This is a genomic window from Pseudoalteromonas sp. S3785, from assembly GCF_005887365.1.
In the GTDB taxonomy this organism is placed as follows: domain Bacteria; phylum Pseudomonadota; class Gammaproteobacteria; order Enterobacterales; family Alteromonadaceae; genus Pseudoalteromonas.
This window is the reverse complement of record NZ_PNCT01000020.1, coordinates 1-45943: the sequence shown is the minus strand read 5'-3', so window position 1 is coordinate 45943 and position 45943 is coordinate 1. Positions and strand designations below refer to the sequence as shown.

The 45943-nt window shown below is 40.5% G+C and carries 40 protein-coding genes and 2 pseudogenes; 16 read left to right on the top strand and 26 right to left on the bottom strand.

The genetic code is table 11. From position 1 onward, the window contains the following. Nucleotides 1-272: 272 nt before the first annotated feature. The 3 genes from CWC17_RS05575 to CWC17_RS05570 all read right to left on the bottom strand — a co-directional run bounded on the left by CWC17_RS05575 (nucleotide 273) and on the right by CWC17_RS05570 (nucleotide 3356). Complete coding sequence (locus CWC17_RS05575) at nucleotides 273-2066, bottom strand: choice-of-anchor I family protein (protein ID WP_138612316.1); 1794 nt, start codon at nucleotides 2064-2066, stop codon at nucleotides 273-275. An 86-nt stretch (nucleotides 2067-2152) separates the two neighbouring features. Continuing rightward, the gene (locus CWC17_RS19550) at nucleotides 2153-2563 is read right to left on the bottom strand and encodes a hypothetical protein (RefSeq protein ID WP_249935896.1); all 411 of its coding nucleotides are present in this window, start codon (nucleotides 2561-2563) and stop codon (nucleotides 2153-2155) included. Continuing rightward, nucleotides 2556-3356, bottom strand: coding sequence for an acyltransferase family protein (locus tag CWC17_RS05570; RefSeq protein WP_249935895.1), 801 nt, complete (start codon nucleotides 3354-3356; stop codon nucleotides 2556-2558). Before CWC17_RS05570 ends, CWC17_RS19550 begins: the two co-directional genes overlap by 8 nt. Nucleotides 3357-3497: 141 nt before the next feature. On the opposite strand from CWC17_RS05570, the gene CWC17_RS05565 reads away from it, so the two are divergent. Continuing rightward, a complete protein-coding gene (locus CWC17_RS05565; RefSeq protein ID WP_138612315.1) occupies nucleotides 3498-4340 on the top strand; it encodes a LytR/AlgR family response regulator transcription factor in 843 nt (280 codons plus the stop codon). A 28-nt stretch (nucleotides 4341-4368) separates the two neighbouring features. Here the strand turns inward: CWC17_RS05565 and glmU are convergent, their stop codons facing one another. The 20 genes from glmU to rpmH form a co-directional block, all read right to left on the bottom strand. Continuing rightward, on the bottom strand, nucleotides 4369-5727 hold the full coding sequence (gene glmU, locus CWC17_RS05560) for a bifunctional UDP-N-acetylglucosamine diphosphorylase/glucosamine-1-phosphate N-acetyltransferase GlmU (protein WP_138612314.1): 1359 nt from the start codon (nucleotides 5725-5727) through the stop codon (nucleotides 4369-4371). A gap of 248 nt (nucleotides 5728-5975) precedes the next feature. After that, nucleotides 5976-6398 (bottom strand): F0F1 ATP synthase subunit epsilon, encoded by a 423-nt coding sequence (locus CWC17_RS05555; RefSeq protein ID WP_055016221.1) that lies wholly within the window; start codon nucleotides 6396-6398, stop codon nucleotides 5976-5978. A 13-nt stretch (nucleotides 6399-6411) separates the two neighbouring features. Continuing rightward, a complete protein-coding gene (gene atpD, locus CWC17_RS05550; protein WP_004588076.1) occupies nucleotides 6412-7797 on the bottom strand; it encodes a F0F1 ATP synthase subunit beta in 1386 nt (461 codons plus the stop codon). Nucleotides 7798-7830: 33 nt separating this feature from the next. After that, on the bottom strand, nucleotides 7831-8691 hold the full coding sequence (atpG, locus tag CWC17_RS05545) for a F0F1 ATP synthase subunit gamma (protein WP_055016219.1): 861 nt from the start codon (nucleotides 8689-8691) through the stop codon (nucleotides 7831-7833). A 60-nt stretch (nucleotides 8692-8751) separates the two neighbouring features. Further along, nucleotides 8752-10293 (bottom strand): F0F1 ATP synthase subunit alpha, encoded by a 1542-nt coding sequence (gene atpA / locus CWC17_RS05540; RefSeq protein WP_055016218.1) that lies wholly within the window; start codon nucleotides 10291-10293, stop codon nucleotides 8752-8754. Nucleotides 10294-10307: 14 nt separating this feature from the next. After that, nucleotides 10308-10841 (bottom strand): F0F1 ATP synthase subunit delta, encoded by a 534-nt coding sequence (gene atpH, locus CWC17_RS05535; protein WP_055016217.1) that lies wholly within the window; start codon nucleotides 10839-10841, stop codon nucleotides 10308-10310. A gap of 16 nt (nucleotides 10842-10857) precedes the next feature. Further along, nucleotides 10858-11328, bottom strand: a complete 471-nt coding sequence (atpF, locus tag CWC17_RS05530; RefSeq protein WP_004588072.1) for a F0F1 ATP synthase subunit B — start codon at nucleotides 11326-11328, stop codon at nucleotides 10858-10860. A 42-nt stretch (nucleotides 11329-11370) separates the two neighbouring features. Then, nucleotides 11371-11604 carry a F0F1 ATP synthase subunit C gene (atpE, locus tag CWC17_RS05525; RefSeq protein WP_004588071.1) on the bottom strand — a complete coding sequence of 78 codons (234 nt, stop codon included), beginning with the start codon at nucleotides 11602-11604 and terminating at the stop codon, nucleotides 11371-11373. Nucleotides 11605-11655: 51 nt separating this feature from the next. Then, complete coding sequence (gene atpB / locus CWC17_RS05520; protein WP_055016216.1) at nucleotides 11656-12513, bottom strand: F0F1 ATP synthase subunit A; 858 nt, start codon at nucleotides 12511-12513, stop codon at nucleotides 11656-11658. A gap of 14 nt (nucleotides 12514-12527) precedes the next feature. Next, nucleotides 12528-12908, bottom strand: a complete 381-nt coding sequence (locus CWC17_RS05515; RefSeq protein ID WP_055016215.1) for an ATP synthase subunit I — start codon at nucleotides 12906-12908, stop codon at nucleotides 12528-12530. A 142-nt stretch (nucleotides 12909-13050) separates the two neighbouring features. Then, complete coding sequence (locus CWC17_RS05510; protein WP_055016214.1) at nucleotides 13051-13977, bottom strand: ParB/RepB/Spo0J family partition protein; 927 nt, start codon at nucleotides 13975-13977, stop codon at nucleotides 13051-13053. A gap of 20 nt (nucleotides 13978-13997) precedes the next feature. Further along, on the bottom strand, nucleotides 13998-14783 hold the full coding sequence (locus CWC17_RS05505) for a ParA family protein (RefSeq protein WP_004588067.1): 786 nt from the start codon (nucleotides 14781-14783) through the stop codon (nucleotides 13998-14000). A 14-nt stretch (nucleotides 14784-14797) separates the two neighbouring features. Continuing rightward, complete coding sequence (gene rsmG, locus CWC17_RS05500; protein ID WP_138612313.1) at nucleotides 14798-15418, bottom strand: 16S rRNA (guanine(527)-N(7))-methyltransferase RsmG; 621 nt, start codon at nucleotides 15416-15418, stop codon at nucleotides 14798-14800. 15 nt (nucleotides 15419-15433) lie between these two features. Further along, nucleotides 15434-17323, bottom strand: coding sequence for a tRNA uridine-5-carboxymethylaminomethyl(34) synthesis enzyme MnmG (mnmG, locus tag CWC17_RS05495; RefSeq protein ID WP_138612312.1), 1890 nt, complete (start codon nucleotides 17321-17323; stop codon nucleotides 15434-15436). A 426-nt stretch (nucleotides 17324-17749) separates the two neighbouring features. Then, nucleotides 17750-18199 (bottom strand): FMN-binding protein MioC, encoded by a 450-nt coding sequence (mioC, locus tag CWC17_RS05490; RefSeq protein WP_055016211.1) that lies wholly within the window; start codon nucleotides 18197-18199, stop codon nucleotides 17750-17752. A gap of 905 nt (nucleotides 18200-19104) precedes the next feature. Further along, nucleotides 19105-20469, bottom strand: a complete 1365-nt coding sequence (mnmE, locus tag CWC17_RS05485; protein ID WP_138612311.1) for a tRNA uridine-5-carboxymethylaminomethyl(34) synthesis GTPase MnmE — start codon at nucleotides 20467-20469, stop codon at nucleotides 19105-19107. A 166-nt stretch (nucleotides 20470-20635) separates the two neighbouring features. After that, nucleotides 20636-22270, bottom strand: coding sequence for a membrane protein insertase YidC (yidC, locus tag CWC17_RS05480; RefSeq protein WP_138612310.1), 1635 nt, complete (start codon nucleotides 22268-22270; stop codon nucleotides 20636-20638). 8 nt (nucleotides 22271-22278) lie between these two features. Further along, nucleotides 22279-22554: a membrane protein insertion efficiency factor YidD gene (yidD, locus tag CWC17_RS05475; RefSeq protein WP_138612309.1), complete on the bottom strand. Its 276-nt coding sequence runs from the start codon at nucleotides 22552-22554 to the stop codon at nucleotides 22279-22281. Nucleotides 22555-22679: 125 nt separating this feature from the next. Next, complete coding sequence (gene rnpA / locus CWC17_RS05470) at nucleotides 22680-23105, bottom strand: ribonuclease P protein component (RefSeq protein WP_138612308.1); 426 nt, start codon at nucleotides 23103-23105, stop codon at nucleotides 22680-22682. A gap of 7 nt (nucleotides 23106-23112) precedes the next feature. Continuing rightward, nucleotides 23113-23247 (bottom strand): 50S ribosomal protein L34, encoded by a 135-nt coding sequence (gene rpmH, locus CWC17_RS05465; RefSeq protein WP_004335215.1) that lies wholly within the window; start codon nucleotides 23245-23247, stop codon nucleotides 23113-23115. 616 nt (nucleotides 23248-23863) lie between these two features. Here rpmH and dnaA point away from each other — a divergent pair. The 8 genes and pseudogenes from dnaA to CWC17_RS05425 all read left to right on the top strand — a co-directional run bounded on the left by dnaA (nucleotide 23864) and on the right by CWC17_RS05425 (nucleotide 34516). Beyond that, nucleotides 23864-25255 (top strand): chromosomal replication initiator protein DnaA, encoded by a 1392-nt coding sequence (gene dnaA / locus CWC17_RS05460; RefSeq protein ID WP_055016225.1) that lies wholly within the window; start codon nucleotides 23864-23866, stop codon nucleotides 25253-25255. Nucleotides 25256-25268: 13 nt separating this feature from the next. Then, nucleotides 25269-26372 carry a DNA polymerase III subunit beta gene (gene dnaN / locus CWC17_RS05455; RefSeq protein WP_004588058.1) on the top strand — a complete coding sequence of 368 codons (1104 nt, stop codon included), beginning with the start codon at nucleotides 25269-25271 and terminating at the stop codon, nucleotides 26370-26372. 14 nt (nucleotides 26373-26386) lie between these two features. Next, nucleotides 26387-27481 carry a DNA replication/repair protein RecF gene (recF, locus tag CWC17_RS05450; protein WP_024032132.1) on the top strand — a complete coding sequence of 365 codons (1095 nt, stop codon included), beginning with the start codon at nucleotides 26387-26389 and terminating at the stop codon, nucleotides 27479-27481. A 12-nt stretch (nucleotides 27482-27493) separates the two neighbouring features. Then, nucleotides 27494-29920, top strand: a complete 2427-nt coding sequence (gene gyrB / locus CWC17_RS05445; RefSeq protein ID WP_055016206.1) for a DNA topoisomerase (ATP-hydrolyzing) subunit B — start codon at nucleotides 27494-27496, stop codon at nucleotides 29918-29920. A gap of 140 nt (nucleotides 29921-30060) precedes the next feature. Beyond that, complete coding sequence (gene glyQ, locus CWC17_RS05440) at nucleotides 30061-30963, top strand: glycine--tRNA ligase subunit alpha (RefSeq protein ID WP_004588055.1); 903 nt, start codon at nucleotides 30061-30063, stop codon at nucleotides 30961-30963. Between the two features lie 2 nt (nucleotides 30964-30965). Further along, complete coding sequence (gene glyS, locus CWC17_RS05435; protein WP_138612307.1) at nucleotides 30966-33035, top strand: glycine--tRNA ligase subunit beta; 2070 nt, start codon at nucleotides 30966-30968, stop codon at nucleotides 33033-33035. 72 nt (nucleotides 33036-33107) lie between these two features. Next, on the top strand, nucleotides 33108-33557 hold the full coding sequence (locus tag CWC17_RS05430; RefSeq protein ID WP_138612306.1) for an early set domain-containing protein: 450 nt from the start codon (nucleotides 33108-33110) through the stop codon (nucleotides 33555-33557). A gap of 434 nt (nucleotides 33558-33991) precedes the next feature. Then, nucleotides 33992-34516 (top strand): annotated as a pseudogene (locus tag CWC17_RS05425) (REP-associated tyrosine transposase). Nucleotides 34517-34636: 120 nt separating this feature from the next. Here the strand turns inward: CWC17_RS05425 and tusA are convergent. The 3 genes from tusA to fadB form a co-directional block, all read right to left on the bottom strand. After that, nucleotides 34637-34876: a sulfurtransferase TusA gene (gene tusA / locus CWC17_RS05420; protein WP_138612305.1), complete on the bottom strand. Its 240-nt coding sequence runs from the start codon at nucleotides 34874-34876 to the stop codon at nucleotides 34637-34639. A gap of 253 nt (nucleotides 34877-35129) precedes the next feature. Next, a complete protein-coding gene (fadA, locus tag CWC17_RS05415; protein WP_055016201.1) occupies nucleotides 35130-36299 on the bottom strand; it encodes an acetyl-CoA C-acyltransferase FadA in 1170 nt (389 codons plus the stop codon). A gap of 4 nt (nucleotides 36300-36303) precedes the next feature. Continuing rightward, on the bottom strand, nucleotides 36304-38463 hold the full coding sequence (gene fadB, locus CWC17_RS05410) for a fatty acid oxidation complex subunit alpha FadB (protein WP_138612304.1): 2160 nt from the start codon (nucleotides 38461-38463) through the stop codon (nucleotides 36304-36306). 295 nt (nucleotides 38464-38758) lie between these two features. On the opposite strand from fadB, the gene CWC17_RS05405 reads away from it, so the two are divergent. The 7 genes and pseudogenes from CWC17_RS05405 to CWC17_RS19770 form a co-directional block, all read left to right on the top strand. Next, a complete protein-coding gene (locus CWC17_RS05405) occupies nucleotides 38759-40645 on the top strand; it encodes a transglycosylase SLT domain-containing protein (protein ID WP_138541947.1) in 1887 nt (628 codons plus the stop codon). A gap of 184 nt (nucleotides 40646-40829) precedes the next feature. After that, complete coding sequence (gene pepQ / locus CWC17_RS05400) at nucleotides 40830-42152, top strand: Xaa-Pro dipeptidase (protein ID WP_138541948.1); 1323 nt, start codon at nucleotides 40830-40832, stop codon at nucleotides 42150-42152. 86 nt (nucleotides 42153-42238) lie between these two features. Beyond that, nucleotides 42239-42853, top strand: a complete 615-nt coding sequence (locus CWC17_RS05395; RefSeq protein WP_138541949.1) for a YigZ family protein — start codon at nucleotides 42239-42241, stop codon at nucleotides 42851-42853. A gap of 50 nt (nucleotides 42854-42903) precedes the next feature. After that, nucleotides 42904-44355, top strand: a complete 1452-nt coding sequence (locus CWC17_RS05390; protein WP_055016196.1) for a TrkH family potassium uptake protein — start codon at nucleotides 42904-42906, stop codon at nucleotides 44353-44355. Nucleotides 44356-44384: 29 nt separating this feature from the next. Next, nucleotides 44385-45047 carry a PilZ domain-containing protein gene (locus tag CWC17_RS05385; protein WP_138612303.1) on the top strand — a complete coding sequence of 221 codons (663 nt, stop codon included), beginning with the start codon at nucleotides 44385-44387 and terminating at the stop codon, nucleotides 45045-45047. 461 nt (nucleotides 45048-45508) lie between these two features. Then, nucleotides 45509-45721 carry an EF-hand domain-containing protein gene (locus CWC17_RS05380; protein WP_055016194.1) on the top strand — a complete coding sequence of 71 codons (213 nt, stop codon included), beginning with the start codon at nucleotides 45509-45511 and terminating at the stop codon, nucleotides 45719-45721. A 143-nt stretch (nucleotides 45722-45864) separates the two neighbouring features. Beyond that, nucleotides 45865-45943 (top strand): annotated as a pseudogene (locus tag CWC17_RS19770) (calmodulin); the annotation flags it as partial.

Below are 45943 nucleotides of genomic sequence, written 5' to 3'. Positions count from 1 at the left end.
GTTTTACTTAACTCTCTGAGCCGTTGTGCTTTGCTATGCTTCAGCGTTTCCCGTCTCAGTGGGGTCGCATTATAGGGAGATTCGAGCGAGGGTCAATGTTTTATTTCAGCTTTTTGACAAATAAATTAATTTAGTATGAAACGCATACAAATAAAGGCCTGCGGGCTGATTTTAGATTAAAAAACGCGCATGTTAAGTCGCTATTTTACAGCTAATATTTGCGCGTTAGAAAAAGCAGTACATTTAGTAATCGCTGTACTGCTTTGTTGGTTTTAATTTGCTGCAATTTGCCATACAGCTATAGAACCTGAGATCTCATTACCGATTATAAGCAGTGGCTCGCCTGTCGCACTTTGTTCAGCCGGTACAAATACCATCCCTTCGGGTGCAAGGTCGCCGGTTATATCTGCCCCTTTTATTACACCACGGTTATAAAAGTAATCTTCAAATTGCACATCGTAAGGGTTGGTAATATCGTAAACCATAATCCCGCCCATGCGCTCAAGACCTATAAAGGCAAAAGTGCGTTCGTCTATCGTACCTATTGTTAGCGCTTCGGGTTCTGCACCTTTATCATCTGAGCGTGTGTCACCTTCGTTTTCATCTTCATTGTTATTAAAGGCTTCACCATGAACCGATGCGGTAATACGACCTATATCATCACCTGAGTCAAATACCACCAGCCCATTACTGTCCCAAATAGTAAATGAGCGTGCACCATAGGCATAAAGCGATTCGTATTGACCGTCGTCATTCGTATCACCTTTTACAGTGCTTACCTTCAAGCGGCCTATATCGTCATCGTCGTTATTTAAGTAATCAAAGTTAGCAGCAAGCGTTAAATCTTCAACACGGCTTTCATCTATATAGGCAAGGCAACCATCGTCTTCATCGTAATCTAGACCACCTTTTGCTATGCAATCTGCCTCGTCTGTTGTATCAAAGAAATATTCACGTGCATCACCTTCATTTGCCGACACTATAAAGTTTGCGCCTTTCCAGCTAAAGATTGAAATTGTATCTGGCTGATACATACCATAAAGCCCTGGGTACGATTTAAAATTAACACCGCCGTCTTTATCTGATGCATCTATTTGTAAATCTGACCAGTCTTTAAATCCTAACCCTTTTAGTTCAAGAGAGTTATCTTCTAAATTAACGATAGCTAGTGCGTTATTTTCTTGAATTGATATATAGGCATATTTGTTATCTTTAGAAATGCTGACGTACTCAGGCTCTAGGTCCATAGCAACTGTTGTATTTATTTCATTACCATTAATTGTTCGCCCTGTGGGGTTGGCAAACACAAATCCATCAGACTCAAGTTCAGCTTGCTGACTATTGTAAGTAGTAAAGCCAATATTAATTGCCGTATCGGCTACTACACCTTCTACTATATTAATTATGCTTACAGAGCCTTCTGGGTCGATACTGTAATCGCTATTAGGTTCACCTTCATTAGCTACAACTACTTTTGTACCGTCGTGGTTAAAAGTCACCATGTCTGGTAAAAAGCCCGCTGGTACATTTTTTATGAATGCCGGTGCATCGCCGCTTATATCGTAAAATGCAATTTGACCCGCTTCGCCCACATTTTTAGCAGCCATAGCCACAGCTAGCATTTGGTTGTTTTCATCTATTGCTATGCTGTTGGCATCGCCTGGGGTGTTGTCATTTAAAGTAAGGGTAATGGTTGATGTAAGGTTAGTTGCATTCACTGTTCCTTCGTTATCTTGGACGAGTGCAGCAGTATCAAAGGTGTCGGCGGGTATAATGTTCACTACAGCTTCATCACCAGAGCTATTAATAGCGTAAATCCACTTTTTAGATGCTTGATATGCGACTATTTCAGCCGCGCCTTCAGGGCTTTGGGCATTAAGTACAGCGCGGCCTATTAAACTTATATTTAACGCCGAATTTGCATTGGTGCCGTTAGTACCATTTTGACCCGCTGTACCTTGTTCTCCTTGAATACCTTGCGTGCCGTCTTGGCCGTCATCTCCATCTAGTGAGCAACCCGTTAATATTGATATGAGTGAAAGTGCTATAAGTGACCTTTTTAACATTGTTATTTTCCTTAGTGTGGTATTGGCAAAAATAACAACACACAGGTATGACAAAGTTATGGCATTTTTAATAAAGCTTTTTTAACTTAAAAAACGAGTTTTAATGCTAAGGGGCATACAAGAACAAGACTTACTGTATAACCTAATAATTTAAAAGGCTTGGAATAGCTATTTTTAGCTTTAACACCTATAAAAGGCCCTAAAATATCAATGCGTGTAACTACTAATGTAATGACCGCCCAAACACACCATGTACCAATAACAACTAAGAGTGGCTCAATAAAATAACCAAGCTTTAAAGGCTGCAAAACAAAACATAGAATTATGAGTACACTTTGATGTAATAGATAAAAAGGGAATACCCAGCTATTTAATATTTTTAAGTAGCTAGTTTTAAAGTTTAAAAAATGCTGTGCGAGTGCAAGCATGGTTAGCACCCCCAATACTCTTTGAATGTTGTAAAGAGTAGTAAAAACATAGCTAGGTAAATCAAACACGTTTTGATAAGCCATTACTATGTATATACACAACAGGGCAAAAATAGTATTTTAAGCTCGCCCAAAAATAAGCGTACTTTGCTAACAGATACCCTATCAATAAAAATATAAAGCCGTTAGTTTCACGAATTGCATCTTCTTTTAAATAGTTATTAGTAAGCAGCATTGCTATGACTAATAAGCTTGCTAGTAAGGGTAGGTTTATTTTAACCAACTTGAGCAAAGGCGTAAAAATAGGAAGCTTCATGAATAGTGAAAATAAAAAAATGATAAGCATAAACTGCCAAAGAGAACGTAAATACCATAAATGATTTACATCTATGTGCGGCCATACTCCAGATTGGTAATTAGCAAACATTTCATTATTAATATCTAAAAACGCGGAGTAAAACTGCCAATACGATATGTCTATAACGCTTTGTTGCGACATTTCTGCATACAGCTGAAAGGGAACTATTAACCATAAGCCCACCAGCAAAGGGAGTAATATAAAAATAGAGCGATTTAAAATAAAAAAGAAGTTTGATTTAACGCCTCTTACCTTATCAAGCATAAATCGAAGTGCTACCCCAGATATAAACCATATAAGTAGCATTCTCCAAGGAGCAAACATCAACATAAAATACTCTACGTATTGAGATGTATAAGTACTTTTAAAGTGAAAACCCCAATTTTCGCTGTACAGCATACCTATGTGATAAAAAATAAGTACAGCAAACGAAATTACTCTTAGCCAATCAAGAAAGTAATGACGATTATTTAAATGAGTTGTGAGGTGTAATTGTTTATTCATGCTTAAGCCAATGTATGCGTATTGGTGCTAGTAAGGCTTAAACAACTCGCAAAAACTATTCATAAGTGCTTATATTACAAGCAATAGTGATAAAAGGTGGTATTTAGGGATAAACCCACCGCATAAATATAAGCACATATTATGAACCTACAACACTTTCAGCGTTTTCAAACCCTATATGCCTCTGCATTACTTTGCGCATATATTTTGATAAACAATACAATAAACGCTACAACCCAAATAATGGAGGCAAAAAGAGCTGGTGATTTAACATTTTTAATTTGGGAGCCATTTGTATGGGAGTATTCAAGCGCGCTAGGATCATTGTTTATGTTTCCGGCTTTAATTTGTTTTTTGAAAAACACACCTTTTAATTGGCAAAAAGTACCTGCTTCATTGGCTATGTATTTTGGCGCTTCGGTTATATTTAGCATGTTACATATTGCCATTATGGTTGGTAGTCGCAAGCTTGTATATTTAGCTTATGGTCGCTCTTATAATTTTGGACTGAGTTGGTTTGAATTAATATACGAATACCAAAAGGACGCTATTAGCTTTGTATTTTTTATTACGCTAATAAAAGTATATCAATATGTTGTACAGCAGTTATTAGGGGAGGCATCTTCTATAGAAGAAAGCGAGCAACAAGCAACACCCACTCTAAACCGTTTGCTCGTAAAAAAGCGTGGCAAAGAATTTATTGTAAAAATAGACGATGTTGATTGGCTTGAATCATCAGGTAACTATGTAAACTTATATATTGGCACGTCTATTTACCCTTTAAGAACGACCCTTACAGCACTAAGTGAACAATTAGAAGATAAAGGCTTTTGTAGAGTCCACCGCAGCCATGGCGTAAACCTTGATAGAATAGAGTCTATTACACCGCTACCTAGTGGTGATAGTGAAATAAAGCTAACTACAGGTAAAGTACTTAACCTATCTAGACGCCACAAAGAGCAATTTAAACTAAAGCTGAAATAAAAAAGGCTACCTAAGTAGCCTTTCATTATTATTTTTTAACTGGGCGTTTCCAGCCGGTTAAATTACGCTGTTTAGAGCGTGCTATTGCAAGCTGCTCATCTTCAACGGTACTGGTGATCACAGAGCCTGCACCTATTGTTGCTGTTGCACCAATATTTACAGGAGCAACAAGTGATGAATTTGAACCAATAAAGGCGTTATCACCAATAATGGTTTTTGCTTTATTAACCCCATCGTAGTTACAGGTAATAGTGCCCGCGCCAATATTTACTTTTTCGCCAATTTCAGCATCACCTAAATAACTTAAGTGGTTTGCTTTAGAACCCTTACCTAAGCGGGTTTTTTTCATCTCTACAAAGTTACCAATGTGCGAGTCTTCTTCCATTACCGCACCTGGGCGAAGGCGAGCATATGGCCCAAGCGTACATTTAGCCGCTACGCTTGCATCTTCAATTAGGGTATTCGCTTTTATTACAACGTTATCGCCTATGGTACAGTTTTTAAGTACACAGTTAGGGCCAATTTGTACGTTATTGCCAAGGGTTACATTGCCTTCAAAAATAACGTTTATATCAATTAATACGTCTTCGCCTGTTTTAACATTGCCGCGTACATCAATGCGGGCAGGGTCGGCGAGGGTAGCACCATTTAACATTAGCTCTTCTGCTTGCCACGCTTGATAAGCTCGTTCAAGGCCTGCAAGTTGTACGCGGTTGTTTGCGCCTTCAACTTCCATTGCATGATCTGGCTGCGCTGAGGTGATTTCGACACCTTCACTGTGCGCCATAGCAACGATATCGGTAAGGTAGTACTCGCCTTGTGCATTATTGTTAGATAGATTGCCTAACCATGTTTTTAAAAGCTTGCCGTTAACCGCCATAATGCCGGTGTTTACTTCGCTAATAAGTAGCTGCTCAGGGCTTGCATCTTTTTGCTCAATAATACCTACAAGCTTGCCATTTTCACGCAGCATACGGCCGTAGCCATTAGGGTTAACCAAATTAACGGTTAATACCGCTAAACCATTATTAGGTGTTGCAGCTAATAAGCGCTCAAGCGTTGATTGCTTTGTTAGCGGAACATCGCCGTATAAAACTAATACGGTATCGTCATCGTTAATATGAGGGTTTGCTTGTGCAACAGCATGGCCGGTACCAAGTTGTTCTGCTTGCAGTACCCAATTTACATCGTTATCGGCAAGTTGTTGTTGTAATAGTTCGCCGCCGTGTCCGTAAACTAAATTAGTGGTGGTTGCACCCAGTGCTTTTGTATTATCTATAACATGCTGTACCATAGGTTTACCTGCCACTTTGTGCAGTACTTTTGGTAAAGCAGAACGCATACGAGTACCTTTACCCGCAGCAAGAATTACTGTTGTTAGAGCCATTAAAACAATTTCCTTTTTCCGTTGTTTTATTGATGAGTTAATGAAAGTGAGTTTGTCAGATTACGCATGTCACTCCCTGTATACATACTCAGTCATATAATAAAAAATAATGACTGAATCTATGATAAACAAACTGTTCATAATAATTACACTTATTGTAACCAGCTTTGCCAACCGATATAAGTGTAAAGCCAAATTACAGGCACAAAAAAGCCCACATAATGTGGGCTTTTTAAAACCGGATAGGCTTACTTTTTACGTAATTGCTGAATTACGCGAAGTTGTGCAATAGCTTCTGCTAATTGCATCGCTGCTTGTTGATAATCAAACTCAGCAGCTGATGCATTAGCCATTTGGCTTTCTGCGTCACGTTTAGCTTGCTCTGCCGCTTGTTCGTCAAGGTCTTCACCACGAACAGCTGTATCTGCAAGTACGGTTACTATGTTCGGTTGAACTTCTAGTGTACCGCCAGCAATATAGATCAGTTCTTCTTCACCATGTTGCTTAACTAAACGTACCATACCAGGTTTAAGGGCAGTTAGTAGTGGGGCGTGACCGGCATTAACACCTAGCTCACCTTCACTACCAGATACTTGAATCGATTCAACTAGACCAGAGAACAAGCTCTGCTCTGCGCTTACTACGTCAAGGTGTACAGTCATAGCTGCCATACTACCCTCCTAATTACATGCTTTTAGCTTTTTCTTGAGCTTCTTCGATAGAGCCAACCATGTAGAACGCTTGTTCTGGAAGGTCATCAAATTCACCGCTTAGAATACCTTTAAAGCCAGCAATTGTGTCTTTTAGTGATACGTATTTACCTGGCGCACCTGTAAATACCTCTGCCACGAAGAACGGCTGAGATAGGAAACGCTGGATTTTACGTGCACGAGATACAAGCTGCTTATCTTCGTCAGAAAGCTCGTCCATACCTAAGATTGCAATGATGTCTTTAAGTTCTTTGTAACGCTGAAGAACTGTTTGAACACCACGTGCTGTATCGTAGTGCTCTTGACCAATTACTAATGGGTCAAGTTGACGTGAAGATGAATCAAGTGGGTCTACCGCTGGGTAAATACCAAGTGACGCGATATCACGTGAAAGTACTACTGTTGCATCTAAGTGAGCAAAGGTAGTTGCTGGAGATGGATCCGTTAAATCATCCGCAGGTACGTATACCGCTTGGATTGATGTAATTGAACCTGTCTTCGTTGAAGCGATACGCTCTTGAAGCACACCCATTTCTTCAGCTAGTGTAGGCTGGTAACCTACCGCTGATGGCATACGACCAAGTAGTGCAGATACTTCTGTACCAGCAAGCGTGTAACGGTAGATGTTATCTACGAAGAAAAGTACGTCGCGACCTTCGTCACGGAACTTTTCAGCCATAGTAAGACCTGTTAACGCTACGCGTAAACGGTTACCTGGAGGCTCGTTCATCTGACCGTATACAAGCGATACTTTATCAAGTACGTTTGAATCGTTCATCTCATGGTAGAAATCGTTACCCTCACGAGTACGCTCACCAACACCTGCGAATACTGAGTAGCCGCTGTGCTCGATTGCGATGTTACGGATAAGTTCCATCATGTTTACGGTTTTACCTACACCGGCACCACCGAATAAACCAACTTTACCACCTTTAGCGAATGGACATACAAGGTCGATTACCTTGATACCAGTTTCTAAAAGCTCAACTGAACTTGATTGCTCTTCGTATGAAGGCGCTGCACGGTGAATAGACATACGGTCTTCTTCGCCGATTGGGCCAGCTTCATCAATTGGCTCACCAAGTACGTTCATGATACGACCAAGCGTTGCTTTACCAACTGGAACTTGAATCGCTTCACCTGTATTTTCTACCGCTGCGCCACGACGTAAACCGTCAGTAGTACCTAGTGCGATAGTACGAACAACACCGCCACCTAGCTGTTGTTGAACTTCTAAAGTCAAACCAGCTAAATCGCCATCTGTTACTTTTAGTGCGTCATATACGGCTGGCACGTTGTCTTGAGAAAACTCAATATCTACAACGGCACCGATAATTTGGACGACCTTACCTAAACTCATGTCTATTCCTCTCGTTAATCTTTGCCTGAAGCATTAAACTGCGGCTGAACCAGAAACAATCTCACTAATTTCTTGTGTGATTGCTGCTTGGCGGGCCTTGTTATAAACAAGCTGTAACTCATCCATAAGGTCGCCGGCATTATCTGTTGCAGCTTTCATTGCAACCATACGGGCAGCCTGTTCAGAGGCAGCGTTCTCAACCACACCTTGGTACACTTGAGACTCAACAAAGCGTACAAGCAAAGACTCTAATATAGCGTCTGGGCCTGGCTCGTATAAGTAATCCCATGTGTGGGCAGATACTTCTTCTTCAGCTTTTGGCAAAGGGAGTAACTGATCTACTGTTGGCTCTTGCTTCATGGTATTAACAAAGTTGTTATATACCAGGAATAAACGGTCAATTTTACCTTCAGAAAATGCATCTAGCATAATTTTTACAGGACCAATTACGTCTTGTACTGAAGGCTTATCTCCAAGGCCTGCTTTTTTAGCAAGCACTTGACCGCCAAAACGTTGAAAGAAGCTAGCCGCTTTGCTACCTAAAGTTGCAAAATCAGCGTCTACGCCTTTTTCTTTCCACGCTTTAATGTCTAATGCAACTTTTTTAAACTCGTTTGAGTTTAAGCCGCCACATAGACCACGGTCAGTAGAGATAACAATATAACCAACTCGTTTTACTTCACGCTCTTCTAAGAACGGGTGAGTAAAATCAAGATTTGCTTGAGCAACACGACCAATTACTTTGCGTAATTTGTCAGCGTATGGACGGCTTGAAGCCACTCGTTCTTGCGCCTTTTTCATTTTAGACGCAGCAACCATTTCCATTGCGCTAGTGATCTTTTGAGTATTTTTAATACTCCCGATCTTGCTTTTAATCTCTTTTCCGCTGGCCATGACTCTCTCTCCGAATCAAGGTGTGCTTTAGTAAACTAAAGCGCACCATTAATAACTAAATTACCAAGTTTGCGTAGACTTGAACTTCTCAAGAAGTTCTTTAAGTTGCGCTTCGATCTCGGCGTTGTAGTTACCAGTTTCATTGATTTGAGCCACAAGCTCTGCGTATGTGCTACTTGCATAAGAAAGTAAAGCCGCTTCGAAATCCATAATCTTAGAGATTTCGATGTCTTGTAAGTAACCTTTCTCAGCTGCAAATAACGACAAAGACATTTCAGCAACAGACATTGGTGCGTACTGTTTCTGCTTCATTAGCTCTGTTACACGCTCACCATGCTCAAGTTGAGCACGAGTAGCATCATCAAGGTCAGACGCGAACTGCGAGAACGCAGCTAATTCACGGTACTGAGCTAGGGCTAGACGGATACCGCCACCTAGTTTCTTAACGATTTTAGTTTGTGCAGCACCACCAACACGCGATACCGAGATACCAGCATTTACAGCCGGACGGATACCTGAGTTGAATAAGTCAGTTTCTAAGAAGATCTGACCATCGGTGATAGAGATAACGTTTGTCGGTACGAACGCAGAAACGTCGCCGCCTTGAGTTTCAATGATTGGCAATGCCGTCAATGAACCAGTTTGTCCTTTCACTTCACCATTAGTGAACTTTTCAACGTAATCAGCGTTTACACGCGATGCACGCTCTAAAAGACGCGAGTGAAGGTAGAATACGTCACCTGGGTATGCTTCACGACCTGGTGGACGCTTAAGTAGTAATGAGATTTGACGGTAAGCAACTGCTTGCTTAGATAAATCATCATATACGATTAATGCGTTTTCACCACGGTCACGGAAGTATTCACCCATAGTACAGCCCGAGAACGGTGCTAAGTACTGAAGTGCCGCAGACTCAGAAGCAGATGCTACAACTACGATAGTATTTGCAAGTGCACCGTGCTCTTCTAATTTACGTACTACGTTAGCAATAGTAGATGCTTTTTGACCAACCGCTACGTACACACACTTAACGCCTGTGTTCTTTTGGTTGATGATTGCATCGATTGCTAGTGCAGTTTTACCTGTTTGGCGGTCACCGATTACAAGCTCACGCTGACCACGACCAACTGGAATCATCGCATCAATAGATTTGTAACCAGTTTGTACTGGCTCATCTACAGATTGACGCTCGATTACACCTGGTGCAATTTTTTCTACAGGTTCAAAACCGTCGTTATCTAAAGCGCCTTTACCGTCGATAGGAGCACCTAGTGTGTTTACAACACGACCAAGTAAGCCAGCACCAACAGGAACTTCTAGGATACGACCAGTTGTGTATACTTTTACGCCTTCAGTAAGGTCAGCGTATGGACCCATAACTACTGCACCAATTGAGTCACGCTCAAGGTTTAGTGCGATAGCATAACGGTTGCCTGGAAGCTCAATCATCTCACCTTGCATACAGTCAGCTAGACCGTGGATGCGGATGATACCGTCAGTAACAGATACGATAGTACCTTCGTTACGAGCTTCACTTACAACTTCGAACTGCTCAATACGTTGTTTGATCAGATCTGAAATTTCAGTGGAATTAAGTTGCATGCTCTTTTTCCCAATTACGATTGTAGTGTTGTGGCTAAGCGGTTTAATTTACCGCGTACTGAGCCGTCGATTACAGTGTCACCCGCCTTAATAATAAGGCCACCAACTACTGCAGCGTCTTCACTACAATTCAGCTTAACTTTGCGTGCGAAACGTTTTTCAAGTGTCGCTACCAATGACTCTTGCTGCTCTGCAGCAAGAGGGGTTGCCGAAATCACATCTACATCGATTTCTTTGTCATACTCTGCTTTAAACGCAGCGAATAACTGAGCAACCTCAGGCAGTGCAATCAAACGTCCATTTTCAGCCATCACCTTAACTAGGTTCTGACCTTGTTCGTTGAGCTGCTCAGCACATAAGTTAATAAATAACTCAGCTTGTGCAGTAGCAGTAGGCAATCCAGCTAGAATGGCTGATGCTTGTTCATTGCTGGCAACTTCGCCTGCAAAAAACAACATGTCATTCCAGCTTTCAATCGTGCCTTTTTCAACGGCAAGTTCAAAAGCCGCTTTAGCGTATGGGCGAGCGATAGTAGTCAATTCAGACATGCTCATACCCTCCTAATTACAGCTCAGCGACAAGTTTTTCAACGATGTCACTATGTGCGGCTTGATTGATTTCACGCTCTAAAATTCTTTCTGCGCCAACCACTGCCAGAGTTGCTACTTGCTTACGTAGCTCTTCTGTTACACGGTTACGCTCTGATTCGATTTCAGAGTGCCCTTGAGCAATAATTTTTTCACGCTCTTCTTGTCCACGAACAGTTTCTTCGTCAACAATAAGCACGGCACGCTTTTTAGCTTGTTCAATGATATCAGCCGCTTGAGCTTTTGCATCTTTAAGCTGCTCAGCAGCTTTTTGTTGCGCAAGTTCTAAGTCTTTTTCGGCTCTATCAGAGGCAGCTAAACCATCTTCAATTTTCTTCTGGCGAGACTCAATTGCATCATTAAGTGGTGGCCATACATATTTCATACAAAATAGTACAAACACCGTAAACGCAATTAATTCACCGATAAGAGTGGCTGTTATGTTCACGACCGCTCCTCCTTAAAATAGTAAGCTGTTCAAAAAATAAAATTAAAGTACGAACAGGATTACCATTGCGATACCAACACCGATCATTGCTACCGCATCGATTAGACCAGCTAGGATGAACATCTTAACTTGTAATGAAGGTGCAAGTTCAGGCTGACGCGCACATGCTTCTAGGAATTTACCACCCATGTTACCGAAGCCGATAGCAGTACCGATTGCACCGAAGCCGATAAGTAAAGCAACTGCGATGTACTTAAGACCTAATACTAGTTCCATTTTTTTCTCCAAAGTTTCAATTGTTAAAGTTAAATATAAAAAGTGTATAAATTAGTGATTGTCAGAGCTTGCCATGCTTAGGTAAACAATGGTTAGCATCATAAATACGAATGCTTGTAACACGATTACTAAGATATGGAATACAGCCCAAACAAAGTGCAACGGAAGTTGCATTAAACCAACTGCGCCGATAAGTATGAATATCAATTCACCAGCGTATAAGTTACCGAATAAACGCAGTGCTAACGAGAAAGGCTTAGACACTAAAGCGATTGTTTCTAGTAATAGATTACAAGGAATTAAGAAAATCATAGCTACTTTGCTATTAGAGCTAAACGGGTGAAGTGTAAGCTCTTTAATAAAGCCACCAACCCCTTTAATTTTAATAGAGTAACCAATCATCAGAATAAACACACCCAATGCTAATGCAGCGGTTAAGTTTATGTCTGTGGTTGGTACAATTTTCATGTAAACGTCGTGTGAGTCCATGCCAAAGGCTTGCTCACCAACAAAACCGGCAAATGCAGGTAAGAAATCAACTGGGATTAAATCCATTAAGTTCATTAAGAACACCCAAACAAAAATTGTTAAGGCTAATGGAGCAATTAATTTGCTTTTACCATGGTAAGTGTCACGTACGTTGTCACCAACGAACTCAACAATCATTTCAATAAAACATTGAAATTTACCAGGTACTCCTGTGTGTGCTTTTTTTGCGGCGCTACGGAAGATCCATAAAAATATTAGACCTAGTCCGATTGACCATGCGAGGGTATCTATATTCCATGTCCAGAAACCACTGTCTGCACACGCTTTGTTGAAGGCAAGACCTGAGTCGGTCATACACATCTTAGCGTTTGTTAAGTGATGCTGGATATGGCTTGATATAGTAACTTCTTCTGCAGCCATGTTATATCCCAAAGTTAATGTTTAAAAAAAACGGGCGCGAACAATCCACTAAAGAGCACCAATACATAAACACAAAAAAACGGCACTAAAACGACCGTGGTTGACTTGAGTATCAGTGCAAACAATACGATTGTTAGCATAAATTTTAATCCGTTACCGCGTTTTAACGAGGTATACGCTTGATTTGCTTTGCTTGCACCCATATATCTGAATGCATAAAGCGCAAATACTAGGTGAGGAAGTATTGCAACGCTGCTACCAGCAAGTGCTGATGTACTGGCGTTAACTCCCCAACCAACAAAAATAATTACTGCAGCTACAAGTGCTACGATACCCTGAAGACAAATTAATTTAAATGCGGCAAGCCTATAAGGTCTTGCTAACTTATTAGTCACGTTTAGTTAACCTTTATGGCGTTCTAATTGTTAGGGTGTGAAAACTGGCGAAATTATACTTAATCCTACCAGTTTTGCAACTTGAGTAGACGCTTTGTAACACAAAATAGCTACAAATGTCTCTTATTGGACATGTAAAATTTTAATGGTCGGTATTGCTGTGATTTATACGATTTAAAATGCCATCAAGCTCATCTAAGTTGGTGTAAGAAATAACCAATTTACCTTTACCTTTCGCATTGTAATTTATTTCTACTTTAGCCCCTAAGTTGTCGGCTAATTTTTGCTCTAAACGCTTAACATCTGGGTCTTTTTCAGGTGCCTCTTTCGCGACTACCGGCTCTAAAATTGAGCGTACTAATTTTTCTGTTTCGCGAACAGTCAGAGCTTTAGCAACAGCTAATCTTGCAGCGTCAGATTGCGCTTCACCTTCAAGTGCTAGTAAACAACGTGCGTGACCCATTTCTATGTCGCCATGCTCTAACAAAATTTTAACATCGCTATTTAAATTGTTTAATCGTAGTAAATTAGTCACGGTAGTGCGCGATTTACCCACTGCATCGGCAACTTGCTGATGCGTTAATTCAAATTCATTTAATAATCGGTTTAACGCAATCGCTTCTTCCATTGCGTTTAAATCTTCACGCTGAATGTTTTCTATTAGCGCAATGGCAACGGCAGCTTCATCTGGCACTTCTTTTACAATACAAGGTACACTTTCAAGTTTTGCTATTTGCGCAGCACGCCAACGACGCTCACCAGCAATGATTTCAAAGCTATTTTCTGCAACAGGTCGTACAACAATTGGTTGAATAATGCCTTGTGAGCGAATAGAGCTTGCTAGCTCCTCTAGCGCTTCTTCAGACATATCTTTACGAGGCTGGTATTTTCCTGAATGCAAAAACTCGATAGGCAGATTTTGCAATTCATTCGTAATAGGCTGAGCAACAGCTTGTACAGTTTCAGTCACATTGACTGTGTCTTGTTCCTTGCTTGAGCTTGGCGCTGGTTTTGATGAACTTAAAAGGGCATCGAGTCCTCGGCCTAAACCTCGTTTTTTAGCAGACATGTTATTTTTTTACCTTAAAGTTAGGCGACTACCGGCGCTGTTTTTTCTTTTCTGCGTAGCATTTCGCCCGCAAGTGCTAAGTAGGCTTTTGCACCACTTGATGCGCGGTCGTAGTACATTGCTGGTGCACCAAAACTCGGTGCCTCGGCAAGACGTACATTACGTGGGATTACGGTGCGGTATACTTTATCGCCAAAATGTTGTTTTAATTGTTCTGATACGTCATTTGCTAATCGATTACGCGGATCGTACATAGTACGAAGAATGCCTTCGATTTGTAAGTTAGGGTTAACTAACTTAGCAAGTTGCGTAATAGTGTCCATTAATGCGGTTAACCCTTCAAGCGCGTAATATTCACATTGCATTGGTACTAAAATAGAATCAGCAGCAGCCATGGCGTTTACTGTTAACATATTTAGTGAAGGCGGGCAGTCGATAAAAATAAATTCGTATTTATCTTGTATTTTTTCAAGCGCATTACGAAGGCGAACTTCGCGTGCAAACAATTCCATTAATTTTACTTCGGCTGCGGTCACATCGCCGTTGGCCGCTATCATATGATACTCACCCGAGGTTTCAGTGATTATCACTTCATCCATTGGCTTTTCTTCAATGAGTAAATCGTAAATGGTGGCAACATCGCCATACTTGTCTACACCGCTACCCATTGTAGCGTTGCCTTGGGGGTCGAGATCTATTAACAGCACTTTACGCTTCGTTGCAGCCATAGATGCAGCGAGATTAACAGCCGTTGTTGTTTTACCAACGCCGCCTTTTTGATTTGCTAATGCGATGACTTTTGCCACTATGTCTCTGATCCCTAGTCTTTAGAAAGAATAATTAAATGTCGTTGTGCATCAAGCTCAGGCACTACTAGTGAGATTTTCTCTTCAAATTTTACACCCTCAGGTAGCGACTCTAGCTCTTCACTAGGGAACACACCTTTTAGTGCAATAAATTTGCCTGAGTGATCAATTAAGTGTGAACACCAATCAACCATATCTTGTAGTGAAGCAAACGCACGACTGAGTACGCCATCTAATTTAACACTTGGTTGATATTCTTCAACTCTTGACTGCACTGGGATGACATTATTTAGCCCAAGCTCGTGTTTAACTTGCATTAAAAAGCGAACACGCTTGCCTAAACTATCAAGCAACACAAATTGCGTATCAGGTAGTGCAATAGCTAACACAATACCCGGTAAGCCAGGACCTGTGCCTACATCAATATAATGATGACCGGGTAAATGAGGTGCAACAACTAAACTGTCCATAATGTGCTTAATCATCATTTCTTCTGGTAAGCGCACAGACGTTAAATTATACGCTTTGTTCCATTTGTTTAGTAACTCAACGTATTTAACTAATTGCTGTTGTTGTTTTTCGGTTAGCGCAATATCAGTTTGCGCTAACAATGTTGATAATTGTTGCTGTAACACAGTTTACCTTTACCGTTACGCAGTTTTGCGTAATAAGCCTTGCTTCTTCAGATACACTAATAATAGCGAAATCGCCGCTGGGGTGATACCAGAAATACGAGAAGCTTGGCCAATAGTGTCTGGACGCGCATCTGTTAACTTAGCAACAACCTCGTTTGATAAACCCGATACCGTTGAGTAATCGAACTCTTTAGGCAAAATGGTTTCTTCATGACGAAGTTGTTTATTGATCTCATCTTGCTGGCGCGCAATGTAACCTGCGTATTTAGTGTGGATCTCAACTTGTTCAAGTGCAGCTTGGTTTGTAAACTCAGATCCTAATCCATCAATAGCCATTAAATCGTCGTAACGAATTTCTGGACGGCGAAGTAGATCCTCTAAACTTGCTTCACGAGTAAGCGGTGTTTTTAATAAGGCGTTTACTTGATCAACCACAGCATGATCTTTATGGATCCAGGTTTCTTTAATACGCTGTTTCTCTTTTTCGATCACTTCCATTTTTTCATTAAATGCCTGCCAGCGCTCATCGTTAACTAAACCAAGTTCACGGCCTTTTTCTGTTAAGCGAATATCAGCGTTATCTTCACGCAGTAATAAACGGTATTCTGCACGGCTCGTAAACATGCGGTACGGTTCTTTTGTACCAAGCGTTGCTAAGTCGTCAATAAGTACGCCCACATAGGCTTCATCACGACGTGGAGTCCACGCGTCTTTGCCTTGCACTTGTAAAGCGGCGTTCATGCCGGCAATTAAACCTTGTGCACCGGCTTCTTCGTAACCAGTAGTGCCATTTATTTGGCCTGCAAAGAATAATCCGTCTATAAATTTAGTTTCTAGTGACTGCTTTAAATCACGTGGGTCAAAGAAGTCGTATTCAATAGCATAACCAGGACGACAAATATGTGCGTTTTCAAAACCATCTATCGACTGCACAATTTGTAACTGCACATCAAACGGTAAGCTGGTTGAAATACCGTTAGGGTAAAGCTCATAAGAAGTTAATCCTTCTGGCTCTACAAATATTTGATGTTTGTCTTTATCAGCAAAGCGCACAATTTTATCTTCTATTGAAGGGCAGTAACGTGGTCCAATGCCTTCAATTACGCCAGAGTACATAGGCGAGCGATGTAAATTGTTACGAATAACCTCATGGGTCTTTTCATTAGTGTAGGTGATATAACACGGTATTTGCTGTGGGTGATCGCTTTGTTTACCAATAAACGAAAATACCGGTGTAGGTGCATCACCAGGTTGTTCTTGCATCTTGCTAAAATCAACTGTACGGGCATCAATACGTGGTGGAGTACCGGTTTTTAAACGGTCTACTCTAAACGGTAATTCACGTAAACGATCAGCAAGTGCAATTGAAGGGGGATCGCCTGCACGTCCACCTTTAAAATTCTCTAAACCAATATGTATTTGTCCACCAAGGAAAGTACCTACAGTTAATACAACGCTTGGTGCGCTAAAACGTAATCCCATTTGGGTTACTACACCAACAACTTTGTTATTTTCAACAATAAGATCATCACACGATTGCTGAAAGATTTTTAGGTTTTCTTGGTTTTGTAAGGTGTTTTGAATTGCTGCTTTGTATAAAGCACGATCAGCTTGTGCTCGAGTTGCACGAACAGCAGGTCCTTTTGAAGAATTTAAGGTACGAAATTGAATACCGCCTTTATCAATAGCTTGTGCCATAGCACCGCCAAGGGCATCAATTTCTTTAACCAAATGGCCTTTGCCTATGCCACCAATTGCAGGGTTGCAAGACATTTGACCAAGTGTATCCATATTATGAGTTAGCAGCAGGGTATTCATCCCCATACGTGCAGCAGCCAATGAGGCTTCAGTGCCTGCATGTCCACCACCTACTACGATAACGTCAAACTTTTCGTGAAAAATCATTAATGGGATCCTACTTAATCAAACCAGTAAACTTCAAAAGGGAGCGTATTCTACCTAGAAATTAGCAGAAGATAAATGATTAAACAGTGGCCAAGATCTAAGTCACTGATCACTTATAATATAAAGGATCTTTTAAAGAGATCTTTTAATACTATTACTACTAGTGATCGGGTTTTCTGTTGATAAGCTCTATTTATTCATTTAAAACATAAAATTAGATCAGATCTAAAGGTGTTAATATGATCGGATCATCAGGCAAATAAGCTCTGATCAAAAAGAGGGTTTATACACAGCCCAATATCGATTGGATCTTATCCCATGGATAAGCATGCTTAAAAATGCAGTTTGATCAGCGGTTATCCACAAAATCTATTAAATTATTAGTAAATTGTGGGTAACTTTGTTTATGTATTTTAACCGATCACATTACTTTAATTGTGTTTTCTCTATCCACGAGTCTAACCACTCAAGCGCGGTATCTTCGGGTAATGCCTCATCAAGAATATTTAATTCAAGCCTTGGCGCTATGCATTTTGCGCCTTTGCTGGCCATTAAACTATTTATATTGCGCCCAGCAAGGTTATAGGTGTCGTAGCTAGTATCACCTAAGCCAATGACTGAGTATTTAATTGCTGACAAGTCACTTTGCTGATTTAGCTGCTCAATAAAGGGTAAAAGGTTGTCGGGGTAATCGCCCGCGCCATAGGTCGATGTGCATATAAGCCATATTGTATTGTGTTGATCAATATCAGATAAATTAGGTTGATCATGTAGTTCAGCACTTATACCTTGGTTATTTAACTCATCACATAGTTGTTCTGCTACATATTCTGCAGATCCCATTTGACTACCCACGATTATATTTACAGAACTCATATTTAAACTGATCACACATTACTTATTTGCCCGCTATGATAACTGAGTTAGGCTTGCAGTAAAGAAAACCTTTGTAATTTTGTATAACTATTTTTGAGTTGTTTTTATTCTTTGTTGAAATTCAATATATAAGCTATTGAATTTAAATGAGTTAACAAAAACTATTTAAATGTAATCTTCTGATCAAGTTGTTGATAAGGTTGGGGAAAGTTCTGTTTAACTACTGCTTTTAGACGATCTAAATATAGCTAAGTTATTGATTTTTTATTATACGTGAGTCCACCAGCGCATGAATTTATATAGCTAGCCTGTAGTTGATCATAATGTGGATAGTAATCTTGTTGATAACTCAAAAAGCGATCAAAAAAATATTTTTAAAAACGATCTCTTTAAGTTGATCAGCCTTAAAAAAGTGAAATTAAGTGTAATAAACCACGCTTTTATATGGATCGTGACTGTTTAAGCGTATAAATGCGCCGCTATTTTTGATTTATTAGCCATAAAGTAGGCGATTGTGGATAATATTTTTAATTAGTTCCGTTAATTTTTTATGTTAGGCGAGGAGTTTGGCTGGTGGATCAATTAAAAAATGGGAGCGTGGGCGTTAATAGTAGCGGTTACTTTTACTAATGAACTCACTAACTTTAGCTAAAATGATCTACTCAAGCTTAGCGTTTAGCGCCATATCAGCACTTTTTTTTTAGCTATATAGAGCGCCAATTATACGCTTTACCTGGTGTTTTTTTGTATTATGAGAGATTAAATAGGTGAGTTGTAAACGCTAAAATTAGGCGCGTTTTTATTTAACTTTAGCCCTTTTTTAGCTTTTTAAATTTCTATACTGGGTATAAAAAAGGGCACAAATGTGCCCTAAAGTAAGTGTTATTTTACGCTGATTTAGCGAGTTATTTACCAATACAGAACGAGCTAAATATTTTGCCTAGTAGGTCGTCTGAGGTAAATTCGCCGGTTATTTCATTTAAGTACTGCTGCGTTAGGCGTAGCTCTTCAGCTAATATTTCGCCGGCTACGTGCATTTCTAACTGTGTTTTACCAGTATCTAAGTGATAGGCCGCATGTTCGAGTGCATCTAAATGGCGACGGCGCGCCATAAATCCACCCTCTGTTGCGCCCTGAAAGCCAATACAGGCTTTTAAGTGGTCGCGTACAAGTTCAATACCTTGTGCATTTTTAGCGCTTAAACTAATTACAGGGTATTGTTGGTTTTCATCCATACCTACTGCATCGCCCGATAAATCGGCTTTATTTCTGATAACAGTAACACCCATACCTTGCGGTAATTTTTCCATAAATTCAGGCCATATAGCGTGTGGGTCGGTGTCGGTGGTGTCGGTACCATCAAGCATAAATAACACGCGGTCTGCTTGGTTTATTTCATCCCATGCGCGCTCTATACCTATTTGCTCTACACGGTCTGGGCTTTCACGTAGGCCTGCGGTATCGATAATATGCAGTGGCATGCCATCAATATGAATGTGCTCCCGTAGTACGTCGCGAGTAGTACCGGCTATTTCGGTTACTATGGCGGCTTCGCGTCCTGCTAGGGCATTAAGTAGGCTTGATTTACCTGCATTAGGGCGCCCAGCAATAACTACGCGCATACCTTCGCGCATTATACTGCCTTGCTTAGCTTGGTTCGTTACGGTGTGTAATTGGGTGATAATGGCATCTAAATCACCCGATACTTTGCCATCGGATAAAAAGTCAATTTCCTCGTCAGGGAAGTCGATGGCAGCCTCTACATACATACGTAAATGAATAACTTTATCTACTAGGGTTTCTATATGTTTAGAAAACTCACCTTGTAGCGATTGTAGGGCACTTTTAGCAGCTTGCTCAGAGGTTGCATTAATTAAATCGCTTATAGCCTCTGCTTGGGTTAAATCAAGCTTGTCGTTCATAAAAGCGCGCTCAGAAAACTCACCAGGTTTAGCTAAGCGAACGCCTTCTATTTGGCTAATTTCTTTTAATAGCATGTCCAGTACAACGGGGCCGCCGTGACCTTGCAGTTCAAGTACGTCTTCACCGGTAAATGAGTTTGGGCCTGCAAAATAAATAGCGATACCTTGGTCAAGTTGCTCACCACTTAAACTTCTAAAAGGCACGTAGTCGGCATAGCGAAGCTTAGGTACTTTACCTATTATTTTTTCGGCCACGCTTTTAGCAAGGCTGCCAGAAACCCGAATTATACCTACGCCACCACGCCCGGGAGCGGTCGCTTGTGCTGCAATTGTGTCTTGATTGATCATGCTATTTATTTGCCAACGAGAGTAACTTTAATGGCGCTATTGTAACCTATGCATTTATTGGTAGCGAATAGCTGTGGTAAAAAATAGGCAATAAAAAAGGCGACCTAAGTCGCCTTTATATAAGTAATATACCCAAACCATCTTGATGTGGCTTGGGTATAGGCAATTAGCCTCTTACTTTTATTCCTTTCTTTTCCATGCCACGGTAGATGATAAGCATCTGGACAATAGAAATTAAGTTAGACACTAACCAGTAAAGTACTAAACCAGATGGGAACCATAAAAAGAATACAGAGAAGATAACCGGCATAAAGGTCATCATTTTTTGCTGCATTGGATCGGTAACCGTCATTGGTTGTAGCTTTTGCGTTACAAACATACTTGCACCAAACAATATTGGTAACACGTAGTATGGGTCTTTTGTTGAAAGGTCAGTTAGCCAAAGTACAAATTCAGCATGACGTAGTTCTGTCGATTCTAAGAATACGTAAAATAGCGCTAAGAAAATAGGCATTTGTAGCAAAATAGGGAAACAGCCACCCATAGGGTTAACTTTTTCTTTGCGGTACATTTCCATAGTAGCTTGGCCGAACTTTTGACGGTCATCACCATATTTTTCTTTAAGGGCAGCCATTTTAGGCTGAAGGGCACGCATTTTAGCCATTGATGTATATTGCGCTTTAGTAAGCGGGTACATCAACGTTTTGACGATAATTGTGATGGCAATAATAGCAACACCCCAGTTACCTAAAATGCTGTGTAACCATTTAAGAAGTACAAATAAAGGCTGCGAAATAAACCATAACCAACCGTAATCTACAGTTAAGTCTAAATCTGGATGAAGCGCTTCTAATAAGTCAGACTCTTTAGGGCCCATGTAGTAGGTCGCACTGAGTGTTTGCTCACTGCCGGCTTGTACATTTACAGGTGCTGCTTTTGTACCAATAATTGCGGCATTACTTTTAGTAATTAAGCTGTAAAGCGTATGTGTTTCGTCTTGCTTAGGTACCCACGCACTTACAAAGTAATGCTGAATAAATGCAACGTAACCGCCTTGGGTATTTTTATTAAGGTTTTTATCAGCCATATCTGAAAAACTGTATTTTTCGTACGACTCTTCATCAGTACCGTAAGCTGCACCTAAATAGTTTTGATCAACTAAGCTGCCTTTTTCTTGTACAGTACGCTTAATTTGCGTGTATAGCTGTACTTGCACTGGTGCGCTTGTAGCATTATTTACTGTGTACTCTAGGCCTACATCGTATTGACCTTTTTTAAATACATATGTTTTAGTAAAGCTTACGCCGTTACTATCTACATAAGTAAGTGGTACACGTAGTTCATCACCACTTAGCATGTAGGCTTTTTGCGTTGCTTGATAAGTAGGGCGACCATTTGCTGAAGCATCTGGGCCATTTAAGCCAATTAAGCCACTTTGTGAAAAGTATTGATTACCATCAAACTCACCTAAAAGCATAAATGGTGTTTCTTCACCTTTTACTTCTTCGTATTGGAGTAAGTCTGCTTCAACAATGTCACCGCCTTTGGTGTCAATTTTTACTTTAAATACGTCAGTTGTTATTTCAATAACTGAACGTTTAGCTAAAGTGGCTGAAGCAGGTAAACCTGAATCTGACGATGACGGTATGAAGTCATCCGATTCTGGTGAATTTGCTTGTTGTGTTTGTGTTGTGGCACTTGGATCGGCTTTAGGTGCGTTGTAATCGTTATTCCATTCTTGAAATAATAAAAACGACACTAACATTAGGCCGATTAATAAAAACGTGCGTTGCGATTCCATAACAGCTCTTATTTCTCGTGTTGGTGGTTAATATGGGTTAATTTTTCAGGTACGGGGTCTTCTCCGCCTGAATGTAAAGGATGGCATTTTAATATGCGTTTAAGTGCTAACCAACTCCCTTTTACAAATCCATGCAAATTAATTGCTTGAATCGCATAATGAGAGCAGCTTGGATTAAAACGACAATGCGGGCCTAGTAGTGGGCTTATCCACATTTGATAACCGCGGATAAATAACACTAAACAACGCTTTGGAATAGCAACAAGTGGTTTAAGTAACCTCATGATGTTTATGCCCCTGCGTATATTTAGTGAATAGATACCATGTATTTAAAGGCTCAATTAGAGATTTTAAACGCATGATTAAAAGGTGAGCTAAAGATACATTAATTAACCCTGCAATTCTATTGCTATCGGGGTTGTTTATTAGATTTAGCTGATTTGTTTGGGCGTTTTTTAAAAGGTGGTGGTTTAGGTGCACCAGGTTTGCAGCGTTCATTAATTTTGCGCCACAATTTTGTAAGTTGTTTGGTTATTTCTTCGTTAGACTGCTCATCAATACCATTTTTTACCATAAGCACAATATCAATATTATCGATGGTGTGTTGATTTAAACGAAAACTTTCGCGAGCGAGTCGTTTAATACGGTTACGTTGGCATGCCTTTTTTACACGTTTTTTAGCAACAGTAAGTCCTAACCTAGGTTTATCTTGGTCATTTGGTTTAGCTAAAAGAGTAAATAAAGGAGTTGCAGCCCGAGCGGGTTCATTAAATATGCGAGAGTAATGCGAGGGAGTTAACAGACGTAACTCCCTGCCAAAGCTAAAGTCTTCCACTTATATATTAAGCAGAAAGTACTTTACGGCCTTTAGCGCGGCGACGTGCTAATACTTTACGGCCATTTACAGTTGCCATGCGAGCACGGAAGCCGTGAGCACGTTTGCGTTTTAAAACGCTAGGTTGAAAAGTTCTTTTCATAACAATCTCATCCGATCGGTTAAAGTTAAAACATCCTATGCAGGTCGCGATCCTGGCACAGGTGCCATTGCGAGCGCGAGATATTATAGATTAAGCACTTTAAAGTCAATGATAATTGCGCTGTAAACACCGTGTTTATTACATTTTTTGTGCGTTGGCTTGATATTTATGGATTAAATTTAAAGCAAAATGGTCTGCTTTTATGCAAAAAGGCGAATTAATAGCCTGGAGCGACTAAAAGAATGTGGATCGTAATAAAGTAGGGTGATCAACTAGGATCATCATAATAAAGAAGTTTTCCACAGCTGATGTTTAAAAAGTGAATAAAAGCATGGGAAAACTCATTTAGATCGTAAAATTGGTTCGCGATCTGCCTGTGTTTTTGTTATGATCTGTTATCTGGCTTTAAAATAAAAGTCGATATAAATCAGTCTATTAAGATATTTATACACTGATATCAACAATTTTATAAAAATCAATCTTTTACTTGTGGATAAAGTGCCTTCATAATACGCGGTCTTGGGTCGCGTAGCTGGCCAATTAAACGCAATAAATGCATGATTTTTAATCATTATTGATGTGCGGGAATAAAAATTATACCTCTGGGAGTTTAACTGTGTATCTGTCGGTTTGGCAAAGTTGTTTATATGTATTGCAAGATGAGTTGCCTTCGCAACAATTCAGTATGTGGGTAAGACCGCTACAAGCAGAAAGTACCGAAGATACCTTAACGATTTACGCACCTAATCGCTTTGTTCTTGATTGGGTAAGAGAAAAGTATTTAAACCGTATTAATGAGTTACTGGTAGAAATTTGTGGTGATGAAGCGCCCGAATTACGTTTTGATGTAGGTAGTAAACCACTACTCAATACTCAAGCGGCGGCGCCAAGTGTTGAAGCCCCTGCATCACCTAGTGCACAGACACCTGCTAAACAGCAACCTGTAGAGCAAAAAGCACCAGTAGAGCCTGCGCCTAAATCGGGCTATAAATCTAATATAAAAGAAAACTATACCTTTGACAGTTTTGTTGAGGGTAAATCTAACCAGCTAGCAAAAGCGGCTGCAACACAAGTTGCAGATAACCCTGGCTCTGCCTTTAACCCAGTATTTATTTACGGTGGTACAGGCTTAGGTAAAACTCACTTATTACATGCAGTAGGTAATGGCATTATGGCAAACAAGCCCGATGCTAAAATTGTTTACATGCATTCTGAGCGTTTTGTGCAAGACATGGTAAAAGCACTACAAAATAACGCCATCGAAGAATTTAAACGTTATTACCGTAGTGTAGATGCGCTAATGATTGATGATATTCAATTTTTTGCTAATAAAGAGCGCTCGCAAGAAGAGTTTTTTCATACCTTTAACGCATTATTAGAGGGTAATCAGCAAATTATTTTAACCTCTGATCGCTACCCAAAAGAAATTGAGGGCGTAGAAGACAGGCTTAAATCACGTTTTGGTTGGGGTTTAACGATTGCGATAGAGCCGCCAGAACTTGAAACGCGCGTTGCTATTTTAATGAAAAAAGCGCAGCAGAGTAAAATTAACTTACCGCACGAAGTTGCCTTTTTTATCGCAAAAAAATTACGTTCAAACGTACGCGAACTAGAGGGCGCCCTTAATCGTGTAATAGCTAATGCTAATTTTACCGGTCGTCCGATTTCTATCGACTTTGTGAAAGAAGCATTGCGCGATTTGTTGGCACTACAAGACAAACTTGTCACTATAGACAACATACAACGCACCGTGGCTGAGTATTACAGAATACGTGTGTCTGACTTGTTATCTAAGCGCCGCAGCCGCTCTATCGCAAGGCCGCGCCAGGTAGCTATGGCATTATCTAAAGAATTAACTAATCACAGCTTACCTGAGATTGGTGACGCATTTGGTGGGCGTGACCACACCACCGTATTACATGCGTGTCGTAAGGTTAAATCACTACGTGATGAAAGCCACGAAATAAAAGAAGATTATCAAAATTTAATAAGAACGTTGTCATCTTAGGGCTGACTTTATTATGCAAATAACCATTTCAAGAGAACAATTTTTAAAGCCATTAGTGCAAGTATCGGGTGCGATTGAACGTAAACATACGTTACCTATATTATCTAATGTATTGTTAGTGGTAGAAAACGGGCAACTTTCAATGACAGGTACAGACCTTGAAATTGAACTTGTTGCAGGTGTTTTTGTTGGTGATGATATTGCTGATACAAAATTAACGCTACCTGCTAAAAAATTACTCGATATTTGTAAAAGCCTACCAGATGGTTCTGAGCTCACATTGAGCTTACAAGAGCACCAACTGCTATTAACCAGTGGTAAAAGCCGCTTTTCATTGACTACACTTGCCGCGGAAGACTTTCCTAACTTAGAGCAGTGGGATGGCGAGGTAGAGTTTCAACTAACGCGTTTAGAGCTACGCAAGTTGCTTGAAAGCACGCATTTTTCGATGGCAAATCAAGATGTGCGTTACTATTTAAATGGCATGTCGTTTGAAGTTGATAATACTGACATTAAAACTGTGGCGACCGATGGCCACCGTTTGGCAATAGCGCAAAAAGAATTAGGTCAATCATTAAATACGCAGCGCCAATTAATCATACCGCGCAAAGGTGTGCAAGAAATTATGCGCCTTATGGTGGCTGATGAAGAATTAGTTACTATTCAATTTGGCGCTAACCATATTCGTATTATCGATGTGGAATTTACTTTTACAAGTAAGTTAGTGGATGGCCGTTTCCCGGATTACCGCCGTGTATTACCACGTGGTGGAGATAAAGTGATTACTGCTAACCGCGAGTGGTTACGTAATGCGTTTCAACGTGTGTCTATTTTATCAAACGAAAAGTTTAGAGGTGTACGCCTAAACTTAGCTAACGGCTTACTTAAAATTACGGCTAATAATCCTGAGCAAGAAGAGGCTGAGGAAATAGTAGAAGTAATGTACGAGGGTGATGAGCTAGAAATTGGTTTTAATGTGTCGTATGTATTAGATGTACTAAATACATTAAAAACAGAAGATGTACTATTTACATTAGCTGATTCAAACAGCAGTGCACTTATTGAAGGTGCGGGCGATGAAGAGGCAATGTACGTGGTTATGCCTATGCGATTATAAGATACCCATTATAAATGAGTTTAAGTCACTTGAGCCTCAAGTATTTTCGTAATATTGAGGCACTGACGCTAGAACCAGTCAACGGCGTTAATATAATTTATGGTGAAAACGGCAGCGGAAAAACCAGCCTTTTAGAGGCTATTTATTACCTTTCTCATGGCAAATCTTTTCGAACACCTAAACATAAAAGTATTATTCAACATCAGCAAGATCAGTTTGTAATACATGGCCGCAAAGCGCTACACGACTTGTCAATTCCTATTGGGATTAGTAAAACCCAAAGCGGTGAAACTAATTTAAAAATACAAGGGAAAGCCAGTAGAAAAATCTCTGAGCTTGCACAGTTAATGCCTGTGCAAATTATTACACCCGAAAGCTATTCATTGTTTTTTGGTGGCCCAAAAGAGCGACGTAAATTTTTAGATCTGGGTTTGTTCCACGTGGAACATGAGTTTTTTTATTTATGGCAATCGTTTAATAAAGTACTTAAACAACGCAATGCACTTTTAAAAAGTAAGCCAAAGAATTATTTTGACCAAATTAGGTTTTGGGACAAAGAATTTGTTAGACTGGCAGAACAAATAAATAAATTAAGAATGGCGTATATAAGTAGGTTTAAGCAGCAGTTTTTTGATAAAATGTGTGCAGAATTAACGCTTATACGCGATTTAGAAATCAACTTTAATGCAGGCTGGAAAGACAGCGAGTCTTTAAGTGATGCATTAGAGCAAAACTTTGAGCGAGACGCTCGCCAAGGTTTTACTAGTAAAGGTCCTCATAAGGCCGATTTTAGTTTTAGTGTCGCTGGCAACAGTGTAGAAAATACGTTTTCGCGCGGTCAATTGAAGTTATTGCTTTATGCGTTAAAAGTAACGCAAAATAGTTTAATTGAGTCAGAGACAGATAAGCAATCTATATTGCTAATAGATGATCTACCTTCAGAGTTAGGCGAAGATACAAAAGAGAAAGTGGGGCAATTATTGGCTCATTGCAGTTCTCAAATTTTTATCTCTTCAATTTTGTCTGAAAGTATTTCTGCTGTGGTGGAACCCATGCAACGAGAACTACAAATGTTCCACGTGAAACATGGCAACCTAATAACAAGATAAGTGGGATTAACCATGTCTGAGAATTACGATTCGTCGAGTATTAAAGTACTTAAAGGATTAGACGCAGTTAGAAAGCGTCCTGGAATGTATATAGGGGACACCGATGATGGCACAGGCTTACACCACATGGTGTTTGAGGTCGTTGATAACTCTATCGATGAAGCCTTAGCAGGTCATTGTGATGATATTTATGTAACGATTCACTTAGACGGTTCAGTCTCGGTAAGAGATAATGGCCGTGGTATCCCAACTTCTATCCATGAAGAAGAAGGTGTGTCTGCTGCCGAAGTTATCATGACGGTACTTCATGCTGGTGGTAAGTTTGACGATAACTCTTATAAAGTATCAGGTGGCTTACACGGTGTTGGTGTATCAGTAGTAAATGCATTATCAGAAAAACTAACACTTACTATTCGTCGTGAAGGCAAACTACACGAGCAAACTTACAGCATGGGCGTACCTAACGCACCATTAGCTATTATTGGCGACGCTGACACAACAGGTACAGAGCTACGTTTTTGGCCGAGTGCTGAGACATTTACAAACCTAGATTTTCATTACGATATTTTAGCTAAGCGTTTACGCGAGCTATCGTTTTTGAATTCAGGTGTAAGTATAATCTTAACTGATGAACGCGAAGAAAATAAAACCGACCACTTTAAATATGATGGCGGTATCCAAGCGTTTGTTGAATACTTAAACCGCAATAAAACACCAGTACATAAAGGTGTATTCCACTTTACTCACGAGCGTGAAGAAGATGGTATTAGCGTAGAAGTTTCAATGCAGTGGAACGATGGCTTCCAGGAAAACATTTATTGTTTTACTAATAATATTCCACAACGTGATGGTGGTACTCACTTAGCCGGCTTTAGATCTGCGCTTACACGTACACTTAATAACTACATGGAAAAAGAAGGCTTTAATAAAAAAGCTAAAACAACCAGTAACGCAACGGGCGATGATGCGCGTGAAGGCTTAACAGCGGTTGTAAGTGTTAAAGTACCTGATCCTAAGTTCTCATCACAAACTAAAGACAAGCTAGTATCAAGCGAAGTTAAATCTGCGGTTGAGCAAGCAATGGCAGAAAAGTTTTCTGATTTCTTATTAGAAAACCCAATGGATGCCAAAATTGTTGTTGGTAAAATTATTGATGCAGCACGAGCACGTGAAGCCGCACGTAAAGCTCGTGAAATGACTCGTCGTAAAGGCGCTATGGATTTAGCAGGTTTACCTGGTAAATTAGCAGACTGCCAAGAAAAAGACCCTTCATTATCTGAGCTATACATAGTGGAGGGTGACTCAGCTGGCGGTTCAGCTAAGCAGGGTCGTAATCGTAAAAACCAAGCTATTTTGCCACTTAAAGGTAAAATCTTGAATGTAGAGAAAGCACGCTTTGATAAAATGCTTTCTTCACAAGAAGTAGCAACGCTAATTACGGCACTAGGCTGTGGTATTGGCCGTGATGAATATGACCCAGAAAAGCTGCGTTATCACAGCATCATAATCATGACCGATGCGGACGTGGATGGCTCTCACATTCGTACATTGCTATTAACGTTCTTTTACCGCCAGATGCCAGAAATTGTTGAGCGTGGATACATTTACATTGCACAACCGCCACTTTATAAAGTGAAAAAAGGTAAGCAAGAGCGTTATATTAAAGACGATCCTGCGCTTGTAGACTACCTAACATCACTTGCACTAAATAATGCAGCGCTTTACACAAGCGAAAATGCAAGTGCGATTGAAGGCGAAGCGCTTGAGCAAATAGTACAAGATTACCAAAACACAGTTAAAGTCATTGAACGCTTAAAACGTAAATACCCTAACACGGTGATGGAACGTTTGATTTACCAAAGCGAGTTAAAAGTAGAAGACTTATCTAACGAAGCTAAAGTAATTGAGTGGACTAAAGAACTTGTTGATGACTTAATAGCACGTGATGAAGATGCAACAATTTTCCATGCTGGCACAGAGCATGATGCAGAGCGTAATTTGTACTTCCCGGTTGTGAATATTCGTCAGCACGGCGTTGATAAAGCCCATGTATTACACTACGACTTTATTGCCTCGCGCGACTACCAACGCATTGCTGTGACTGGTACTAACATTGCTAACATCCTTGGTGAAGGTGCATATATTCAACGTGGTGAGAAAACAAAACCTGTTGATAACTTTGTGGATGCTTTAGAGTGGTTGATCGCAGAATCTAAGCGCGGGATCTACATTCAGCGCTATAAAGGGTTAGGTGAAATGAACCCTGATCAGCTTTGGGAAACAACCATGGATCCTTCAGCGCGACGCATGCTACAGGTTACAATTGAAGATGCTGTAGCGGCGGATCAATTGTTTGCAACCTTAATGGGCGATCAAGTAGAGCCACGCCGTGACTTTATTGAAACGAACGCTCTTCGCGTAGTTAATCTAGACGTATAAAAAATTATACTCATATCTTAAAAGGAGCCTAATGGCTCCTTTTTTATTTTAACAACCGCACAAACTGCTTAAAACCTGCGTGTGCACAAGGTATACTGAGGGTAATTTTCACGCTACTTTCAGATAGTAAAAAGCCAAATATGCAAAAATATGACGTTAAAACCTTTCAAGGTTTGATCCTGGCTTTACAGGATTATTGGGCACAGCAAGGCTGTGTCATTATTCAACCACTTGATATGGAAGTGGGCGCAGGGACATTTCACCCGCAAACATTCTTAAAATCTATTGGCCCTGAGCCAATGTCGAGCGCATACGTGCAACCGTGCCGTCGTCCTACCGATGGCCGCTACGGTGAAAACCCAAACCGCTTACAACATTACTACCAATTTCAGGTGGTTTTAAAGCCATCACCAGATAACATTCAAGAGCTTTACCTAGGCTCGCTAGAAGCAATGGGTATTGATACCCTAACGCACGAAGTGCGCTTCGTAGAAGATAACTGGGAATCACCAACGCTAGGCGCATGGGGCTTAGGTTGGGAGATTTGGCTAAATGGTATGGAAGTAACGCAGTTTACTTACTTTCAGCAGGTAGGGGGCTTAGAGTGCTCTCCTGTAACCGGTGAAATTACTTACGGCCTAGAGCGTTTAGCAATGTACATTCAAGGTGTAGACAGTATTTACGACCTAGTATGGGCAGATGGTCCATTAGGGCGTGTAACTTACGGCGATGTATTCCATCAAAATGAAGTAGAACAATCTACTTACAACTTTGAACACGCAAACGTAGATGACTTATTTGCACAGTTTGATAAATGTGAAGCAGAAAGCCAAAAGCTAATTGAAGCAAATTTACCACTACCTGCATACGAGCAAGTAATGAAAGCATCGCATGCATTTAACTTATTAGATGCGCGCCATGCAATTTCGGTTACTGAGCGTCAACGTTATATTTTACGTGTAAGAGCGTTATCAAAAGCATGTGCACAAAGTTATTACGATGCACGTGAAGCGCTTGGTTTCCCGCTGTGTAAGGATAAGTAAGCATGTCAGCACAAAATTTATTAGTAGAAATTGGCACCGAAGAGCTGCCACCAAAAGCACTGCGTAAATTAGCAGAAGCCTTTGCCGCAAACCTAACAGCTGAGCTTGAAACACTAGAGCTTGGGCATGAAGGTGTAAGCTGGTATGCATCGCCTCGTCGTTTAGGCTTACAAGTAAAAGCGCTTGAAGCTAAGCAGCAAGATAAAGAAGTTGAAAAGCGCGGCCCTGCAACGAAAGCAGCGTTCGATAGCGAAGGTAACCCAACGAAAGCAGCAATGGGTTGGGCACGTGGTTGTGGTATTGAGGTAAGTGAAGCACAAACTCTCGAGACCGATAAAGGCGCTTGGCTTTTACATATTGCTAAAGTAGCAGGACAAGAAACTAAAACCCTAATGAGCGATGCCATTGCAAAGTCATTAGCAAAGCTACCAATTCCTAAGCCGATGCGTTGGGGCGCGAATAAAACACAATTTATTCGTCCAGTTCATACCGTCACTATTTTATTTGGTGATGAACTTATTGAAGGCGAAATTTTAGGTAAGCAAGTAACTAACCAGTTACAAGGCCACCGTTTTCACCACCCAGAAAAAATCGCCATTAACCACGCAGATGACGTGTTCGACGTATTAAAATCTGCCTACGTTATTGCTGATTACGAACAACGTAAAGCGCTAATTCGTGCACAAATAGAAGACGCTGCAAGCGCAGTGAATGCGGTTGTTGCAATGGATGAAGACTTATTAGAAGAAGTAACATCACTGGTAGAGTGGCCAGTAACGTTAACGGCAACATTTGAAGAGGCATTTTTAGATGTACCTGCTGAAGCACTAATTTACACCATGAAGGACGATCAAAAATACTTCCCGCTATTAGATCAAGATGGCAAACTTTTAAATAAGTTTTTGTTTGTATCTAACATCGAAAGTAAAGATCCAAGCGTGGTTATTTCAGGTAACGAAAAAGTAGTGCGCCCACGTTTAGCTGATGCGCAGTTCTTCTTTGAGACTGATAAAAAGAAAACCCTAGAAAGCCGACTAGAGTCACTTGATACTGTTTTATTCCAAAAGCAGTTAGGTACGCTTAAAGATAAATCTGTACGTATTAGCGAACTTGCTGGCTACATTGCAGAGCAACTAGGTGCCGACAAAGACCTTGCAAAACGTGCCGGCCTATTAAGTAAAACTGACTTAATGACCGAAATGGTAATGGAATTTACCGACGTACAAGGTGTAATGGGTATGCACTATGCACGCTTTGATGGCGAGGCAGAAGATGTAGCTATTGCACAAAACGAGCAATACATGCCACGCTTTGCAGGTGATAACCTACCTACAAACCTAATTAGCTGTGCAGTCGCTATTGCTGATAAGTTTGATACGCTGGTGGGTATTTTTGGTATAGGCCAAGCACCAAAAGGCGACAAAGACCCATTTGCGCTTCGTCGTGCAGCCATTGGTGCACTGCGTATCATGGTAGAAAAAGAACTACCACTGGATATTTTAGACCTAGTAGCAAAAGCACAAACATTGTTTGGCGATAAGTTAACTAATCTAAATGTATCAACGGATGTATTTGATTTTATGCTAGGGCGTTTCCGCGCATGGTATCAAGATGAAGGCATTGAAGTAGACGTAATTCAAGCTGTGCTTGCACGTCGCCCAACGAAACCTGTTGATTTTGACCGCCGTGTTAAAGCGGTAAGCCATTTCCGTACATTAGACGAAGCAGAAGCGCTTGCAGCGGCTAATAAGCGTGTAGGTAACATTCTGGCTAAAAACAATATTACTAACCAGGGTGATGTTGATGAGAGCTTATTAAGCGACGACGCCGAAAAAGTATTAGCATCACAAGTGGCAAAATTTGCGACTGAGCTTGCACCACTTTACGCTGATGGAAACTACCAAGAGGCATTGAGCCAATTAGCCGGTATCCGTCAAAGTGTTGATAACTTTTTTGACAACGTCATGGTTATGGCCGACGATGAAGCTGTAAAGCAAAATCGCCTTGCGCTATTAAGCCAGTTAAGCCGCTTATTTTTAGATATTGCAGATATATCTGTACTGCAAAAATAACACTGCTTAAGCCAATAGAAAGCCAGCGTTTTGCTGGCTTTTTAGTTTTAACAGAACAAAGGACTTCAATTAATGATGCCAATGAAACGAATTTTAACGCTTGCTATTGCCAGCTTACTAACCGCATGTACTAGCCAGGTGTCTATTAACGATGTGCTGCCACAACAAGAATTGGATAAAACAATTTACCTAAGAGGCGACTTTACGCTTTGGGACGCAGAACCTCAGTACCAATTTATGCCTGTGGGCGGCGCGCTTTACCAAGCAGAAGTTAAATTTAGTACCCCGGGTAAAGTGTACGAATTTAAAATAGCCGACGCCGATTTTAGTGAAGGCTACAACTGCGGCTACAGCGATGCCCAACCAGCAGGGCAAAAACTAACGCTCGGCCAACCCGTACTTGCAGACTGTAATACTATTTATAATTACTTTAGCTACTCGCCCGCAATAAAAGGCACGTACATAGTAAGCATTGATTACAGTGATTATGATAAGCCGAAAGTGACGTTAACGAAGAAATAGCTATTAGTTGGGAGCTGTCAGCTTTTAGCTGCCCGAGTGGGCATATAGATTTGTGACAAGGATATCGTAGGTTGGTTAGAGTGAAACGAAACCCAAAATGTGCGTCGAGTAAAACTGGGCTACTGGTTATCAAATACGTTGGGTTTCGTAAAACTCAAACCAACCTACATCAATAATAATTTTTATTGATTGCTATAAACATACAATCAAATTTATGAGCTTAGTTAGTCTAATTACAGTCGTAAATCAAAAGCGTTATAAAAGATAAGTAGATTTTAAGTAGGTTGGGTAGAGTGAAACGAAATCCAACATATGCGGCGAATAGAACTGCGCTGGTGGTTATCAAATTCGTTGAGTTACGTAAACTTGTCTTGATTACAATTAACAAAACTAATCTATACTCTTATTTATCTGTTTATTTTATGGATAAAAATATGCGTTATAAGCGTATGTTAGAGACGGGCGCATGTTATTTTTTTACGGTAAATTTAGAAGATAGATCTTAGTCTTTGCTTGTGGAAAATATAGAGTTATTACGCCGTGTATATTCAAAGGTGGCAAAAAAGCATCCAATAAAGACGATTGCAATTGTTATCATGCCCGATCACCTTCATGCTATTTGGCAATTACCTAAAGGTGATAGTAATTACGCAATGCGTTGGCGACTTATTAAATCAGGCTTTTCTAGAGAGCTGCCATCAACAGAGTTTTGTAATAAAAGTCGAATAGCCAAAGGTGAGCGCGGGATTTGGAAGCGTCGCTATTGGGAACATAAAATTAGGGATGAAGAAGACTTAAACAACCATATTAATTATATTCACTACAACCCAGTGAAACATAACCATGTTATTAAAGTGAGTGATTGGCCATTTTCAAGTTTTCATCAATACGTCAAAAATTCTAAACTAAGCCAATATTGGGATTGCAATAGTGATTCATGCACTTTGTATGATGAATAATATTTCGGTGGGATAAAGCAAGTTGGATTTCGTAAAACTGAACCCAACCTACATATGGCTTATGCTCTTGACGATGCGTTAAATATTAAAAAACCAACTTACTAAACTAACTTTCAAACCTTAAAGCCCTTTCTTCACCACATACCTATACGGTGCTTCTTCAACATCTTTAGCCACCAGCGTGTGATCCATGAACGTACAAAAGCTTGGAATATCGCGAGTGGTTGATGGGTCATCAGCGGTAATTAATAACGTTTCACCGTCGTTCATCTTACGAATTGCAGCGCGTATCATCATTACAGGTTCTGGGCAGCGAAGGCCCATGGCATCTAATTGGTGATCGGGGTTATCAAAGCTCATAAAAAGTTACCTGTAAAAATAGTCGCGGCTTGGTTAGGTCGGTTAGTTTAGCGCAAATAAAGCTGTGGGTTAACTATTTTGCGCATAATGGGTAAGCGTAATACAGTAATAAATAATCTGGCATAAGTTTAATACGCCCGATCACATTATTTATTTTAAACCTGCAAAAGCTGGTGGCATAAAAAAGGCGAACTAACATAGGTTAGCTCGCCTTTTTAATCACCAAGATGGTTTTACATGTTTAAGCTAATAGTTAGTCTTGAACACGTTCAAATACAGTGGCAATGCCTTGGCCTAAACCAATACACATAGTTGCTAAACCGTATTTTGCATTTTTGTCTTCCATTAAGTGGATAAGCGAGGTGCTAATACGCGAACCCGAACAACCTAGTGGATGACCAAGTGCGATTGCGCCGCCGTTTAAATTCACTTTTTCATCAACCACGTCTGCTAAACCTAAGTCTTTAAGTACAGGCAGTGATTGTGCCGCAAATGCTTCGTTAAGCTCTGCTACGTCAATGTCATCAATAGTAAGACCTGCTTGTGCAAGTGCTTTTTTACTTGCTGGTACTGGGCCGTAACCCATAATTGATGGATCGCAACCTGCAACAGCCATAGCTTTAACGCGTGCACGAATTGGTAAACCAAGCTCTTTAGCTTTTTCTTCGCTCATTACTAACATGGCTGATGCGCCATCAGAAAGTGCAGAAGACGTACCCGCAGTAACCGAGCCAGAAGCCGGGTTAAATACTGGGCGAAGCTGAGATAAACCTTCTACCGTTGTTTCAGGGCGAATTACTTCATCATCTTCAACTAAAATTAAAGAACCATCAGCTGCGTGACCTTCCATTGCTAAAATTTCGCGGCGGAAACGGCCTTCAACTGTTGCAGCATGTGCACGTTGATGTGAGCGGTATGCAAATTCGTCTTGCTGCTGGCGGCTAATACCGTGGATAGTCGCAAGGTATTCTGCAGTTAAACCCATAGAGCCAGATGCTTGTGCAATTGAAGTTGCTAAGCCAGGGTGAAAGTCGTTACCGTGAGTCATAGGAACATGACCCATGTGCTCAACACCACCAATTAGGTAAGTGTCGCCAGCGCCTGTCATAATAGCGCGTGCTGCGTCATGCAATGCTTGCATTGACGAGCCACATAAACGGTTAACGGTTGTAGCAGGTACAGAGTGTGGAATACCCGCAAGTAACGAGGCGTTACGTGCAACGTTAAAGCCTTGCTCTAGTGTTTGCTGTACACAGCCCCAATAAATGTCGTCAATTGATGCAGGGTCAACTGCTGGGTTGCGTTCTAGTAAGCCCTTCATTAAATGAGCGCTTAAGTCTTCCGCACGCTTGTTTTTAAATACGCCGCCTTTTGAGCGACCCATTGGTGTGCGGATACAATCTACAATTACTGGATTATTCATGATATTAACCTTCCACCTTATAGAAAACACGACCTTCTTCGGCCCATTTGCGAGTTTGCTCTGATACTTGGTAAATCGCACCTAGGTGAGCATATTTGTCTGCTGCTGCAACAAAGTTAGCTAAACCTGTTTGATCTAAGTAACGGAACGCGCCGCCTCTAAATGGAGGGAAACCAACGCCGTATACAAGAGCCATATCAGCTTCTTGAGGAGAAGCAACAATGCCTTCTTGTAAACAAAGAAGTACTTCGTTGATCATTGGAATCATACAACGGTCAATGATTTCTTGTTTATCAAATTCTTTCGGTGCATCAGTAATTGGTGCTAGTAGCTCAACCGCTGTTGCATCGCTTGATTTTTTAAGACGACCACGACGGTCTGTTTCGTACTTGTAAAAACCTGCTTTATTCTTTTGACCAAAACGTTTTTCGTTAGCAAAAACAGTCACCGGATCTTTTTCTGCACGTGCCATACGCTCAGGGAAACCGTCTGCCATTACACCAGTACAGTGGTAAGCTGTATCAATACCTACAACATCAAGTAGGTAAGCTGGGCCCATTGGCCAGCCAAATACGTTTTCCATTACTTTATCTACTTTTGCAAAGTTAGCGCCTTCAACAACTAATTTGCTAAAGCCTGCAAAGTAAGGGAATAAAACACGGTTTACAAAAAAGCCTGGGCAATCGTTTACAACAATTGGTGACTTGCCAAGTTTAAGGGCGTAATCAACAACAGCGTTAATTGTTTTATCAGAGGTTTTTGCACCACGGATAATTTCGACTAATGGCATTTTTGGCACTGGGTTGAAAAAGTGCATACCACAGAAGTTTTCTGGCTTATCGAGTACTTCTGCGAGTAAATCAATACAGATAGTCGATGTGTTTGACGTAAGTACCGTACCTTCTGGCAGGTTCTTTTCAAGGTCGGCTAGTACTGCTTGCTTAACTTTAGGGTTTTCTACAACGGCCTCAACAATAATGTTGGCGTTTTGAAGGTCTGCATCATTAAGCGTTGGCTTAATTTTGCTAAGCGTTGCCAGCATTTTTTCCATTGGCATGTGGCCGCGTTTAACTTTTGCACCAAGTAGTTTAGATGCTTCACCCATACCTAAATCAAGCGCATCCTGTTGGATGTCTTTCATTACAATTGGTGTACCTTTATAAGCAGACTGGTATGCAATACCGCCGCCCATAATACCCGCGCCTAATACAGCCGCTTGTTTAATTTCTACATCGCTGTGTTTAGCAAGCTTGCGTGCTTTACCTTTAATAAACTGGTCATTTAAGAAAATGCCCGTTTGTGCAGCAGCTTCGTTAGTACGTGCAAGTTTTGCAAAGTTAGCATTTTCGATTGCCATTGCTTCGGTGCGCTCACAGTTGGCCGCTGCTTTAATAGTGCGAACTGCCATAACCGGTGCAGGATAGTGGCCTTTGGTTTTACCCATTACCATACCTTCTGCCATCGCAAAGCTCATGCCTTGCTCAACACGGTTTAATTTAAGTGGCTGAAGTTTTACGTTACGTTTTGCTTGCCAATCTAACTTGCCTGCAATTGCTAATTCAAGTGTTGCTAGGCTTGACTCTAAAAGTTTGTCAGCACTAACTACCGCGTCAAACGCACCTACTTTTAAGGCTTCAGCGGCGCGATTTTCTTTACCTGAGGTAATCCAAAGCATGGCGTTATCTGCGCCAATAATGCGTGGTAAGCGCACTGTGCCACCAAAACCAGGCATTATGCCAAGTTTAACTTCTGGTAAGCCCATTTTTGCAGTTTCACTTGCAACACGATAATCGGTAGCAAGTGCCCACTCACACCCGCCACCAAGTGCTAAGCCGTTTATAGCGCTAAGAGTTGGGTATGGTAAGTCTTCGATTGCGTCAAAAACGTCGGTTGCGTTTTTAATCCACGTTACTAATTCTTCTTCTGGTTTAGTAAATGTTGGTAAAAATTCGAAGATATCTGCGCCAATTATAAAGTGGTCTTTATCACTGGTAAAAATCATGCCTTTGATATCAGAATTAGACGCTAATTCTTTTAATGCTGCTGCACAATCTGAAAGAGTTTTTTGAGATAGTGTGTTTACAGAGCCTGCAACACAAAACTTAAACTCGGCGATGTTTTCCTTTAGGAAGCTAACTTCAAAGGAATCGCTTTTATATAACATTATTATTCTCCCTAGTTGACGAACTAAGACTGGTACGATGAGTTTGCATTTCGACCAGTGTGCTTGCTTTAAAATTAAAATGCAACGAAAAATTTAACTCGGTTACAAACGGCTGGTTAAAATATAGCTGGTTTGGTGCTAAGGTGTACTGGAATGTGCGAAAGGTACTCATTAATTATCATGAGTGCGTAAATTAAATGATGTTCATATTTTATTAAAGGCACTCTCATTATTGTTTTAGTGCCCCAATCTGGAAATTATTAACCCTGACAGGTCATTAAACCTAAAGGATATTATGAAAAAAATTTTATTAAGCGCTGTGGCAGCTGCCTTTATTCTTCCTTTTAGTTCTGCCCAAGCGAGTATCGATAATGACGCGTTTTTAGATGCAGAAAAGAAAGTGCGCTATGGAAGTTACCAAGACTTTAAAGAAGCAATAAACGGGTTAGATCATCCGCTAAAGCCGTATGTCGAAAAAACATATTGGCAACGCCATCCTAATATTAAGTATCAAAGCGAAATAGAAAGTTACCTAACCATTTATGAACATACCCCGCTTGAGTGGCCGGTACGCAAAGCATGGTTGGAGTATCTTGAAAAAAATAACAAAAAAGCCGCTTATATTAAAAACTACCGAGAAACGTCTAACGCAGCGCTAACATGCACGTTTTTAGATTTTCAGCTTGATTTAGGGGCGCCAGAAAAAGCCATTTTTAATCAAGTTACCGATTTATGGACGGTGGGTAAGTCGCAACCAAATGAATGCGACTCGTTATTTTCACAATGGCGCAAAAAAGGCTATTTAAATAATGAGCGTATATGGAAGCGCATAACGCTTGCAGCGCAGGGCGGTACCCAAAGCTTACTGCCTTATTTAAAAACGTTGTTACCTAAAAACGAGCGTTACTTAGCCGATTTATATTTAAAAGTACGCCGTGACCCAAGTGCAGCAGCGGGGCTATATCGGTATAAAAATAAGTCGGCAAAAGAAGGTGAAATAGCCATTTACGGAGTTAAGCGTCTAATTTGGCGCGATAAAGCGCTGGCTTTAAGGGCCTGGCAAAAGCTAGAAAAAATGTTTAATTACAGCGACGAAGAAAAAGCAGATTTATATTACACGTTTGCTTTATCGCTTGCTTCAAGTGGGCACAAGCAAGCCAGCTTTTGGCTTAATAAAGTGCCAAAAGCGCGGCAAGACAAAAAGTTAATTCAGTGGCAACTTGGTAATATGCTAAAAACCCAAGACTGGGAAGGCATAGCAGCTTTTTTTACGGGTAAAGATAATTTAAGTTTAGGCCAGCAGTATTGGCTGGCTTATAGCTATGCTAAGCGAGGAGAGCAACAAAGAGCAGACGAAATTTGGGCTAAAGTAGCCACAAATCGTGATTATTATGGTTTTTTAGCGGCGGCACGTTTAGGGCTGCCGGTCGATTTAAACAATCACCCTTTAGAGGTTGACCAAAAACTGGTAGATAAAGTGATGAATGCGCCGGGCTTTAAACGCGCAAAAGCACTTTACGAACTAGAGCGTTTCACTTCAGCACGCCGAGAGTGGAATTACTTAACCAATACCTCTACCGACGAAGAAAAACTGGCTGCCTCAAAAGTTGCAGCGCAAAACAATTGGCACGATAACGTTATATTTACGTTAGCTAAAATAAAAGCGTGGGATTATGTCGAACTGCGTTTTCCGTTTGCATTTCAAGATATTTTTGAACGTTATAGCAAGCGTAACAAAATAGATCCCGCGTGGAGTATTGCCATTGCGCGGCGTGAAAGCTCGTTTGCACCCGATGCGCGATCCCATGCTAATGCACGCGGTTTAATGCAGCTGCTACCTAGCACGGCAGAATACGTTAATAAAGCGACGGTATCGAGTACGCGTTTGTACCAACCTAAAACCAATATACGCTTAGGTACTAGTTACTTGCAGTACTTGAAAAAGAAAAACAAAGGCAATGAAATACTCGCTACGGCATCTTATAACGCAGGGTATCATCGTATTAAACGTTGGTTACCTGACGAAGCTATACCCGCAGAGCTATGGGTTGAGCTGATCCCCTATAGAGAAACACGAGATTACGTAAAAAACGTGTTTGCTTATCGCCAAGTTTACCACACCCGAATGGGCCGAGAAGGAAACGTGCTCGCGCCGTTACTCAATATGAAAATGGGTGGGTAAATTATGTAATACTAATAGCCTTAAATATTTAGCCATTCGAGCGTGCTAAATAAAGGGCTAATAACTTAACACTATGGGTATAAGTATTAGGGGGATATTTGCATGTTAAATATCCCCCTTTTTTGAGCGCTTTACGTTTAAGTGGTAGACTCAAAGCAAGTTAAATTTAACAGATGGATTAACAATGGATAAATTAGCCGTTTTATATGCAGAGCATATTGCCACATTACAACAACGTACGCGTACAATTTGTGACCGTGAAGGGCTAGAGGGTTTAGTTATTCACTCAGGCCAAGCTAAGCGCCAGTTTTTAGACGACATGTATTACCCATTTAAAGTTAATCCACACTTTAAAGCATGGCTTCCTGTTATTGATAATCCACATTGTTGGATTGTGGTAAATGGAAGCGATAAACCTAAGCTTATTTTTTACCGCCCAGTTGATTTTTGGCACAAAGTGCCCGATGAGCCACGCGATTTTTGGGCTGAGTACTTTGATATTGAATTATTGCTACAGCCTGATCAAGTTGAAAAACTATTACCTTACGATAAGGCTAAGTATGCTTACATGGGCGAATACCTAGAGGTAGCACAAGCGCTAGGTTTTAGTATTATGAATCCAGAGCCAGTACTTAATTATTTTCACTATAACCGCGCCTATAAAACACAGTACGAGCTTGAATGTTTACGCCAAGCTAACCGTATTGCGGTAGATGGGCACAAAGCTGCACGCGATGCCTTTTACAATGGTGGTAGCGAATTTGATATTCAACAAGCGTACCTTATAGCTACACGCCAAAGCGAAAACGAAATGCCGTATGGCAATATAGTTGCACTTAACGAAAACTGCGCTATTTTGCATTACACGCATTTTGAGCCAACAGCACCACTTACTCATAATTCGTTTTTAATCGATGCTGGCGCAAACTTTAATGGTTATGCCGCAGACATTACCCGTACATACGACTTTAAAAAGCAGGGTGAGTTTGCTGAGCTAGTACAAACAATGACGCAAATACAAATTGAGCTAGGCAACGCCTTAAAGCCAGGCATGTTGTATGGCGATTTACACGTTGATTGTCATAACCGTATTGCCCAAGTACTGAGTGACTTCAATATTGTAAACTTACCTGCCACAGAAATTATTGAGCGTAAAATTACTTCAACGTTTTTTCCTCATGGTTTGGGCCACCACCTGGGTTTACAGGTGCATGATATGGGCGGTTTTATGCGTGATGATAAAGGCACGCACCAGCCATCGCCAGAAGGGCACCCATTTTTACGCTGCACGCGCTTAATAGAGAAAAACCAAGTGTTTACTATTGAGCCAGGGCTTTACTTTATAGACTCGTTATTAGGTGATTTAGCGCAAACCGACAGTAAACAGTTTATTAACTGGGATAAAATCGAGACGTTAAAACCATATGGCGGTATTCGTATTGAAGACAATATTATTGTTCACGAGGACAGCCTAGAAAATATGACTCGAGATTTAGCGCTCGACTAAGCTAATAAAGACGAGTTCGCTAATACGCGCTAAAATACGCGAATACAAAGGGGCCTTTTGGCCCCATTTTTAATTGAGCTTTAATTATGTCTGAATATAAATACCCGGCTGCTGATGTGTTTCATCAAGAAGAAATAAAAAAGAGCACCTTTATTGTGCATATTGCGCATACACCAGACCTTAAGGCAGCTAAAGCCTTTATTAAAAGCATTGAAGAAAAGTACCCCGATGCACGTCATAATTGTTGGGCCCACGTAGCGGGTAACCCAGGTGGCAGCCATGTTTATGGTTTTTCTGATGATGGCGAGCCAAATGGCACTGCAGGAAAACCCATGCTTAATGTGCTGGTGGGCTCTGGACTTGGCGAAATTACTGCAGTAGTTACCCGTTATTTTGGTGGTATAAAGCTTGGTACTGGAGGGTTAGTGCGTGCCTATGGCGGATCGCTAAATAACGCACTTTCGCAGCTAAAAACGGTAACAAAAGTACCAAGTATCGAGATTGTTGGCCAAAGTGAATACAGCATGCAGGGCGCTATAGAGCAGTTGTTAAAAACCAACTATCAAGTACTTAATATAGAAAAACAATTTACTGCTAATATTGAATGGGTTATTACTATTGATAGTCGCCAAGCTAATCAGGCCATTAAAGATATTTTTGATTTAAGCCATGGCGCAGTTGAGTTAACTATCAAAGAGTAAGACAATAACTTACACACTTATACTTACTAATAATAAAAGCGATAAGCTACATGCAATTTCGTACCATCATAAAAATTCTTGGCCAACTAGTTGCGCTGTTTAGTATTACCATGGTGCCACCTGCGGTGGTGTCTTTATTTTATAAAGATGGTGGTGGTGTTCCTTTTGTATTAGCGTTTATATTTAGTGTGGTAATTGGTTTAACAGCCTATTACCCAAACAGGCATGAAAACGGCGACTTAAAAGCGCGCGAAGGCTTTTTAATTGTTGTCCTGTTTTGGCTGGTACTAGGGGCATTTGCATCGTTACCGCTGATTTTTTTACAAGAGCCTAACTTATCTATGGCCGATGCGGTGTTTGAGGCCTTTTCGGGCCTTACAACCACAGGCGCCACTGTACTTACCGGCATTGAATACCTGCCTAAGTCTGTTTTGTTTTATCGCCAGCAATTACAGTGGTTTGGCGGTATGGGTATCATTGTACTTGCTGTTGCTATACTGCCTATGCTTGGGGTCGGTGGTATGCAGTTATACCGAGCTGAGATCCCAGGTCCTGTAAAAGATTCAAAAATGACCCCCCGCATTGCCGATACCGCAAAGCACCTTTGGTACATTTATGTGTCACTAACTATTTCGTGCATGTTGGCATATTGGGCGGCAGGAATGGAGTGGTTTGATGCCATATGTCATGCGTTTTCTACCGTGGCGATTGGCGGGTTTTCTACTTACGATGCCTCAATAGGGCACTTCGACAGCCCTGTCATTAACTTTATTTGTGTATTCTTTTTAATTATTGCTGCGGTTAACTTTTCGTTGCACTACGCTGCGGTAGCAAGTCGTAATATTCAGGTGTACATTCGCGACCCCGAATTTAAAGTGTTTTTGCTTATACAGTTAGCGCTGGTGGTGATTTGTTTTACCGTGCTTTCATCTAACGAAATATTTGCCGATGGCGATGAAACACTCGACCAAGCCTTGTTTCAGGCTGTTTCTATGAGTACCACAGCCGGTTTTGCTACTGACAACTTTTCCACATGGCCGTTGTTTTTGCCTATATTACTTATTTTTTCGAGCTTTATAGGTGGCTGTGCAGGTTCAACCGGTGGCGGTATGAAAGTCGTACGCGTGTTTTTACTATACCTACAAGGCATACGTGAGCTTAACCGCTTAGTGCACCCACGCGCTATATACTCTATTAAGCTGGGTCGTAAAGCCTTACCCGATAAAGTAGTCGAAGCCGTATGGGGGTTTTTCTCAGCGTATGCATTGGTGTTTATTATTATAATGCTGGCGCTAATGGGAACCGGTATGGACAACATTACCGCGTTCTCGGCTACAGCGGCGTGTTTAAATAATTTAGGCCCGGGCTTAGGTGATGTTGCATCGCACTATGGGGCAGTGAGCGATGGTGCTAAATGGCTATTAACGATTGCCATGGTATTTGGTCGCTTAGAAATATTTACCTTACTCGTGCTATTTACGCCGACCTTTTGGCGTGGGTAATAATATATAAATGATGCTTAGGAACAGGCATGCCACATTCTAATTTAGATAAATTACACCAGTTAACAACAGGGCGAGTAGTCGACTTGGAAATCGTTACGCCTACTAGTAGTAAACGTGTAAAAACAGAGTTTATTGGTTTGCTAGAAAACAAGTTTATTATTTTAAATTACCCAAGTTCAAAACGATTACCTGCTGCTAATGATTATTTGCGTGACGGTGTAATGGTCGTAGTAAGAGCGGTTATAGAAGGCAGTGGTGGGCAAGTAATAGCATTTAGGCAGCAGGTGATGTCGATAGCCTCACATCCTACTAGGCTCATTTTTATTAATTACCCTACACAAGTTCAGTTATTTGCTTTGCGCGCGCAAACACGCATACCGACCTTATTACCTGCAAAATTAACGCTCAGTGACGATAGAGTACTTGAAGGGGTGATTAAAGATATCTCGCTTACCGGGGTGATGTTTGATGTACGCGACGATCAAAGCGACGAAAATATAAAAGATATGCAATGTACGGTGACGGTTGATACCAACAATAAAGCATTTACTGGCGAAATATGCAGTGTAAAGCCGCACGCCGCGGGGGTTAATTGCGGTATTAAGCTTTTAGCCAGTGAAGAGGAAATGAAGGCGTTTATGAAAGAGCATTTTATTGATCCCGCTATACTCGAGCTGCCATTAGATTAAGCGGTTTCGCTTAATAGCAACAAATGGTCGTTTTTTTACTTTAATGACCATAAAATTTTTTTAAAAACACAAAAATTAATTTTTATTACTATAAAATCAATCACATATCTGATTTTTACTAGTAAGCTAATTTTATATTTTAGCGCCCCTTACACCTAAATTTTAGCCTCCTTTCTTGAAAACTTATCACTGTTGCAATTTAAGCTAAAAATTGTAGCTTTTTTATTATGCGTAACTAATTGAATTAATTGAACTTATAAATTCAGTAATTCTTCTTGTTGCTAGTTTGCAACAAAAAAATCGCCTCAATTTATTAAAAATCGCTGAAAGCTATTTTAACTATATGAAAAATATAATGTTTTAAAAGCTGGCATTTAAGTTGTAATAGTCTGGTTGTACTGAACAAACGTGATTTAAAGTAAACCACTTAATCGCACACATATACTTGAAGGAATTATATTATGAAAAGCATTAATAAAACTTTAGCACTTATCGCCCTAGCTTCATCATCAGCAGCATTTGCAGCAACAGATTTTGATACGTTAGATGTAGATGGCAGCGGCACAATCAGCAAATCAGAAGCATCTATTGATGCAAAACTGATGAGCATGTTCTCAGAATTAGATACTGACCAAAATGGTGAGTTATCAAAAGAAGAATTTTCAAAAGCTTAATATGTGATAACAATCCTGAGTTGCCAATGACAACCTAAGTAGGCAAGGGAGCTTACGAAAAAGGATAACAAGGATGTGAAAATCATTAATTTAAAAATATGACTTATTAAACTTAAGTAACTTGTATATTGAAGGATTAAATTATGAAGCATTTAAATAAAGCGATGGCACTATTAGCAATTGCCTCTTCTTCAGCTGCAATTGCAGCAACAGATTTTGATA

Excerpts from the sequence above, each read along its gene's own strand:
- CWC17_RS05575 (WP_138612316.1), bottom strand. The coding sequence starts at position 2,066 with ATGTTAAAAAGGTCACTTATAGCACTTTCACTCATATCAATATTAACG.
- CWC17_RS05570 (WP_249935895.1), bottom strand. The coding sequence starts at position 3,356 with ATGAATAAACAATTACACCTCACAACTCATTTAAATAATCGTCATTAC.
- CWC17_RS05565 (WP_138612315.1), top strand. The coding sequence starts at position 3,498 with ATGAACCTACAACACTTTCAGCGTTTTCAAACCCTATATGCCTCTGCA.
- glmU (WP_138612314.1), bottom strand. The coding sequence starts at position 5,727 with ATGGCTCTAACAACAGTAATTCTTGCTGCGGGTAAAGGTACTCGTATG.
- CWC17_RS05555 (WP_055016221.1), bottom strand. The coding sequence starts at position 6,398 with ATGGCAGCTATGACTGTACACCTTGACGTAGTAAGCGCAGAGCAGAGC.
- atpD (WP_004588076.1), bottom strand. The coding sequence starts at position 7,797 with ATGAGTTTAGGTAAGGTCGTCCAAATTATCGGTGCCGTTGTAGATATT.
- atpG (WP_055016219.1), bottom strand. The coding sequence starts at position 8,691 with ATGGCCAGCGGAAAAGAGATTAAAAGCAAGATCGGGAGTATTAAAAAT.
- atpA (WP_055016218.1), bottom strand. The coding sequence starts at position 10,293 with ATGCAACTTAATTCCACTGAAATTTCAGATCTGATCAAACAACGTATT.
- atpH (WP_055016217.1), bottom strand. The coding sequence starts at position 10,841 with ATGTCTGAATTGACTACTATCGCTCGCCCATACGCTAAAGCGGCTTTT.
- atpE (WP_004588071.1), bottom strand. The coding sequence starts at position 11,604 with ATGGAACTAGTATTAGGTCTTAAGTACATCGCAGTTGCTTTACTTATC.
- atpB (WP_055016216.1), bottom strand. The coding sequence starts at position 12,513 with ATGGCTGCAGAAGAAGTTACTATATCAAGCCATATCCAGCATCACTTA.
- CWC17_RS05510 (WP_055016214.1), bottom strand. The coding sequence starts at position 13,977 with ATGTCTGCTAAAAAACGAGGTTTAGGCCGAGGACTCGATGCCCTTTTA.
- mnmG (WP_138612312.1), bottom strand. The coding sequence starts at position 17,323 with ATGATTTTTCACGAAAAGTTTGACGTTATCGTAGTAGGTGGTGGACAT.
- mioC (WP_055016211.1), bottom strand. The coding sequence starts at position 18,199 with ATGAGTTCTGTAAATATAATCGTGGGTAGTCAAATGGGATCTGCAGAA.
- mnmE (WP_138612311.1), bottom strand. The coding sequence starts at position 20,469 with ATGATCAATCAAGACACAATTGCAGCACAAGCGACCGCTCCCGGGCGT.
- yidC (WP_138612310.1), bottom strand. The coding sequence starts at position 22,270 with ATGGAATCGCAACGCACGTTTTTATTAATCGGCCTAATGTTAGTGTCG.
- yidD (WP_138612309.1), bottom strand. The coding sequence starts at position 22,554 with ATGAGGTTACTTAAACCACTTGTTGCTATTCCAAAGCGTTGTTTAGTG.
- rpmH (WP_004335215.1), bottom strand. The coding sequence starts at position 23,247 with ATGAAAAGAACTTTTCAACCTAGCGTTTTAAAACGCAAACGTGCTCAC.
- dnaN (WP_004588058.1), top strand. The coding sequence starts at position 25,269 with ATGCAAATAACCATTTCAAGAGAACAATTTTTAAAGCCATTAGTGCAA.
- recF (WP_024032132.1), top strand. The coding sequence starts at position 26,387 with ATGAGTTTAAGTCACTTGAGCCTCAAGTATTTTCGTAATATTGAGGCA.
- gyrB (WP_055016206.1), top strand. The coding sequence starts at position 27,494 with ATGTCTGAGAATTACGATTCGTCGAGTATTAAAGTACTTAAAGGATTA.
- glyQ (WP_004588055.1), top strand. The coding sequence starts at position 30,061 with ATGCAAAAATATGACGTTAAAACCTTTCAAGGTTTGATCCTGGCTTTA.
- glyS (WP_138612307.1), top strand. The coding sequence starts at position 30,966 with ATGTCAGCACAAAATTTATTAGTAGAAATTGGCACCGAAGAGCTGCCA.
- CWC17_RS05430 (WP_138612306.1), top strand. The coding sequence starts at position 33,108 with ATGATGCCAATGAAACGAATTTTAACGCTTGCTATTGCCAGCTTACTA.
- tusA (WP_138612305.1), bottom strand. The coding sequence starts at position 34,876 with ATGAGCTTTGATAACCCCGATCACCAATTAGATGCCATGGGCCTTCGC.
- fadA (WP_055016201.1), bottom strand. The coding sequence starts at position 36,299 with ATGAATAATCCAGTAATTGTAGATTGTATCCGCACACCAATGGGTCGC.
- fadB (WP_138612304.1), bottom strand. The coding sequence starts at position 38,463 with ATGTTATATAAAAGCGATTCCTTTGAAGTTAGCTTCCTAAAGGAAAAC.
- CWC17_RS05405 (WP_138541947.1), top strand. The coding sequence starts at position 38,759 with ATGAAAAAAATTTTATTAAGCGCTGTGGCAGCTGCCTTTATTCTTCCT.
- pepQ (WP_138541948.1), top strand. The coding sequence starts at position 40,830 with ATGGATAAATTAGCCGTTTTATATGCAGAGCATATTGCCACATTACAA.
- CWC17_RS05395 (WP_138541949.1), top strand. The coding sequence starts at position 42,239 with ATGTCTGAATATAAATACCCGGCTGCTGATGTGTTTCATCAAGAAGAA.
- CWC17_RS05390 (WP_055016196.1), top strand. The coding sequence starts at position 42,904 with ATGCAATTTCGTACCATCATAAAAATTCTTGGCCAACTAGTTGCGCTG.
- CWC17_RS05385 (WP_138612303.1), top strand. The coding sequence starts at position 44,385 with ATGCCACATTCTAATTTAGATAAATTACACCAGTTAACAACAGGGCGA.
- CWC17_RS05380 (WP_055016194.1), top strand. The coding sequence starts at position 45,509 with ATGAAAAGCATTAATAAAACTTTAGCACTTATCGCCCTAGCTTCATCA.